This is a genomic window from Actinomyces sp. oral taxon 171 str. F0337, assembly GCF_005696555.1.
Taxonomy (GTDB): Bacteria; Actinomycetota; Actinomycetes; order Actinomycetales; family Actinomycetaceae; genus Actinomyces; species Actinomyces oris_E.
This window is the reverse complement of sequence record NZ_CP040005.1, coordinates 2,007,354-2,065,024: the sequence shown is the minus strand read 5'-3', so window position 1 is coordinate 2,065,024 and position 57,671 is coordinate 2,007,354. Positions and strand designations below refer to the sequence as shown.

Genomic DNA, 57,671 nt, shown 5'->3' with positions numbered 1-57,671 from the left:
CTCACCGGCCAGGAGAGTGAAGCCACTGCCCCCGAGACCCACGGTGTCCAGCCCCAGGTGGACCAGAACGCTGCGGCCGTCATCGTTGGTGATAACGTAGGCGTGGGGATGGATCTTCGTGATGGTTCCACTGATCGGTGCCAGGGCGCTGACCTCGTCCCCGGAAGCGGGGTCCGGGGTGACGGCCACACCGGGACCAACGATCTTGCCGGCGAAGACAGGGTCGGGAACGTCGTCGAGAGCGACGACGAGGCCGGAAACCGGGGACTGGACGGTCAGGCTCACCGCAGGTCCTCGATGTCCTCCGCGATCGTGTCCGCGTTGGGACCGACCACGACCTGCACGATGTCGCCGAGCTTGACAACTCCGTGCGCGCCCGCGGCCTTCAGTGCCGGCTCGTCCACGAGGGAACCGTCCTCCAGCTCGCAGCGCAGCCGCGTGATGCAGGGCTCGATCTCCACGATGTTGTCGAATCCTCCGAGAGCGTCGACGATGCTCTGTGCCTGAGACATGGGTTCCTCCTGGGTCTGCCCGGGCAGTTGCCGGGCTCGGTGGGTGATAGCGCCGAGATGAGGCGTCAGGACATGGGGGAGGTGCAGTCGGGTGCGGCACCTTCGCCGGTACCGGACTAATGGTCCATACCAGTATCCTATGGTACAGGTCGCCCGGAGGTTGTCCAGTGCCGAACTGCGACAGCTCCTCAACGCTTCGGCCGGTCGGGACGGAAGGCCGGCTTGGGCGCGGCCACCGGAACCCACAGGGTGTAGCGGTCAGCCCGGAACAGGGTGCGCGAGTAGTCGATCGCGCGGTGCTCGTGGAAGGTGCGCCGAGTGATGTCCAGGGTTGGGGCGCCTTCCTGGACGGATAGCAGGGCCGCCTCCTGTGCCGTGGCCGCATGGGCCTCGATCATGTCCTCGCCCCACTCGGGCGCCATTCCGACCTGGGTCAGCTCCGCGTAGACCGAGAAGTTCGGGCTGGTACGCAACAGGTCAGGAAGAAGTGCCGCAGGGATCCAGTTCTCCTCGATGGCCATGGGGATGGCGTTGGCGGTCAGCAGGCGACGCAGGTGGTGGACCTCGGCCCCCTCCGCGAGCTCAAGCGCCTCCGCCACGGTCTCGTCTGCGGGGACGGTCTCGGTCAGGAGCATGACCACGCCGGGCTCCATTCCGCGACGTTGCATCTCCTGGGTGAAGGAGGTCAGCCGAACCTGCAGGTCGAGCTTCGGGGGTGCCACGAATGTCCCCTTGCCCTGGTGGCGCTCCAGGATTCCGTCGACCACGAGGGTGTCGATGGCCTGGCGCACGGTCATACGGGAGACCTCGAACTGCTCGCACAGCTCGCGTTCGGACGGCACCGGACTGCCGTTGGCGAGCCCGTTCCTGACCAGATCCAGCAGGTGATTGCGCACGATGACGTACTTTGCCGGCTTCTTACCTGCGTTCTTGGGCATGGGGCTCCCCTGGTTGACAGTAGGTGGAGGCGGCCAGGAGAAGGGGGTGGTCGCGACCACTGCTTCCGCTCCGTCGCGTCGACTTTCATATCATTATGGCCGACGAGTGCACCCCGCGCTTGACATTGAAGGATCTATCGGTTTTTCTGGTGTCACTGGTCCAGACGTGTTCGATGCCGATCCGTCCCGACTACCACCGTCATGGTGGCTATCTCTGACGCGGCAGTGCAGCCGCTCGATCCTGAACTGGAGAACATCATGTCAGACAAGAAGAAGACGAGCGGCGCCTTCGCCCTTGCGCAGCGTCTGGGCAGATCCCTGATGCTGCCCATTGCCACGCTCCCGGCGGCGGGCCTGCTGCTGCGTCTGGGGCAGGCGGACATGCTGGGGACCGACGGACTCGCCTCGAAGCTGCCCTGGTTCCAGCCCGTCGCAGACGTCTTCTCCGCGGCCGGCGGAGCGGTCTTCGACAACCTGCCCCTCATCTTCGCGGTCGGCGTCGCCGTGGGATTCGCCAGGAAGGCCGACGGCTCCACCGGGGTGGCTGCCCTGTTCGGCTTTCTCGTCTACCGGGCAGTCACCTGGACCATGTCCCCCATCATCATGGGCAAGCCCGAGCCATTGAACCAGGAGGCCCTCGACTGCCTCCACTCCTTCGATCCCGCCAAGGGAGAGATCGCTCAGGTGGGCCCCTGGAACCAGGGCGTCAAGCTCTGTGACATTCCCACCCAGACGCCCATCAACTACGGGGTCCTCGGCGGTATCGTCATCGGTGTCGTCGCCGCCCTGCTCTGGCAGCGGTACTACCGCGTCAAGCTGCCCGACTGGTTGGCCTTCTTCGGTGGACGCCGCTTCGTCCCCATCATCACCTCCGGCGCCGCGCTTGTCATCGCCCTGGTGATGTCGGCGCTCTACCCGGCCTTCAACTGGCTCATCAACGAACAGCTCGGCGGATGGCTCATTAATGCAGGCAACTCCAAGGGCCTTGCCGGCGCTCTGGCGGTCTTCGTCTTCGGCACGGTCAACCGGCTGCTCATCCCCTTCGGCCTGCACCACCTCCTCAACTCCGTGCCCTGGTTCCAGCTCGGATCCTGCCAGACGGCCTCAGGCGGTACCGCGCACGGCGACCTCACCTGCTTCTTCCAGGGCGTGGACGGCTCGAACTCGTGGACCGGAGGCTTCATGACCGGCTTCTTCCCGATCATGATGTTCGCCCTGCCCGCAGCCGCACTGGCCATCTGGCACACCGCCAAGCCCGCCAAGCGCAAGGCGACCGGCGCCCTCATGATCTCGGTGGCCCTGACCGCCTTCATCACCGGCATCACCGAGCCCCTCGAGTACGCCTTCGCCTACGTGGCCTTCCCGATCTATGCCGTCCACGCGGTGCTCACCGGCTCCTCCTTGGCCATCGCCAACCTGCTCGGCGCGAAGGACGGCTTCTCCTTCTCCGCCGGGGCGATCGACTACCTGCTCAACTTCGGCAAGTCCGCCGAGCTCTCCGGTGGTGCGGTTCGTGGCCCGCTCGTGATCATCATCATGGGGCTGGTGTACGCCGTCATCTACTACTTCCTCTTCAGGTTCCTCATCGTCAAGTTCGACTTCAAGACCCCTGGGCGCGAGGACGACGACGTCGATGCCTTCGCCGCCGCGCAGGCCGCCGCCGCTAAGTCCACGGGCAAGAGCTCTGCGGAGTCGTCCCGGCGCTGAGCGATGCGGGTGCCAGGATGTCGGGGCCGGCACCTCACGGGCTGGGGCCGAGCGTGTCATGCGCTCTGCCCCAGCCCTTTGCCTCGTGCTGAGCCCGACCCAGGCCGCGGCGCTGCGCGGCTACTGGTGGTTCGTGCTCTCAGCGGCCTGGGCCCTGGCCACGCGCAGCGTGTCATCGAGGTTCTCGCGCACGATCCGCCGCAGTGCGGTCGGGGCCTGAGTGTGGGACTCCAGCCAGCCCGTCAGAGCGGCGGCCGGGTCAGCAGCGCCCTCCAGGCCCACCGTGGCGCAGGACCACAGGCCGGTCAGCAGATTCTCGGCCATGTGGAAGGTACGCGAGGACCACACGGAGTCGATGGCCTCCACGTACGCTCCCACGAAGGGAACCAGCAGCTCGGGGTGGCGCTCGACATTGGTCAGCCCCCGCAGCACGCGCACCTGGGTCTCATTGGGCATGGAGGCGTCGTCGACGAGCGCCCGCCAGGTGGCCTGCTTCGCCTCCGGGGTCGGGATCGAGGCACGGGCCTCGGCGGCGCGCTCCCGTCCCGTGGTCGTGCGGTCCCGAGCCTCCTCGGCACGAATCTGCTCCTCCCCGAAGCGGCCGGCGGCCACCAGGCCGATCAGCAGGTCCCAGCGCAGGTCCTGGTCGATGTCGAGGCCGCCAAGCGTCTCGCCCCCCTCCAGGAGGCCGGCGACGACGTCGAGCTGCTCATCGGTGACGGCGTGAGCGGCCAGGGCCCGGACCAGCTGGAGCTGCTTGTCGCTTCCGGCCTGGGCCGTCCGAGCCAGCTCCAGCAGCCGGTCGGCCGTTCCCGGAGCGAGGTCCCGGCGCACGGCCGGGGGCAGGAAACCGGACAGGCATGTCGTGATGCGCCCCAGAAGTCCCTGGATGACCGACGAGTGCTCCTCCACGCCCAGCGCCCGAAGCGCCGCGTCGAGGAAGCGGGAGGCGGCGAGCTCGCCGTCACGCACCATGTCCCAGGCCGAGGCCAGGACGATTGAGCGCGGCAGGGACTCGGTGAAGGACTCGATGTGCTCGAGCCCGAAGGACAGTGAGTCCTCATCGAGGCGGACCTTGGCGTAGGTGAGGTCGTCGTCGTTGAGAATCATGACGTCGGTCCGCCCGGAGCCGACCATCTCGGGAACCTCAGTCAGATCGCCGTCGACATCGAGCTCGATGCGGTCGGTGCGCTCCAGGCGCGCCTCGGCGCCCCGGCCGGTCAGGCTGTAGCAGCCGATCGCCACCCGGTGCGGGCGCAGAGAGGCCGGTGATTCGGCTGGGACCTCCTGAAGAACGGCCGCCTGGGTGATGACGCCGTCGGCGTCGGTGCCCAGCTGCGTGCGCAGGGTCGTCACGCCGGCCTCCTGGAGCCACAGACGGGTCCAGGTACTCAGGTCTCGGCCCGAGACCGCCTCCAGCTCACGGAGCAGGTCGCTCAGCTCGGCGTTGGCATAAGCGTGCGCCGCCAGGTAGCGCTGAATGCCGGCGAAGAAGTTGTCCCTGCCCACGTAGCCCACGAGCGCGGCCAGGACTGAGGCCCCCTTGGCGTAGGTGATGCCGTCGAAGTTGACCTCGACGTCGTGCAGGTCGTTGATCTCTGCAGCCACGGGGTGGGTGGAGCTGAGCTGGTCCTGGTTGTAGGCCCAGCCCTTCTCCAGGGTCTGGAAGGTCGTCCAGGCCTGGTTCCAGCGGGTGATCTCGGCGGTGGCCAGGGTGGAGGTGTACTCGGCGAAGGACTCGTTGAGCCACAGGTCGTTCCACCAGGTCATGGTGACCATGTCGCCGAACCACATATGAGCCAGCTCGTGCAGGATTGTCACGGCGCGCCGCTCCACGCGGGCCTCGACGGGCCTGGAACGGAAGATGTAGTCATCACGGTGGGTGACGCAACCGGCGTTCTCCATCGCCCCGGCATTGAACTCGGGAACGAAGATCTGGTCATACTTGGTGAAGGCATAGGGCGTGGCGAACAGGTCCTCGTAGTAGGAGAAGCCCCGCTTGGTCAGGTCCAGGATCTCGGCTGAGTCCATGTGCTCGACCAGGCTCCTGCGGCAGTAGACGCCCAGCGGCACGGTGCGTCCGTCTTCGGCCACGTACTCGTCGGTCACACCGACGTAAGGCCCGGCGACAATGGCCGTGACGTAGGAGCTCATCGGCTCGGTGGGGGCGAAGACGAAGGTGTGAGCGTCCCCTGATCCATCGGAGGTCTCGGTGGGAGTCGGCTCAGGAGCGGGGGAGTTGGACAGCACCGTCCAGCTCGACGGCGCGGTGACCGTGAAGGTGAAGGAGGCCTTGAGGTCGGGCTGCTCGAAGACGGCGAATACCCGACGGGAGTCGGGGACCTCGAACTGGCTGTAGAGATAGGTCTCGCCATCGGCCGGGTCAGTGAAGCGGTGCAGTCCCTCTCCGGTGTGCATGTAGGCGCAGTCGGCGGTGACGACCAGCTCATTGTCCGCGGCCAGATCCTTCAGTGCGATGCGCGAGTCTTCGTAGACCTCAGCGGGGTCAAGGGGGAGCCCGTTGAGGGTGATGGAGTGGACCGTCGGTGCCACGAGGTCGATGAAGGTGGAGGATCCCGGTGCGGCCGTGAACCGTGCCGTTGTGGTGGAGCCGAAGACCGTCTCACCGCGCGTGAGATCGAGGACGACGTCGTAGCTCTGGGTCCGTACGGTTGCGCTGCGCTCGGCGGCCTCAAGACGAGTCAGGTTCTGACCGGGCATAAGAACTCCTGTCTGAGAGGGATGCACGGCCCATGGGGGCGCGCCGGGCGATTGTCTCACCTTCCGTTCGACCCTGGCAGTGCCTGAGACGCTGCGCAACGACGCCGGGGGACGACACATGGCGTGTCGTCCCCCGGCGCTGAGGTTGTTCCCGTGGCTTGGGGAACGTCAGCGGATCAGGTCAGATCGGCTCAGGCCTTGTTGCGGCGACGCAGCAGCAGGGCTGCCCCTCCGGCCACGGCAAGGAATACCGCGATTCCGCCGAAGATCAGGCCGTTGGCACCGGTGTGGGCCAGAGACCGGTCGCTGTCCTTGGTGGTCTCACCGCCGGCCCGGTTGTCCGAGGAGGACTCCTTCGCGTTCGAGTTCAGGTCGTTGACCTTCTGATCGGTCCCACCCTTGTTCTCGCTGGCGTTGGCGTTGCTGTTGCTTCCACCGTTGTTGCCGCCGCCGTTGTTCTCGGAGGCCTTCTGCTCAGTGGCCTTCTGCTCGGAGGCCTTCTGCTCGGAGGCCTTCTGCTCAGCGTTCTGCTGCTCAGTGGCCTTCTGCTCAGCGTTCTGCTGCTCAGTGGCCTTCTGCTCGGAGGCCTTCTGCTCAGTGGCCTTCTGCTCGGAGGCCTTCTGCTCAGCGTTCTGCTGCTCAGTGGCCTTCTGCTCGGAGGCCTTCTGCTCAGCGTTCTGCTGCTCGGAGGCCTTCTGCTCAGTGGCCTTCTGCTCAGCGTTCTGCTGCTCGGAGGCCTTCTGCTCAGTGGCCTTCTGCTCGGAGGCTTTCTGCTCAGTGTTCTGCTGCTCGGAGGCCTTCTGCTCAGTGGCCTTCTGCTCGGAGGCTTTCTGCTCAGTGTTCTGCTGCTCAGTGGCCTTCTGCTCGGAGGCCTTCTGCTCAGTGTTCTGCTGCTCGGAGGCTTTCTGCTCAGTGTTCTGCTGCTCGGAGGCCTTCTGCTCGGAGGCTTTCTGCTCAGTGTTCTGCTGCTCAGTGGCCTTCTGCTCAGTGGCGGTCTTGTCGCCACCACCGCCGTTGGCCTGCTTGTCGCCACCGCCGTTGTTCTCGGTGCTCTCAACGGTGAAGGTGTGGTTGGAGACCGTGGTCACGGTCTGGCTGGTGGCCGTCTCGCTGTGGTGGGAGCCGGTCAGGACCAGGAGGTACTCCCCGTCGGGGGCGTCAGTGGGAGCAGGCAGATTGCCCGTGAGGTTGCCGTTGGCATCAACCGTCAGCTCTCCAAGGGTGTAGGAGATGCTGGAGTCGCTCTTGCTCCTGAGGAGGACGGTGACCTTCTCACTGGCGTAGAAGCCCTGGGCGTTGAAGGTGAAGGTCTGGGACTCGCTCTCCGTGCGGGCGGAGACCTCGTAGGAGCCGGAGATGCGCGTGTCGTCGAAGTAGATCTTCGTCTGCTGCTGCGTGGTCACCTGGGCCGTCTCAGTCTTGCCGCCGTAGGTCATGCAGCCAGCGCCGATGGTCCACCCGTCAGTGGTGGTGGCGGCGCTTGATCCGATGGACTTGATGAGTGCCGCCAGGTCGAGGTCGGAGGTCCAGCTGCCGTCCGAGGCCGCATTGGTCTTGACGACGTCGGAAACGGTGCCATCCGGTGCGTACAGCGCGATGCCGACGGTGGCCTGCTTCCCGGTGCAGCCGGTTCCCGAGACAGTGAAGGACGTGTTGGTGCTGGCGGAGACGAAGGTCTTCTCCTGGGTGATCTTGAAGCTGCTGCCCTCGCTGGTCTTGCCGGGGGCCGGAGTGGCTTCAGCGGTGCTGCTGGGGGCCGGGGTCGCCTCAGCGGTGCTGCTGGGAGCCGGGCTGCTGGAGCTGCTCGGGCTGTTCCGGTTGGAGCTGTTGGCGAGAGCAGGGGAGGCAATGAGCGAGGCTCCGGTCATTGCGGCCACCGCGCTGGCTGCGGCCAAGGGGCGTCCAAGACGCATGTGTCCTCCTAGGTCTGACGGGGGGAACGATGGGTGTCGGCGATCCTATTCTTCACCGACTCGTTATCTACCGTAACGAGGAATAGGGCGAGGGTGCAGGTCTCTGAAGTGATACCACCCACATATGCGAGTGTCCTCGCTCACGTGAAAATGTGTGGTGGTCGTGTGGGAAGGCGACGAAAGACTGATACGGCGGGGAATGCTGGCGTTTAGTGGTGAGTGATCAGGAGCCTGCTGGCCGACAGGTTTTAGGGCTGTACCCATAGCGGGCCAGCAGCTCGCGTGACTCCTGGCTGGGTGAGACGATGATCGACTCGTCACGGGGCTCTGTCGGAAGGTCGACGATCGTCGTGACTCCCGGCCGTCTGGCTCTCAAGGCACTACGTCCCAGTGTGGCCAGATCGCTGAGCCCGGTACCTGAGTCCAGGGTGATGTTCCCGGCCACGGTGTGCGCCATCTGATGGAGCGTGACGGGGTTGCTGGCTTTCTGCCCGACGGTGGACAGCACGGCCTGCATGACGGTGGCCGTGGACTGGCTGCGGCGTTGGGCGCCTTCAGCCTGGCTCATGGTCGCCCACGTGCCGTTGCGCAGGATTTCCGGGTGCCGTGAGCGCACAAGGGCCAGAGCGTCGACCCCGCTGAGCCGGTGGCGGCCGGCGGAGGTGAGGTTCAGCCCGGTGTAGGCGTCTCGGACCGGCTCGGGAACGTCCACCTCAATCCCTCCCAGGGAGTCGATGATCGTGGCGAACTCAGCCATGTCGATGGTCACCAGATGCGTGGTGGGGATCCCCAGGCCGGTGCACAGGGCGTTGACCGTGTTCTGCGGTCCGCGGACGTAGGTGGTGGCCAGGCGGTCCAGCTGCCTGCTCTTGCTGTTGATGGTCAGGTCCCGGGGAAGGGTGATGACGGTGAGTCCTTCCTGGGAAGGGCGTACCAGGGCGATGACGTCAGCACGGGAGCCCTCCACCTCTTGAGTGGTTCCGTAGCGGCTCGGGTCGCCCGGCACGGTGGCGCGGGAGTCTGTTCCCAGGATCAACCAGGTCTCGCCCGCTGTGGGAGATGACGTGGAGGGCATGACGATATCGACGCGTGCGGGGCGATGTGCCAGGACGGCCACGTCCGTGCCCAGTGCCAGAGCGGCCGTGATAACTGCGGCAATCAGGCCGACGACGATCCTGCGCCGCCTCGACCAGCGCCTGATGCCATGGCTGACTCCGCCTCGACGGTGCCGCAGGGACCGGGGGGAGACAGCATCGGTGGGGTCTCCGGTGCCGGCCGGAGCGGCAGAGGGGTCTGCGTTGTGCTCGTCGTTGGAGGTGGAGTCCATGGTCTCAGTGTCCACTTCGGGGTGGCGCTGCGTCGTCAGGCGCGGTCGTGCGCGCCGTATGAGGGCTGCGGGGGAGGACAAAGCCGCCGGGGAGGCAGCACGTGGCGGTGCTGTCTCCCCGGCGGGACGTGTTCCCAGTCAGGCTGGGAGGATGCGATTAGGCCTTGCGGCGACGCACGATGAGGGCACCGCCACCGATGACCACGAGGGCCGCGGCAATGCCGCCGAAGAGCAGGCCGTTGGCACCGGTCTGGGCCAGGGGCTTGTTGGAGGCGGAGGCCGCCGGGGTGGCGCCGGTGCTGGCCGGGACGTTCGCGCTGCCGCCGTTGGCGGGGGCGGTCGGGGCGGCGGTGGTGCCGCCGTTGTCGGCGATGCTGTTGTCGTTGTTGTCGACGAGGTCGAAGGCGCCGCCCTTGACGACGACGGTCTTGGTGCTGCTGCCGCCCTCGCCGTAGCGGGCACCCTCGATGGTCAGCAGATACTCGCCGTCAGGCACGTTCGAAGGCACCGACAGGTCGCCCTTGACGTTGCCCTTGGCGTCGGCAGTCAGCTTGCCGACGGTGTAGGTCTTGGAGGGGTCGGCCTTGCTGACCAGGGTGAAGGTGACCTCCTCGTTGGGGGAGAAGCCCTCGACGTCCACCTTGATGACCTGAGCGCCGTTCTCATCGGTGCTGATCTCGTAGGAGCCGCTCACCTTGGTGTCGTCGAAGGCGACGGCCTCCTGGGCCTGGCCCTTCTCCTCGCCGTAGGCGACGCAGCCGGCTCCGATGGACCAGCCGTCGGCCTTGCCGTCCGTCTTGGCCTCAACGCCGGTGGACTTGATCAGGTCGGGGATGTTCAGCTCGGCGGACCAGTTGCCCTCAGCGTCGGGGGTGGCCTTCACAATGGTGGACATGGTGCCGTTAGGCGCGTACAGGGCGACACCGACCGCCGCGTCCTGGCCTGTGCAACCCGTTCCGGACACCGAGAAGGCGGTGTCCGTGGGGCTGACGACGTTCTGCTGGTCGTCGGCGAACTTGATGCTGCCGTCGGCCAGGGCGGGGGAGGCGGCGAGGGAGGCGCCGATGGTGGCAGCCATCACGCTCGCGGTGGCCAGGGGGCGTCCAAGACGCATGAGTACTCCTAGATATGCGGGGATAGGTGGCAACCGGTGAGTCGGGGTGTCACCGCGTTGCCTCCACCCTAGCGTCCCTCAGGAACAGGTTCCATGGTTTTTTGTGAATGAGGTATCAACCTCAGTCGTGAGTAGTTGTGGATTCTCCTAAATCGAACAACGAGTTTTGGCTGCTCGGGCTTGATTCCGAATGTCCAGGATATTTACCAAATTGACACCCTTTCGTTCGGAGCCAGCCACAAGGCGTCCTTGGGATCCACCTCAAAGGCCTTGTAGAAGGCCTCCACATTGCGCACGATTCCGTTACAACGGAATTCCGCCGGCGAGTGCGGATCAACGGTCAGAAGGAGCTCGGCGTAGTCCGGACGGCTCTTGGAGCGCCAGATCCGTGCCCAGGAGTAGAAGAAGCGTTGCAGACCGGTGAGTCCGTCGATGACTGGGGCCTCCTCCACGGAGGAGACGCCGGCGTCGGCCAGGGCCAAGGAATAGGCCTTGAGGGCGATGCCCAGGCCACCCAGGTCGCCGATGTTCTCCCCGATGGTCAAAGCGCCGTTGACGTGCGGGATCTCCGTCTCCTCCGTGCCCGCTGCCCGGTGCTTGGCGACGACGACCTCGGGCGTGTAGGCGTCGTACTGGCTGATGAGCGCGCTCGTGCGCTCGGTGAAGGCCTCCCGGTCCTCCGAGGTCCACCAGTCGCTGACCTTTCCGGTGCCATCGAAGGTGGAGCCCTGGTCATCGAAGCCGTGGCCGATCTCATGGCCGATGACAGCGCCGATCCCCGCGTAGTTCACGGCGTCGTCGGCCTGCGGATCGAAGAAGGGCGGCTGAAGGATCGCGGCGGGGAAGACGATCTCGTTCATGGTGGGGTTGTAGTAGGCGTTGACCGTCTGCGGGGTCATGTGCCACTCGTCGCGGTCCACCGGCTTGGTCAGCTTGCTCAGCGAGTAGACCATATCGGCCCGCTCCACACTGCGCACCGAGGCCAGGACGTCCCCGGGGACGACCTTGACGGCGGAGTAGTCGCGCCAGCGCACCGGGTAGCCGATCTTGGGGGTGAACAGCGCCAGCTTCTCCAGGGCCCGCTCCCGCGTGGCCGGACTCATCCACTCCAGCGAGGAGATGGACCGGCGATAGGCCTCGATGAGCCGGCCCACCAGGGCCTCCATCATCGACTTGTGCGACGGTGGGAAGTGCCGCTCCACGTAGATCTCGCCCAGCGCCTCGCCCAGGCAGGACTCCACCAGGCCGACGCCGCGCTTCCACCGGGGCCGCAGCTCGTCAGTCCCCTGGAGCGTGCGGCCGTAGAAGTCGAAGTTCTCCTCCACGAAGGCGCCTGACAGCAGGGTGGCGCGCCCGTGAACGACGTGCCAGGCCGTCCAGGCCTTGAGATCCTCCAGGTCGGTCTCCTGCCAGACTCCGGCCGCGTGGGGGAGGTAGTCGGGCTGGGTGACGATGGCCTCGTCGAGGAAGGCGGTCTCCTCGATGCCTGCGGTTCGGGCGGCCGCGCGAATCCCCTCGCGCCACTCGTGCCAGGGCAGGCCCGGGGCCGAGTCCACGATCTCCTGCCAGGACATCGGGTTGTTCATCTTCTCCACGTCACGGCAGGTGACGCGGTCCCAGTGACCCTTGGCCAGGGCGGTCTCCACGGCCATGATCCGCTCAGCGAGGTCCTCACCAGGGGCGCCGAAGGACTCCGCCAGACCCGCCAGCGCAAGCATCCTGGCCACGTGCGCCACGTAGGCCTGGCGCAGCGGGGCCTGAGCCTCCTCGCGATAGTAGGACTCGTCCGGCAGGCCCAGCCCCGACTGGCCGATCCAGCTCGTGTAGCGTTCCGGGTCGTTGATGTCGACCTCGACATCCGCACCAACCATGCCCATGAAACCGATCGGGGTCATCCCTCCCAGCACTCGTGCCAGTTCCTCCTTGGAGGAGGCATCCAGTACTGGCGTCAGCTCCTCAGCCAGTGGCTCGGCCCCGAGCTCCTCCAGGTGGGCCTCGTCCATGAAGGCCTCGTAGAGGGCTCCGACTCGGCCCCGGTTGGTGGTCAGGACCTCCGGGGCCGTCTCGGGCGCAACGGAGGAGAAGTGCTCGGCAAGCTCCTCGACGATCTGGCGGCAGGCGGCCTCGGCCTCATCGCGCAACGTGGTGAAGGCGCCACTGCTGGGGCGGTCCGCCGGGATCTCGGCGGTGGCGAGCCACTGGCCGTTGACGAATCGGAACAGATCGTCCTGGGGGCGGATGGAGGTATCTGTGTGCGCCGTCTCCAGCACTCCGGCGAGAACCTCGTCGGCAGTGGGGTCGGGGGTGCTCGCCGGCTGAGAGCGCCGGGCCGGTGAGTCGGACGAGGAGCCGGTGGGCGTCGGTGAGGTCGCGGAGGCGTCAGTCATAGCGGACACGCTAACCCGGTCCGGTGCTGTCGGGCGTCCTGACGGCACCCGTGCCCTCATGGTGCGAAGCGCTGTTCGCGTGAGGCACAATTCTGCCCATGCGCATCCATATCGCCTCCGACCACGCTGGATTCGAGCTCAAGAGCGCCGTGATCGAGCACTTGAGGAAAGAGGGGCACACCGTCGTCGACCATGGAGCCCACTCCTACGACCCGGATGACGACTACCCCGCCTTCTGCCTGGACTGTGGGGAGGCCGTCGTGGCCGACGCCGGGAGTCTTGGCATTGTTCTCGGGGGCAGCGGCAACGGAGAGCAGATCGCCGCCAACAAGGTCGACGGGGTGCGAGCGGCACTGGCCTGGTCGATTGAGACCGCCCGACTCGCCCGGCAGCACAACAACGCCAACGTCGTCGCCTTGGGCGGTCGCATGCATGATCTGGGGGCGGGCCTGGCGATCATCGATGCCTTCCTCGCCGAGCCCTTCAGCGGGGACGAGCGTCACGCGCGTCGCATCGCCCAGCTCTCCGACTACGAGAGTCGTGCTCATGACGCCGCCTCAGTCGCAGATCCCAGCGGCGTGATCACCCCCACCGGGGCCTGAGCGTGCCGGAGGGACACACCATCCACCGGCTCGCCGCCGCCCTCGACGAGCTCTACGGTGGTCAGAACCTGCGCGCGTGCTCACCGCAGGGGCGTTTCGCCGACGGGGCGAGCCGTCTGGACGGCCAGGTCCTCCTGGGCAGTCAGGCCCATGGCAAGCACCTCTTCCTGCCCTTCGGCCCTCGCGCCGACATGTCCCTCGACGACACCTCCGTCACCTGGCTGCGGATCCACCTGGGCCTCTACGGGTCGTGGACCTTCGACGGTGACCGTGAGTTCACGGCGCCCCATGCCATCGGAGCGCCGCGTCGGCGCGTCGGTGAGCGCGGCGAGCATGCCCTCAAGGGCGGGGGAGGGTCGGCTCTGGCCGGATTGAACGGCGGGGACCTCGAGCCAGGAGGTCAGGACGCCGGCGCACACGGGCCTGACCCCGACGAGTGGGAGCCGCCCGAGCCGCGTGGCGCGGTGCGACTGCGACTGCTCGGCGAGCACGGGGTCGCCGACCTGACCGGACCGGCGGCCTGCGAGCTGCTGGACGCCGAGGGCGTGGCCGCCGTGCGCCGCCGCCTCGGCCCGGACCCGCTGCGCGCCGACGCCGACGTCGAGGCCTTCGTGGCCAAGGCGCGTTCCCGGCGCAAGAGCATCGGGGAGCTGCTCATGGACCAGGCCGTCATCGCCGGGGCGGGCAACATCTACCGCGCCGAGACCCTCTTTCGGGTCGGGATCTCGCCCTTCCGCGCGGGCAACCGCATCAGCGAGGAGCGGCTGCGGGCCATCTGGGAGGACCTGCGCCCCCTTATGGAGTACGGGGTGGCCACAGGCTTCATCACCACCGTCGACCTCGACGACGTCCCCGCCCCCCTGCCGCCCGACGACCCGGAGGCCGGCCGCTGGTACGTCTACCACCGCACCGGTCGTCCCTGCCTGCGCTGCGGGACCCCGGTGGCGGAGCGGGAGGTGGCGTCCCGCCGACTCTTCTGGTGCCCGACCTGCCAGGCCCGCTGAAACCGGTTGAGGACCCTCCGAACCCCACTAAGGTGGCGCCATGCCGAACGCCTCGCCCTCCCTGCACTCCTCGAGCTGGTCCTCCTCGACTGCCGGCCTGCTGACCCGCGACCACCGCCTGACCGTTCCCCTGGACCGCAGCGGGCAGGGGGACACAGGCCCGGACGGCACGAGCTCCATCACCGTCTGCGCCCGTGAGATCTCTGCTGCTGGCATCGACCCGATCTCCCGGTCCCCACTGGTCTTCCTCCAGGGCGGACCGGGCTGTGAGGCGCCGCGCCCCAGCGCCGATTCCGGGCTCGGCTGGATCGGCGCGGTCCTGGAGCATCACCGGCTCATCCTCATCGACCAGCGCGGCACCGGTGCCTCCAGCCCGGTGGACCGGCCCGATGCCGCCGGCACCCCCGCAGACACCGCTCGGTTGCTCACTCACCTGCGCGCCGACGAGATCGTGGAGGACTGCGAGGACCTGCGCCGTGCCCTGGGCCTGGAGCGCTGGAGCCTGCTGGGGCAGTCCTTCGGAGGGTTCTGCGTCACCCGGTACCTGTCCGAGCACGCCCAGAGCCTGGAGAGCGTCTACATCACCGGTGGTCTGCCCGCCGTCGGGTACAGTATCGACGAGGTCTACGCCCTCAGCTACGAGGCGATGCGTGCCAAGAGCGAGGAGTACTACGCCCGCTTCCCGCAGGACCGTGACCGGATGGCGTCCCTGGCGGCGAAGGCCGGTCGGGGCGAGCTGAGGACGGCAGGTGGGGACCTCGTCGGACCTGAGCGCCTGCGCTCGCTCGGCGCCCTGCTGGGAGGGGCCGGGGGAGCGGACACGATCCACTACCTCCTGGAACGCGCCCCCGACTCCTGGGCCTTCCGCTACGACCTGGGGCAGTGCCTGCCCTTCGGCGGCAGGTTCCCGCTCTACGCCGTCATCCACGAGTCCTGCTGGGCCGATACCGGCACCACCGACTGGGCCGCCCAGCGGGTGCGCCCTGCGGTCTTCGATGACGACCCCACCCTGTTGACAGGTGAGCACGTGCGCCGTGAGGTGTTCATTGAGGACACCGGTCTGCATCCCTGGCTGGAGGTGGCCGACCTCCTGGCTGCGCACGAGTGGCCGGCGCTCTACGACCCGGCCCGCCTCAAGGCCACGACGACCCCCGGGGCGGCCGCCATCTACGCCCGCGACGTGTTCGTGCCGATGACCACCTCCCTGGAGACGGCAGCGCTCATCCCCGGTCTGCGCACCTGGATCACCAGCGAGTACGAGCATGACGGCTCACGTGCCTCCGGCGGCAGGGTCTTCAAGCGCCTGCGCGACCTGGCCACCGGGGTGATCGCCCGCTGACCGGGTGCACGAGTGCATTCAACGGGCGACCCCGGGGTACGTCGGAAAGCTCGGGGGACGGTGTGAGGCGGTCGCCGGGCCGCTGAGACGCAACTCAGATGTAGTCACTCAGATGTAGTCAGATGTAGATGGTCGGGTCCATCATGAGCTCGGGGTCGGTGCGAGGATCACGGGCCCGGCTGGGCACGCCCACGGCGACATAGCCCCTCGGAAGGTTCTTCACCAGGACCGCATTGGCACCCACCTTGGCCCCGTCCTCGACGACGACCGGCCCCAGGACCTTGGCGCCGGCGCCGATCTGCACATCGTTGCCGATGGTGGGATGACGCTTGCCGGGACTCATCGACACCCCGCCCAGAGTCACCCCGTGGAACAGCAGGACGTCGTTGCCGACCTCGGCGGTCTCACCGATGACCACGCCCATGCCGTGGTCGATGAAGAAGCGCTCACCGATCTTCGCAGCCGGGTGGATCTCGATACCGGTGAAGTTGCGGGCGGCCTGAGACAGGGCGCGCGCCGCGAAGCGGTGCCCCTTGTGCCACAGCTTGTGGGCGGCCCGGTGCGCCCACAGGGCGTGGACACCCGGGTAGAGAAGGGCCACCTCTACGCTGGAGCGGGCGGCGGGATCGCGCTTGCGGGCCGTGGCCAGGTCCTCGCGGGCCAGGTCCAGAAGGGACCGTTTGGAGTTGTGCATGGTCTGCTCCTCTGATGGGTGACGGTGCGGCCCAGGTCGGCTTGTGAGCCTTCACCTCACCCGCAGCGCCGGTGACAACACCGACGGCGGCTCGCCTGTTCCCAGGCTCGCCGCCGTCGGTGAGCGTCAGTCGAGGTAGTCCTTGAACAGAGGCGTGGACAGGTAGCGCTCACCGGTGTCCGGCAGGACGGTGACAATGGTCTTGCCCTCCAGCTCGGGGCGCCTGGCCAGCTCGCTGGCGGCGGCCAGAGCGGCGCCCGAGGAGATCCCCACAAGGAGCCCCTCCTCCGCCGCTGCGCGGCGTGCGTAGGTGATGGCGACGTCGGACTCGATATGGAGCAGCTCGTCCCAGATGCCCTGGTCGAGGATCTCGGGAATCACGTTGGGGCCCAGGCCCTGGATCTTGTGGGGAGCGGCCTGGCCCTCGCTCAGCAGCGGCGACTCGGAGGGCTCGACGCCGTAGATCTTCACCCCGGGCTTCTCCTGACGCAGTACCTGGCCCACGCCGGTCAGAGTGCCCCCGGTGCCGATCCCGGCCACGAAGACGTCGATGTCACCCCCGGTCTGCTCCAGGATCTCCCGGGCTGTGGTCTCTCGGTGGATCTTGGGGTTGGCCGGGTTGCTGAACTGGGAGGCGAGGATCGAGTTGGGGGTGGCGGCCTGGATCTCCTCGGCGCGCTTGACCGCCCCGGCCACGCCGCCATCGGTGGTCAGCACCAGCTCCGCACCGAAGGCGCGCATGATGGCCCGGCGCTCCTTGGACATGGTCTCGGGCATGGTGATGATGACCTTGTAGCCCAGGGCCGCTCCCACCATGGCCAGGCCGACTCCGGTGTTCCCGGAGGTCGCCTCCACGATGGTGCCGCCGGGCTTGAGGTCGCCGGACTCCTCTGCGGCGCGCACGATGGACAGGGCGATGCGGTCCTTGACCGAGGCGGCAGGCTCGAAGGCCTCGACCTTGGCCAGGACAGTGGCGGGGGCGCCGTCGGTGACGCGGTTGATACGGACCAGGGGAGTGTTGCCGACCAGGGCGGTTGCGTCGGGTGCGTACGTCATAGTGATGTCCTTCGGGTGTGGGTTGGGTGAGCCCCGTGGTGACGGCGACCGGCGGAGCCACGTGATGAGGCGACGCCGGGCCCGCAAGAGCTCGTAACAGGAAGAGAAATAATGGGGACGGTCCGCATCCGTCAGAGGTGGCCACGTCGTACGGAGTGGCTCAAACAGCAGGTGTGACCGCCTGCTCCGGGAGCGCCGGGCATGCGCGCAGCGGTACGCGCACAGATGTCGTGGCCTGGCGCCCTACTGACACCGGCAGCAGCACGCGGGCGCAACAGGCACGGAGGGCGAGGACATGGTGCACATGACGGCCTTAACCATCATGGGTCCTCCTCTGTTCCTCACGGCGACTGGCTGCGCCTGCCTGGGCGTGAACTGCTCTTCAGCTCTTCCGAGGCGTGGTGCCCCGGCTGCTGGCGAAACCTTACCCCGTGTCCGACAGTGATCGCCACATCCGTCCGTCATCTGCTCGCATCGTGGTCGCGCGCCCGTCAAGAACCGGTGCACGCCGTGAGGGCGTTTCAGGGGATCAGCGGATCTTGTCCCTGGGTATCAGGCCGGGGCGCAGGGATCTCGACCAGTCGGCTGCCGGCCGGTTCGGCCGTCCCCTCGCCGCGAGTCAGGGCGGCCAGTGGGGCCTGCAGGAGTGCGGGATCGGCGCAGGACGTGGCCAGCACGAGGACGGCGTGGGTCGGTCCCCAGATCGTCTCCTCGACGTGAATGGTTGGGGCGGGGGTGCTGTCCTCCACCATCGGCCCCAGTGCCGCGGTGCGATCGCGGGAGCGCAGGTCCGCCTCGATCCGGCCGGCCTGAGCCACCGGCACCCGCAGGTCCCACAAATGAAGCCGGGTCAGGGTGACGCGCGCGGCCGCTCGCAGCGCCTGAGCGGTTGCCTCGGAGTAGGCGCGCACCAGTCCGCCGGTTCCCAGGAGTGTTCCGCCGAAGTAGCGGGTGACGACGACGGTCGTGTTCGCCAGCCCCGTTCCCCGCAGCACGTCGAGCATGGGCTGGCCGGCCGTACCGGAGGGCTCGCCGTCGTCGTTGGAGCGCTCGGTGGGTGGGGGAGGGGAGGCCAGGGAGTGCCCGTCCGAGAGGTCGGTGAGTGTCAGTGCCGAGCAGTGGTGGCGCGCGTCGGGGTAGGTGGAGCGCACGCTCGTGATGAAGCCGCGGGCCTCGTCCATGGAGTCCGTGCGGCAGGCGCGCGCCAGGAAGTGGGACTTCTTGATCTCCACGTCGATCTCGGGCTGCTCCCCGTGAGCCAGAGTGATGAGCCCGGAGGATCCCTGCTCCTGAGACGGCTGGTGCGATGGTGTGCGAAGGGCGTGCGGAGCCATGAGATGATCCTCGCACGGGACGGTTGCGGGACTGATGTCACACGCGTTGAGGCGGTCCTGGACTGGAAGTGGTCCCGGCGATGTCGTTATGGTGTCCCTCGGTCCAGTTTCGAGGGGTCGTCCGATCCCCAGGTTCATGAGAGAGGAGCGGGCCCATGGCAGTGCCGAAGCGGAAGATGTCCCGCAGCAACACCCGCAACCGCCGCTCACAGTGGAAGGCCAAGCTCACCGAGCTCAACACCATCCGCGTCCAGGGCCGCGAGATCTCTGTGCCTCGCCGTCTGGCGCGGGCCTACAAGGAGGGCCTCATCGAGCAGTGAGGCCGCCGGTGGAGGGGTGAACCCCTTCATCCATGCGGGTGTAGCTCAATGGTAGAGCCTCTGCCTTCCAAGCAGATTGCGCGGGTTCGATTCCCGTCACCCGCTCTGTGAGCCGAAAGGGGCCGCTCCTCGGCGGTCCCTTTCGTCACGTCACGGGCTGTGGCGCAGTTTGGTAGCGCACCTGCTTTGGGAGCAGGGGGCCGCGGGTTCAAATCCCGCCAGCCCGACTTTTCATCCCGAGGGTGATCGTGCCGTGTGGGCGGAGTGCTGGCGCCGGGCGAGCGCGCGGGCGCAACCGCGGCACGGGGCTATACGCTGAGGGCATGCCCTCGTATCGATCGATTCTCACGGTGTCCGTGCTCAAGGCTGGGCACGATCCCGGAGACGTCGAGTCCGCCGCACGGGGCGCCGTGCGCCGGACGACCGTTCTGGAGGCCTTTCAGGTCGACGTCGTGCGCGGTGAGCCTCGGGTGACGGCCCGTTTCACGGGGTCTGACGACGCCGAGGCCCGAGGCGTGCACGCACGCGTCGTCGAGACGATCGGTTCGGTCGCGCAGATCGAGCGGGCCTGGCTGGCCATCGTTGTCGGAGGACGGAGTGTGCCGATAGGGGAGAGGCCGTGACGGACGATGATCCTGTGTCCAGAGTCATGCACCAGGTACGGACGCATCATCGATCCCACTGGCCGTTTGCCCTAAGATGGCACGGATTGACGCCACAGACGCGCGTCCGCCGAACACCTCCGAACGCTTCGGTGTTACCGCAGAACTCAGACCTTGGGAGCAACCCCCGTGAAGACCACTGTCGAGAATCTTGACCCCAGTCGCATCAAGCTGACTGTCGAGGTCCCCTATGAGGAGCTCAAGCCCAGCCTGGATGCCGCTTACAAGGAGATCGGCTCCCAGATCCAGGTCCCCGGTTTCCGTCGCGGCCACGTCCCCAACCGGGTCATCGACCAGAGAGTCGGCCGCGGGGCCGTCATCCAGGAGGCCGTCAACAACAAGCTCTCCGACTTCTACCGGGACGCCATCACCGAGGCCGAGCGGGTCCCCATGCTCCAGCCCGAGGTCGATGTTGTCGAGCTGCCCAACGCCACTGGTGAGAACGGCGGTCAGCTCGCCTTCACCGCTGAGGTCACTGTTCGTCCCGTCATCGAGCTGCCGGACCTGAGCACGGCCAAGCTGACCGTGGACGCCGTCGAGGTCGCTGACGAGGACATCGACACCGAGCTGGACAACCTGCGTGCCCGCTTCGGCTCCCTGAAGTCCGTGGGCCGCAAGGCCAAGACCGGTGACTTCGTCACCATTGACCTCAAGGCGGTCATCGACGGCGAGGAGGTCGACTCCATCTCCGGTGTCTCCTACGAGATCGGCAAGGGCAACATGCTCAAGGGCCTGGACACCGCCCTGCGTGGCTTGAAGACCGACGAGTCCGCCACCTTCACCACTGAGCTGGCCGGCGGGGAGCACGCCGGCGAGCAGGCCGAGGTCACCGTGACCGCCACCGCTGTCAAGCAGCGTGAGCTGCCCAAGGTCGACGACGAGTTCGCCCAGCTCGCCTCCGAGTTCGACACCGTTGAGGAGCTGCGTGAGGACCTCGTCAAGCAGGTCACCGAGCGCAAGACCGGCGAGCAGGCGGTCGCTGCCCGTGATGCTCTCCTCGAGCACCTGCGCAGCGAGGTCACCTTCGATGTCCCCGAGGCCGTCGTTGAGGCGGAGGTCGCCCAGCACCTTCGGGCCGAGGGCAAGGATGGCGACGAGGAGCACGCCAAGGAGATTCGCGAGGACATCGTCACCGGCGTGCGCGACCAGATCATCCTTGATGTCCTGGCTGAGGAACTCAAGGTCGGTGTGGCTCAGGACGAGCTCCTGGAGTTCCTCTTCCAGACCGCCCAGCAGTACGGCATGGAGCCCGCCCAGTTCCTCCAGGGCGCTCAGCAGGCCGGTCAGATCCCCGCCTTCGTCTCCGAGGTCGCCCGCAACAAGTCGCTGGCCATGGCGCTGCGCCAGGCGGCAGTGGTTGATTCCAAGGGTGAGACTGTGGACCTGTCCGCCTTCATTGGTTCGGATGAGGATGACGCCGCTGCAGCAGCAGAGGCCGCCGCTGTTGCCGCGGCCCAGGACGGTGACGCCGCTGAGGGTGACGACGAGTGAGTCCACGGCGTTGAGACGCACAGCTTGACGCACGTTCCCCGCTCAAGCGGGATGCTCCGTGTCAAAGAGACGGGCCCACCTTCCCAAGGAGGTGGGCCCGTTGTCATGCCGAAGAGCGTTGCTGGTACGAGGGCGCCTGCGTTGGCTGGCGCGTCCAGGCTGAGGATCAGCTTGCTGTGACGAGTTCCTTGCGCTTGGGTCGAATGACTCCGAAATTGCGCTCAGGAATCGCCATCTTGAAATAGTAGGCAACCCCGATGGGAACCACGATGAGACTGACGAAGAGGCAGTAGAAGGGCTGGAAGATCAGCCACTTGTTGCCGTGGTCCCAGTGAAGCCACACGATAGCGGCGTAGTAGATGAACAGTGCGAGCAGAAGCGTCCACCCGGGATTCACGACGGCTATCCACCTGAGGACGAACATACTGATCACCACGATACCGCTGTACAGCCACAGGAAGGGGTGCTGGAAGACGAATCTGAAGTTGACGATGAAAAGTCTGAAGGAACCGCCGCTCCACGCGATCCGCTGGCGCCACCAGGAGTACAGTGTGTCGGGTGCGTTGGTGTTGACGTGGGCAAGAATGTGGACGGCCTTGTATCCCAGCGCGTCTCCAATAATCCCGGACTCGATGTCATTGCCCTGGAAGAACAGCGAGTGGCGGGCCATGATCTGGCGCATGACGTCGGTCTTGCCGATATGGAGGGCGCCGCTGAGCAGCCACGGCATGATTCTGCGGGCGCGCATTGAGACGACGTACTCATGGCGCTGCATCTGGACGATGAAGGGCCCCTTCTTCTGAGGAACGATGGTCACCGAGGCAAAGTCGGCCTTATTGGCCACCAGGGCGCCGATGATGTGGGTCAGCGGCTCTTGCGCTGTGGTGTCAGCATCAAGGCAGACGATGTAGGAGTTGAGTGGGGCGGCCAGCAGTGCGTCACGTACGACTGTGTCCCGAGTGATCCCCGAGGTGCTCCGCTTGCGTCCCACCTTGCGTGGGACGTAGTCGCTGCGGAAGATTCTGAATCCATAGCGGATGGCGATGTCCTCAAGATCGCGGTAGAACTCCTCCGACTCGCCGGAGGTGGTGCACAGGACGACTCGATCGCCATAGGGTCGCAAGTAGTCCGCGTTCTGCAGGTACTTGACATTTCCGTAGATCGGCACAAGGACACTGAAGTCGTCTGAGGTGATGCTCGGGTTCAGTTCCACGGCTTTATACCACTTCGAGGTGATGCCGGCCCAGATATCAATTCCGATCCAGAATAGGATTCCCACCAGCAGGGTAATGACGATCATGCGGTGGTCCTCTCTGGTGCATGGAGTTGTGCGAGCGTGCTGAACACGGTTAACCCCTTACTGGGTGGTGCGGCAGGCGGAAAAGACGTGCTGTTCGAGCAGGGATGGGGTTATTGAATGCTAAAAGAGTGTGGTAGGCTGGCGGCGGCGAGAAGCGGGCCTCTGTTGTCATCAAGCAGGCGAGTGCTCCGGCGTTCTCGGGTGGATAAAATCGATGGTGCCACGCCCGCCTCGCTGATGCCACGATGTGGGAAGCGGGTCACGTCAAGATCTCGGGCGCCTACAATCTAACCTATGGAAGGTTTAGTTTTCCTACAAGGATGCGTGAGTTGGATTACCGCTGCTTCGGGATCAAGGATTCGAGTGAGCCGCAACACTGCGCCCCATGCTCCAGGTGAAATCCGGTTGCTGGGGTGCTGCAACGCGACTGGATGAGGTGTCCGATTTAGTGGATCTCACAAGGATGTGGGGTGGGGGCGAAGACCTCAGTGCTTCGCACCCCACCCCACATGGTGGTGGCCGTTTGCGGGCCGGCTGCTGATCGGTAGCGGCTGCCAGCTCCCCGCGCTACTTGTCGGCCGTTGCGCCGACCTTGTCGACGTCGACCATGACCAGCTGCATACGGCACGGCGTCACGGCCGTCAGAGCGTGACGGTCACCCGGCGCCAGGTAGATGACGTCGCCGGCGCCCATCCTCTCGGTGCGCTCACCGATGGAGAAGTCCATCTCGCCCTCCAGGAGGGTGACGACCACCGCCCGGGGGGAGGAGTGCTCGGTGAGGACCTGACCGGCGTCGAAGGTGAAGACGACGGTGCGCAGGATGTCGTTGTTGACGACGACCCGTGAGGTTGTGGCCTCCTCGGAGATGGGGAGCGCCTCGTTGAGGCCGAGCCGGAACAGAGACTCGCTCGATGGAGTGCTGGATGAGGTGGGCATGTGTGCTCCTTCGGTGTTGGTGATGATGTTCGGTAGTAAGAGCTGTAGAGGGTGCTGATGCTACGAGGGCTGAGATGACCATGCCATGAGGCGCCGGCGCAGCGGCCGCAGAAGGCACAGCTCGAGCATCAGCGTCAGCGCCGCCATCATGGCGGACAGGGCGAAGACATCGGCCGTCTCCAGATTGGTGCGCGCCTGCTGGACCTCTGCGCCAAGTCCCGTCGGGGTGCTCAGAAGCTCTGCCATGACCGTGACCCTCACGGACTGCCCGACGGCAACCGTCAGGGCAGACAGTACCGGTGGTGCGACCGCGGGCAGGATGAGCCGACGGATCGTCCACGGGCGGGACTTGGAGAAGACGGTCGCCATCTCCAGCAGGTCGCCATCGACATTGAGGACCGCGTCGCGCATGGAGGCCACCAGCAGGGGCAGCGTGACCAGGGTGACCACCAGGATGACGACTCCCGCCGTCGGTCCGAGCCAGATCATCCCGACCACGACCAGCACGATCGGCGGTACCGCCATGAGGACCTGTACCCAGGAGTCCAGCAGCTCGCGCAGCCAGGTCCAGGTTCCCAGGACCCAGCCTGTCGGGATGCCAATGAGGCAGGACAGCCCCAGTCCGATGACCGCTCTGGAGAGGGTGAGCCACAGCGTCCAGCCCAGGCCGCCGTCGTCGATCAGCCCCAGGAAGGCGTGCCAGGTCGTCCCCGGGCCGGGCAGTGCGTACTCGGGCTGGTCCAGGGCGGCCCAGTACCAGATGAGGATCGCCAGGCCGATTCCGGCCCACCACAGGAGGCGGGCGCGCCACCGTCTGAAGGCTGACGACCGGTGCGGACTCACCGCGGGTCTTTCAGGTAGAAGTCGTCGGCCGGCATTTTGCCGCCGACGATGTCTGGGTTGAGAGTGGACAGACGGGTGTAGAAGTCGACGAGTTGGTCCTTGGCCTGGGCCGCCGGAACCAGGTTCAGTTGGAGGCGGGGGATCACCTCGGTGACGACCGGTGCGGGGACCTCGGTCTTCTGGGAGATGGTGTTGACGGTCTCTTCAGACATCGCGTTGGTGGCCGCGATGCAGGCCTCCACCTCATTGAGCACCGCTCCGACCGCTTGGGGGTTGGAGTCCGTGATCTCCTGGGGCATGACCAGTCCGGCCATGGGGAACTTCGCCTCGCCGCCGGTCACCTCTGCCCACACCTGCTGGAGGTCGGCCGTCCGCTCCAGGGTCTTGCTCTGCTGCTTGGCCTTGGCCAGTCCGGCGCTGGCCGCGTGCTCGGGCAGGACCGCGAACTCGGCGTTGCCCGCCAGCAGGTTGGACAGGGCCTCCTGGCCGTCGGCGTAGTTCTGGATCGCCAGGTCCTTACTCGTGTCCCAGCCCTTCTGGCCGAGCAGGTAGCGGAAGACGAGGTCGGGCATGTTGTTCGGCATGGGGACGGCGACCGTTTTGCCGCGCATGGCCTGGAGGCCCTGCGCCGATGAGCCCTTAGGGCCGACGACGTAGAGCATGCCCCACACCTGCATCGCCACCAGGCGCAACGGGACACCCTTGTTGAACAGGTTCGCGGCCGCGTATGAGGGTGTGGCGGCCAGGTCCGTCTGCTTCTGCAGGAGCAGCGTCCGCATGGCATCGATGCTCGACCAGTTCTCCACTGTGGCCTTGCCGATCGTCGGGGCCAGCTTGCCCTGTTGACCGAACAGGGTCATCGGCGCCATGTAGGCCAGAGTCGTGGGGACGTGGACGCGCAGGGTGTCGATGTGCCCGCCCGTCCCGCTGGACGAGGCCTTGCCCGAACGCGACGAGCAGGCCGACAGGATCGTCGGTGACAGCAGGCCAAGGCCTGCCAGAGTCATGAGGGATCGGCGCCTGATCGGGGCCGCCTGCGTGCGTAGGGTGTCTGCGGGCGAGTGCGTGTGGATGCTCATTGTGGTGCTCGTTGTCCTTCGTCGCTGGAGTGTGCGGAGTAGGGGTAGTAGGTGGGGTGTGTGGGGCGTAGGAGGCTCAGGAGGTGGGGTAGCCGTCAGTGGTGTGGACTTCAGGCGAGTAGCCGCCAGGTGCCCGGCGGGCCGTCAAGGTGGAGGTGAAGGTGTGAGACCTCCTCGGCCTCGTCGGGGTCGTGCGTGACCCAGACGGTGATGACGTCCTGGTCTGCGAGCAGTGCGATGAGATCGGCCCTCAGTGCCTTGGCCAGGGGGCGATCCAGGGCGGAGAAGGGCTCGTCCACCAGAAGCAGGCTCGGGTCGGTTGACAGTGCCCGGGCGATGGAGACCCGTTGCCGCATGCCGCCCGAGAGACGGGCCGGCGGGAGGTGACCGGCCGAGGAGAGCCCCATGCGCTCCAGCCACTGGACGGCCGTCAGGTCCGGCGTCGGACCGCCCACCACCAGGGAGATGTTGCGGTGGGCCGAGTACCAGGGCATGAGCCGCGGTTCCTGAAACACCTGGGACAGGCCCCCCTCGGGGCGCAGGATGGTGCCGGCGTCGGTGTCCGACAGCCCCGAGATCGCCCGCAGCAGCGTCGTCTTTCCGGCGCCGGAGGCTCCGGTGACCGCGAGGGTCTGTCCGGGAGCGACTGTCACGGACAGGTCCTCCACCAGGGTCAGGCCCCGGCGGATCATCGTCACGTGCTCCAGCCGGAGCTCGCCGCGGTCCTGTTGCGCGTGCGCAGCCCCACCCGCACGGGCCGAGGTGCTTCTCGCGACGTCCGTCATGATGCCGGGGCCACGTGGTCAGAGTGGTCAGAGACGTCTCTTGCGTCCTCGGTGACTATGGTGTTCCCGGCCCCTTCTGTGGCGTTGGCCGCCTGCTCCGTCGCCCCCTTCGGAGCGGGGGACTCGGGTTTGCGCGCCACCATGCCGATCGCGCTGAGGGCCTCGCCCTGAAGGCGGAAGCTCTGCCGCATGGCGTTGACCCGGTCCCGGGCTCCTGGGGTACGGCGCATGTTGCGCCAGAAGCGCAGGGCGCCCAGGATGCCCTCGTCCTCGATGATGCGGGAGGGCTCGAGCAGGCTCATGGACGCGGTGCCGGTCCAGGTCACCTCGAGCCCGGCTTCCCGCAGTAGCGCCTCCCATGCCGGCGCCGTCAGCGGACGCGCGCCGACCTTGATCGTGCGGGAGATGCTTCTGCGGATCTCCTCGAGCTCTTCGGGGGAGCGGTCTGCGCGCAGGGCCAGCTCGTGGATCGCGTAGCGGCCGCCGGGAGCCAGGATCCGGGCCGCCTCCGCGATGATCTCCCGTTTGTGGTCATCGGACTGGATCGTCAGCATCGCCTCGCCCACGACGAGATCCGCACTGACGTCGGGCAGGCCGGTGCTGGCCGCGTCGGCCACGACGTACTCGGTGTCGGTCTGCCGGGAGTGGGCGGCAAGGATGTCCGCGACCTGCTCGCGTCCCTCGGGACTGGGGTCCACGCCCTTGTAGGAGGCGGGCCGGGCGGCCAGGAGGATCTCAGCGGTCCGTCCGACTCCGGGGCCCAGCTCGATGACGCGGTCGGTCGACGTCGGTCCGGCGGCCTCCAGCAGGCGCCGGGTCAGGCCGATGCCGCCCGGGCGTAGGACTCTCTTACCGAGCCTGGCCAGCAGCCAGTGGCCCTGCATACGGGAGGCCTCGGGGCCCTGACGGGTCCCGCGTTTTCCGGGGGCGGCATTGCTTGATGCGGGGGAGGGGTGTGTACTCAAAAGGTTCCCTTCTGCTCCTGCCGTTCCTTCGCTGGCATGAGGTGCTGAGGCGGTGAGCTCAAACCTCTGAAATATGTGATGAAACCCTATCGTATTTGTTTATTGTGACAAAACTGATTGTTGTGACTCGTAGATGGTTGTGCGGGGGTGTCGAGGGTTGCGCTCCGCGCCGGCGGAGGCTGCGTGCCCCTGGCTTTCCTCCTTCAGTGAGCGCACCTGCGCCGTGGGCGAAAAGGGTGCGATGGCGGGCATGGTGGCCGGGGGCATCGCGTTAGCGTTGCGACACCGACCATGAGAGGACTGACGTGAGCGAGCTCTATACACCCGCTGCGGTCGCACCTCCCCAGGCAGCCGACGCCGCTGGCGCGGGTCTGGGGTTGACCGACTCCATCTACAACCGCCTCCTCAAGGAGCGCATCATCTGGCTCGGCTCCGAGGTGCGTGATGACAACGCCAACGCCATCTGCGCCCAGATGCTGCTGCTGGCCGCCGAGGATCCCGAGCGGGACATCTACCTCTACATCAACAGCCCCGGCGGCTCGGTGACCGCCGGTATGGCCATCTTGGACACCATGGAGTACGTCCAGCCCGACGTCGCCACGGTGGCCACGGGGCTGGCCGCCTCCATGGGGCAGCACCTGCTGTCGGCCGGTGCCAAGGGCAAGCGGTACCTCACCCCGCACGCTCGCGTGCTCATGCACCAGCCCTCCGGCGGTGCGGGGGGCTCCGCCACCGACATCCGCATCAATGCCGACCTCATCATCAAGATGAAGCAAGAGCTGGCGGAGATCACGGCGGCCAACACCGGGCACACGGTGGAGGAGATCATCGCCGATTCCGACCGCGACCACTGGTTCTCGGCCCAGGAGGCCCTGGAGTACGGCTTCGTCGACCACATCGTGCGCTCCAGCCGGGAGATCGGCAAGCAGAACGGAGACAACTGACATGTCCTCGACCCGTCCCTACTTCGAGGCCATCGCCCGCCAGGCCGGTACCTTGCCGCAGGCCCGCTACGTGCTGCCCCAGTTCGAGGAGCGCACCGCCTACGGCTTCAAGCGTCAGGATCCCTACGCCAAGCTCTTCGAGGACCGCATCGTCTTCATGGGGGTCCAGGTCGACGACGCCTCGGCCGACGACATCATGGCCCAGCTCCTGGTCCTGGAGTCCCAGGACCCCGACGGCCTCATCACCATGTACATCAACAGCCCCGGCGGGTCCTTCACGGCGCTGACGGCCATCTACGACACCATGCAGTACATCAAGCCGCAGGTGCAGACCGTCTGCCTGGGGCAGGCGGCCTCCGCCGCCGCGGTGCTCCTGGCCGCCGGCAGCGAGGGCAAGCGCCTGGCCCTGCCCAATGCGCGCGTCCTCATCCACCAGCCCGCAATGGAGGGGATGCAGGGGCAGGCCAGCGATATCGAGATCGTCGCCAACGAGATGGACCGCATGCGCTCCTGGCTGGAGGACACCCTGGCCGCGCACACCGGTCAGGACCGCGAGAAGATCCACGCCGATCTCGAGCGCGACAAGATCCTCACGGCCGCAGCCGCCAAGGAGTACGGCATCGTGGACCAGGTGCTCACCTCCCGCAAGACCCCGGCCTCTCCGCACTCCTCCTGAGGACTGGCGTTGTAGGGACTGGCGTTGTACTGACCGAACAATTGATGCTGTGTTGACGCTGTGTGCGGTGCTCCTTCTGTGACTGGAGGGAGCACCGCACGTGCAACCGGTGGAAATAAAACTCGCAAACGCTGGCAGCATCGTGCCCAACGTGGCATATTGCGGACTGGACACGCCGCCATGTCCTCGGCGCACCCGCCGCCTCAGCCCGTAGGCTGACGCAGGGCCGCCCGGGCGCGGGGGCCGATGACGAACCTGGAGGAAACCGTGGCACGTAACGCTGAGAGTGTGGATCTGCTGAAGTGCTCCTTCTGCGGCAAGAGCCAGAAGCAGGTCAAGAAGCTCATCGCCGGGCCCGGTGTCTACATCTGTGATGAGTGCATCGAGCTGTGCAACGAGATCGTCGATGAGGAGCTGGGCGACTCCGGCGCCGGCGTGCCTCTCGAGCTGCCCAAGCCCCAGGAGATCTTCGACTTCCTCAACCAGTACGTCATCGGCCAGGAGGCCGCTAAGCGCGCCATGAGCGTGGCGGTCTACAACCACTACAAGCGCGTCCAGGTCAAGGAGCGTTCCGTGGCCGAGGGCGACGGCCTGGAGCTGGGCAAGTCCAACATCCTCCTGCTGGGGCCCACCGGAACCGGTAAGACTCACCTGGCCCGAACCCTGGCGCGGCTCCTCGACGTTCCCTTCGCCATCGTCGACGCCACGGCTCTGACCGAGGCGGGGTACGTCGGCGAGGACGTGGAGAACATCCTCCTCAAGCTCATCCAGGCCGCTGACGGTGATGTCAAGCGCGCAGAGAAGGGCATCATCTACATCGACGAGATCGACAAGATCGGTCGCAAGGCGGAGAACCCCTCGATCACCCGTGACGTCTCGGGTGAGGGCGTGCAGCAGGCACTGCTCAAGATCATCGAGGGAACAACGGCATCCGTGCCTCCCGGCGGCGGGCGCAAGCACCCGCACCAGGAGTTCCTGGAGATCGACACCACCAATATTCTCTTCATCGCCGCCGGTGCCTTCGCCGGCATCGAGGAGATCGTGCGCCAGCGTCAGCGCAAGGAGTCCGGCGCCCAGATGGTGGGCTTCGGGGCGCAGCTGACCAGCGGCACGGGCTCGCAGGACGTCTTCACCGCACCGGTGCGCCCCGAGGACCTTCACAAGTTCGGCCTGATTCCCGAGTTCATCGGCCGTCTGCCCGTCATCGCCACAGTCCAGGACCTGGGGGTGCGTGAGCTCGTGCGCGTCATGACCGAGCCCAAGAACGCTCTGGTCTCGCAGTACCAGTACCTCTTCAGCCTCGACGGCGTCGAGCTTGAGCTGACCGATGCGGCCATTGAGGCGGTGGCCTCCCTCGCCCTGGAGCGCAAGACGGGTGCCCGGGGGCTGACCTCCATCGTCGAGGAGGTCTTGGGGCAGGCCATGTTCGAGGTCCCCTCCCTGCCTGAGGTCGGGCGCGTCGTCGTCGACGCCGACTCCGTCAGGGGCACCGGAAGGCCCAGCTACCAGTCCGGATCGGGCACGCTGCGCTCGACTCACAAGGTGGGGGAGCGGAGCCGGACCGCATGAGCGAGGGGCAGGCCGGGATTCCCCCGCAGCTGGCCGTCTACCGAGACACCATCGACAACCTCGACGCCGCCCTCGTCCATCTCCTGGCCGAACGCTTCCGCTGCACCCAGCAGGTGGGCCTGCTCAAAGCCCGACTGGACCTGCCGCCGGCCGACCCCGGGCGCGAGCGGCAGCAGGTGGCACGTCTGCGGGCCCTGGCTGAGGAGTCCGGTCTGGACCCGATCTTCGCCGAGAAGTTCTTCACCTTCATCGTCGCCGAGGTCATCCAGCACCACGAGGAGATCCGCGACGACCACGAGGCCGAGCGCGTCAAGCAGTCGTAGTCGCAGGAGTCAGGAGGCGGCTCCGCGCAGTACCAGCGGTGCTCCGCCCCTGCTGTTCACCCTTCTCCGTCCTGCGACGGCGAGGCGGTGGCGCTGGGTACGAGTGGCGTGCGCGTGTAGAGAGCCTCGATCTCAGCTGAGAAGCGTTCCTCCGCCTCAGCGCGGCGCACCTTGAGCGAGGGGGTCAGCAGGCCGTTGGCCACCGTGAAGTCCGTGGGCAGCACCTCGAAGGTGCGGATCGACTCCGCCCGCGAGACCGCCTCATTGGTCCTGGCCACCGCCCGCTCCAGGGCGGCGCGCACCCGCGGATCCCGGGCGGCGTCGACGACGGTCATCTCCTCCAGGCCATGGGAGGACAGCCACAGCGGCAGCATCTCCGCATCCAGAGTGAGAAGCGCGCCGATGCAGGGGCGGTTCTCACCGACAACGAGAACCTGACTGACCAGCGGGTGGCCGCGCAGACGGTCCTCCAGAGGGGCTGGGGCGACGTTCTTGCCACCGGCGGTGACGATGAGCTCCTTCTTGCGCCCGGTGATCCGAAGGAAGCCCTCAGCGCCTTCGAAGGAGCCGATGTCCCCGGTGCGCAGCCAGCCGTCGGCGGTGAAGGCCTCCGCCGTGGCCTCGGGGTTGTTGTGGTAGCCCGTGAAGGTGCCAATGCCCCGAACCAGGATCTCCCCGTCGTCGTCCAGACGAATCGCGCAGCCGGGAAGCGGGGTGCCGACGGTCCCGATCCGGGTGGCGTCCGGCAGATTGACGCTGCACGGCCCCATGGTCTCGGTCAGGCCGTAGCCCTCCAGGACGGTGACCCCAGCGCCGCGGTAGAAGTGTCCCAGACGCTCGCCCAGAGGCCCGCCCCCGGAGATCACGTGCGTGACCTGCCCGCCCAGGACCGAGCGCAGGGTGGAGAAGACGAGCTTGTCGAAGGCGGCGCGCTGAGCCTTGAGCCGGCGCGACGGGCCCTGTGGGGTATCCAGGGCCCGCGAGTACGCGATCGCGGTCTTGGCCGCCAGACGGAAGACCTTCTGCTTGGCGCCGGTCGCCTTGGCGTCTGCGGCGTTGTAGATCTTCTCGAAGACCCGGGGCACGGCCAGGACCGCCGTGGGGCGGAAGGAGCCCAGGTCGTTGACGAGATTACGCACGTCGGGGACGTGCCCCAGCACGCCCGAGCGCGAGCAGACGACCGCGATCTCCACGAAGCGGCCGAGTACGTGGGCCAGCGGCAGGAACAGCAGGAAACGGACCTCGGCCCCACCCAGGACCTCGGGCACGTGCGGGCAGACGTTGACGCACAGGTGCACGAGGTTGCCGTGGCTGAGCTCGACGCCCTTGGGACGGCCCGTCGTGCCGGAGGTGTAGACGATCGTTGCCAGGGACTGCGAGGTCAGGGCGGCGGTGCGCCGGTCGAGCTCGCCGGCGTCCACGCCCCGACCCGCCTTGATGAGCCCCAGGACGTCCTCGCGCTCGACGCACAGCACCTGCAGGCTCGCCAGCTCGGGCACGGTGGAGGTCAGCGCACCGACCATGGAGGCCATGGCCTCGTTCTCCACGACGATGAGCTTCACACCGGCGTCGGTGAGGATCCACCGGGCCTGCTCGGCAGAGGAGGTCTCATAGACGGGGACCACGACCAGGCCCGCCTCCCAGGCGGCGAAGTCCAGAAGCGTCCACTCGTACGACGTGTGCGACATGATGCCGACGGCGTCTCCGGGCTGAAGACCTCGGGCCACCAGGCCCGCAGCCACTTCACGCACCTGGGCGCGGAAGGCGCTGGCGCTCATCTCCCGCCAGCGCCGGCCCAAGGGGGACTTGCGGGCGATGAGCCCGCCGTCGGGGCTGCGGCGCACGCGCTCGGCCAGCGCCCAGGGCGTCGTCATGCCCTTGTGAACCGGGACCAGGAGCTCGGTGGTGTGCTCTCGGGGCGAGGCGGAGGGGCCGGAGTCGGCCGGAGGGGCGGAGGCGTCGGTCATGGTGGCAAGTATGCCCGCCTGAGGCCAGTAGTGAGGCTTGCTCCCGTTTACTCCCGCGGTCCTTTGCGCGTGGAGCTGTAGATGTCCGCGATGACGTCGGCGTGGGCCTCCATGACCGGGCCGCGCTTGACCTTCAATGACGGGGTGAGCAGTCCGTTGGCCTCGGTGAAGTCGGTGGCCAGCACCCGGAAGGTACGGATCGACTCGGCCCGGGAGACCGCGCGGTTCGTACGCGCCACGGCCCGGTCCAGGGCTGCGAGCACCTGCGGGTGGGAGGAGGCCTCGACGACGTCCATGGCCGCCAGCCCGTGGTTGCGCAGCCACTGGGGGAGCATCTCCTTGTCCAGCGTGATGAGTGCGGAGATGAAGGGCTCCCCGTCCCCGATGACGAGCACCTGGCTGATGAGCGGGTGGCCGCGCAGACGGTCCTCGAGCTGGGTGGGGGCGACGTTCTTGCCACCGGCGGTGACGATGAGCTCCTTCTTGCGTCCAGTGATGCGCAGGTAGCCGTCGTCATCGAGGGCGCCGATATCGCCGGTACGGAACCAGCCGTCGGCGGTGAAGGCCTCGGCAGTGGCCTCGGAGTTGTTGTGATACGCGGAGAAGACACCCAGGCCGCGGACCTGGATCTCGTCATCCTCACCGATGCGGATCTCGTTGCCGCAGGCGGGCGGGCCGACGGTGCCGATCTTGTTGAGCCAGTCGGTGTTGACGCTGACCGGGCCGATGGTCTCGGTCAGGCCGTAGCCCTCCAGGACGACCAGGCCCAGGCCACGGTAGAAGTGTCCCAGACGCTGCCCCAGCGGCCCTCCGCCGGAGATGATGAAGCGGGCGTTGGGCCCCATGAGTCCCCGGATCTTGCGGAAGACGAGACGGTCGGCCACGGCGCGCGCCCGACGGAGGCTGCGGGAGGGGCCCTGAGGGGTGTCCAGTGCGCGGGAGTGGGCGATGGCGACCTTGGCCGCCCAACGGAACAGCTTGAGCTTGGCGCCGCTGCCGGCCTTGGCGTCGGCGGCGTTGTAGATCTTCTCCAGCACGCGTGGGACGGCCAGGATGTAGGAGGGGGCGAAGGACTGCAGGTCGGGCAGGAGGGTCTTGGCGTCGGGGGTGTGTCCCAGCACGCCCTCGCCGGCCAGGGACAGCAGCTGGAGGCAGCGGGCGTAGACGTGGGCCAGCGGCAGGAACAGCAGGAGGCGTACGTTGCCGCCCCACAGGACGCCGGGAAGGTAGCGCACCCCGTGGTAGGGGATGCCGACGGCGTTGCGGTGGGTGAGCTCGACGCCCTTGGGGCGGCCCGTGGTGCCGGAGGTGTAGATGATGGAGTAGACGTCGTCGACCGTGAGGGCGTTGGAGCGCTGATCGACCTGGGAGGGGCTGACGCCCGAGCCCGCCTGGACGATCGTGGTGATCGCGTCGGAGTCAAGTGCCAGAACCTTCACCGTCTGCTCGATACCGGCGACGGCGCCGCGTACGAGCTCGGCCAGCGTGCCGCTCTCGGTGATGACCAGACGCACATCGGAGTCGGTGACGATCCACTCGACCTGCTCAGCCGAGCTCGTCTCGTAGATGGGCACCGAGATAAGACCCGCGCGGGCGATGGCCATGTCCAGGAGGAACCAGTCGTAGGAGGTGTGCGCCATGATGCCGACGGCGGTGCCCGCCTCGAGCCCCATGCCGATGAGGCCTGCGGCCACGTGGGCCACCTCCTCGCCGAAGGCTCGGGCCGAGACCTCTTGCCAGTCCCCGGACAGGGACGACTTGCGGGCCACGAGCGGCCGGTCACCGCTGCGGGCGATGCGGTCGGCGAGCAGCCACGGAACCGACCAGTGCGCCTCAGGCTGGAAGGGGATCTCGGTGCTGGAGACCCCGCCGGCCATGTGGCCGGGATAGCGCGGCGGCCTGGTGCTGGTGGCCTGGGGCGAGGAGTGGTGAGAGCTCACGGCCTCATTGTGTCAGGCGGTGGTCCGGGCAGCGCACCGTTGAGGTGAGAGAAGGAGGGTGACGCTGTGGAGGTTTTCACAGGAGGTGCACGCCGGTCTCGTGGAGATCGCGGGGCGCGGGGGACGGCCGGGGATCCTGCGGTTCGGAGGTTCCTCTCAAGACATCCGAGGGGGTGAATGTGAAATGGATTGACCGACTGGTTGCAGATGTGTAACGTGCCTCTCATGCCCAAGTCGACGCGCGTCGACAATGTGGGTCCTTCCGGAACGGAGCCGGTGGGCTCCGCAACAGTTTCAAGGAGGAAACACACATGACACCCCTACCCCGTCGTCAGTTCATCCAGGGCTCGGCCCTGGCTGCGGCGCTGGCCTCCGTCGGGGCCTGCTCCACCTCTCGCGGAGACGACGACGGTCCCGTCACCTTTGAAGGCACCGGACCAATCACCTGGGTCCAGGGCAAGGACAACTCGGCCGGCAAGGTGCAGGCCAGGATCGATGAGTGGAACAAGGCCAACCCCGGTGAGGAGGTCAAGCTCATTGAGCTCTCCGCCGAGGCCGACCAGCAGCGCACCGCCCTCGTCAACGCCGCCAGAATCAACTCCAACGCCTACGACGTCGTCTCCCTGGACAACGTCTGGGTCTCCGAGTTCGCCGCCAACCGGTGGGTGGTCGAGCTGCCTCAGGACGAGCTCAAGAACGACGACATCCTCGAACCCGTGTGGAAGACGGGCGTGTACAAGGACAAGCTCTTCGCGGTTCCCTTCGTCACTGATGCGCCGGTGATGTTCTACCGCAAGGACTTCCTGGCGAAGGCCGGTGTGGCGGTCCCCAAGACCTGGGATGAGGTCAAGGCCGCCATCGACAAGGTTCGGGCCCTGCCCGAGCACAAGGACATCGGTGGGTTCGGCGGTCAGTTCGCCAAGTATGAGGGCCTGACCTGCTGCGCCTCGGAGTTCATCCACACCGCCGGCGGTCGCTTCTATAACGACGACGCCCAGGTCATCCTTGACTCCACCGAGTCGGTCACCGGTCTGCAGTGGCTCATCGACGGCTTCGCCAAGGGCTACATCCCCAAGGAGTCCCTGGAGTGGAAGGAGGAGGACGGACGTAACGCCTTCGAGGCGGGCGACCTCCTGTTCTACCGTCAGTGGCCCTACCAGTACGCCAACAACAAGGAGTCCCTGGGGCCGGACAAGTTCGACGTCGCCGCCCTGCCGAGCATCGACGGCAAGCCATTCGTGCCGACCCTGGGTGGACACAACTGCGCCATCACCAAGGGTTCCAAGAACAAGGCAACTGCCTTGAAGTTCGTCAAGTGGTGGATCAACGAGGAGTCCCAGCGCTACCAGCTCAAGACCCAGACGCTCGCCCCGATCCTCGGATCCCTCTATGAGGATCCGGAGCTTCTCAAGGAGTTCCCCTACCTGCCGATCCTCAAGAAGAGCCTCGAGAACGCCAAGAGCCGTCCTCAGGCCGTCTACTACGGCGACGTCACCGCGAAGATCCAGGACAACATCTATCCCGCGATCCAGCAGCCGGGGAGCCGGTCCGCCAAGGACGTCATCGCTGCCCTGAGCAACGACCTGAAGAAGCTGGAGGGGTAAGGCCACAGCAACGGCCGCCGCCGCGGGCGGCGCCCCCTGAGACAAACCGGTCATGTCAACAAGGACGGTCAAAGGACAGTCATGAGTACAACGACGCACTCCGAGCAAGTCGTCAATCACCAGTCCAAGAGCTCCAAGGCCCAGGCCCGTCTGGCCTGGCTGCTCATCTCGCCCACGGTACTGGTGCTGACGATCGTCATTCTCATCCCCATCGCGCAGTCCCTCTACCAGTCGCTCTTCGGGCGGCCCCGTTTGGAGGACGACGGCTTCTTCTCCACCACTGAGCCCTTCGTGGGGCTGAAGAACTACACCGACATCTTCTCCAGCGCCGGTGAACGGTTCTGGGTGGCCTTCTACAACACGACCCTCTTCGGCGTGGTTACCGTGGTCCTGGAGACCATCCTGGGTGTGGCCATGGCTCTCATCATGCACAAGGCGATGAAGGGGCGCGGTATCGTGCGCGCCTCCATCCTCGTGCCCTGGGCGATCCCGACCGCTGTCTCCGCCATCCTGTGGGGCTGGATCTTCAACCAGAACGGTGTGGCCAACGCGATCCTGGGCCAGCACGTCATGTGGGCCTCGGGGGACCTGAGCGCCAAGATGGCCATCATCATCGCCGACGTGTGGAAGACGGCGCCCTACATCGGGCTCCTCACTCTGGCTGGGCTTCAGCTCATTCCCGATGAGGTCTACGAGGCCGCCAAGATCGACGGTGCCAGCGCCTGGAAGCGCTTCACCTCCATCACCCTGCCGCTGGTCAAGCCCGCGCTCGTCGTGGCCGTGGTCTTCCGAGCACTGGACGCCCTGCGGATGTTCGACCTGCCCTACATCCTCATCGGTCCCAGGAAGGGCAGTGTGGAAACCCTCTCCATGCTGGTCCAGGACGAGAGCTCCAACTCCCGCTACGGCAGCGCAGCGGCCTACGCCCTCATCCTGTTCCTCTACGTCTTCGTCTTCGCCGTCGCGTTCTTGAAGATCACCAACACCGACCTCAGTGGTAACGATGAGGCCCGACGCAAGCGCAATGAGCGCAAGCTGCCGGTCAGTGCCTTCTTCAAGCGCTCCGGCTCCTCCACCCCGGCCTCCCAGACGGCTACTGAAAGGAGCCAGCAGGCATGAGCACCTCCACCGCCGCACCCGTCCGCAAGACCAAGAGGGACTGGGGAAGCCTCTTCTCCACCGTCGGAATCGTCCTCATCGTCATCTACTGCCTGGCGCCCTTCTACTGGATGCTGGTCTCCTCGCTGCGCCCCGACAGTGAGATCTTCGAGAACAGCTGGTGGCCCCGCCACCCCTCCTTCGAGAACTACAAGGCGGTCTTCTCCGAGAAGAACGACTTCGCCAACGGCCTCATCAACTCCCTGGTCGTCTCGATCATCGTGACGATCGTGGCGCTGGCCGTGGCGACTTTCACCGCCTACGCCTTGGCGCGCCTCGACTTCCGGGGCAAGGGTCTGCTGATGCTCCTCATCATCGCCACCTCGATGTTCCCGCTCGTGGCCATCATCGTGCCGCTGCTGAAGAACTTCGCCGCCTGGGGGTGGACGGACACCTACCAGGCGATGATCGTCCCGGACCTGTCCTTCTCGCTGCCGCTGGCTGTGTGGAACCTGACGAGCTTCTTCCGGCAGATGCCCCAGGAGCTCGAGCAGTCCGCCATGGTCGATGGATGCACCCCCGGCCAGGCCTTCCGCAAGGTGATCCTCCCGCTGGCCGCGCCGGGAATCTTCACCACCGCCATCATCATCTTCATCGGCGCCTGGAACGAGTTCCTCGTGGCCGTCACAATGATCATCAACCCCTCCATGCAGCCGGCCACGGTGCTGCTGTCGAAGTTCACCGGGGACTCTCAGTTCAACACGCCCTTCGGCTCACAGATGGCGGCCGGAGTCATCATGACGCTGCCGTTGGTCATCATGGTGCTGCTCTTCCAGCGTCGGATCGTGGCCGGACTGGCCGCAGGAGGCCTCAAGCAGTAGAGCCGGCGCAGCCCGAGCCCGGCTCACTGGAGAGCTGGCCCATGACCAACGCGTCTCTGTGGGGGCGGCAGCACCACGCCGCCCCCACAGAGAACGTTCAGGACTACACTGGTCGCCCCCGACCTCCCTCTTCACCATCCCTCGTCTTCATTCAACTGGCCGCAGTGCCGCGGCCCGACCAGGACCTGTTCATGACCTCGACCAGCGCTCGTCCGCAGGGCCTCCTGCCGCGCACCGACACCGACGCCTGGTGGCGCGATGCCGTCATCTACCAGATCTACCCCCGCTCCTTCGCCGACGCCAACGGCGACGGCATCGGCGATATCCAGGGAATCAGGGAGCACGTCGACCACCTGGCCGCACTCGGGGTGGACGCCGTGTGGCTCTCGCCCTTCTACCCCTCGCCCCAGGTGGATGCCGGCTACGACGTCTCCGACTACTTCGACCTGGCCCCCGAGTACGGGTCCCTGAAGGACCTCGACGCGCTCGTCGCCGACCTCCACGAGGCCGGCATCCGCGTCATCATCGACCTGGTCCCCAACCACTCCTCCGACCAGCACGCCTGGTTCCGCGCCGCCCTGGATGCGGGCCCGGGGTCCCCCGAACGTGACCGCTACATCTTCCGCCACAGCGATGACGGCCCCCCGAACAACTGGGGCTCCCTCTTCGGCGGGCCGGCCTGGCAGCCGGTGGAGCCGCTCACCGGCCGCAGCGAGGACCGGGGCTGGTGCTACCTCCACCTGTTCGCAGCCGAGCAACCCGACTTCAACTGGTCCAACGAGGACGTCCACGAGCACTTCCGCGCCTTCCTGCGCTTCTGGGTGGAGCGCGGTATCGACGGGTTCCGTGTGGACGTCGCGCACGGCCTGGTCAAGGCCGAGGGACTGCCCGACGACGACCTTGGCCCGGACCGGTGGAACGTCGCCGACTCCCGGGACGGGGACACGGCCCGAGAGAAGCTGCCCGACGTCGGGCCGGCCTTCAACCAGCCCGGGGTCCACGACATCTACCGCGAGTGGCGCCGTGTCCTGGACGAGGTCGGCACGGACATCCTCCTGGTCGCCGAGGCCTGGGTGCCCACGGAGGCCGACGCCGCCCTCTACGTGCGCGCCGACGAGATGAGCCAGGCCTTCAACTTCCCCTTCCTGACCACAGGATGGGACGCCGACGGGCTGCGCCGCGTCATCGACGTCTCCCTGAGCGAGTACGGCGCCGTCGGAGCCCCTTCCACCTGGGTGCTGTCCAACCACGACGTCGTGCGCCACGCCTCCCGCCTGGCCTACCCCGCCGACATGGACACCGATCCCGGGATCGGCCCCAAGGATCCCCAGCCCGACACCGCGCTCGGCCTGGCCCGGGCGCGCGCCGCCACCCTGTTCATGCTGGGGCTGCCCGGCAGCGCCTACCTCTACCAGGGCGAGGAGCTGGGGCTGCCCGAGCACACCACCATGGAGGACGAGGCCCGACAGGACCCTCTGTGGGAGCGCACCAACCACCTCGTACCGGGGCGCGACGGCTGTCGGGTCCCCCTGCCCTGGACTCGAGACGGGGCCTCCTACGGCTACAACGCCACCGGCCGTACCTGGCTGCCCCAACCCGAGGGCTGGGGCGAGTACTCGCCCCAGGTCCAGGAGGAGCGCGAGGACTCCACCCTCGCTCTGTACCGGCGGGCCATCGCCCTGCGCCGCGAGCTCCGACTCGGGCGCGGGTCAGTGGAGTGGCTGGACAGTGAGCCCGGGGTCCTGCTTCTGCGCAACGGCACCACCGGGATCGTCCTCAACACTACTGAGCACCCGGTGGTGATCGAGGGATGTGGCAAGCCCCTCATCGCCTCCTGGCGCCGGACTGACCCGGACGGGGCGGATTCAGTGGATGCGACGGACGCAGCGGATGCCTTCGTCGTACCGCCCAACGGTGCCTGCTGGCTGGATACGTCCGCTGGAGAAACCGATGGCGGCGACCCGCGCTGACGTAGCTCGGGCGGCGGGTGTATCGCCCTCGACCGTCACCTACGTCCTGACCGGTCAGCGCTCGACGCGTTCGAGTACCCGGCAGCGGGTCATGCGGGCCGTGCGCGAGCTCGATTACCACCCCAACACCGCCGCCCGCTCACTGGCTTCGCCGGTGCTGCGCACCGTGGGGGTCCTGTTCCGGCGCCAGCGCTCCACCATCGACGCCAATGACCTCGACTACGTCGATGGTGTGCGCCGGGCTCTGGCTCCCAGCGGAATCCAGGTCGTCATCCCGGTCATGACCTCCTCCACGCCGTTGATCGAGCTGCGCTCGCTCGTGCGCTCCGGCGCCCTGGGTGGGGTGGTTCTCATGGACCTGGCCGACGGCGATGAGCGCGAGGCGATGCTTCTGGAGGAGAAGATCACCACCGTCCTTATCGGTTCCTCCGATCGAGCCGGCGGAGCGCCGGGCATTGACACGGACTTCGCTCAGATGGCGCACGCCGGCGTGGAGCACCTGGCCGGTCTCGGGCACCGTCGCATCGTCGCGCTCATGCGGGAGACCACCGACGACGACGCTCACGCCCGCCAGGACCAGGCCCATGAGCTCCTGCGCGCAGCGGATGATCTGGGAGTGGATGTCCTGGTGCGCCAGGTGCCGGAGGCGGCGCTGGCCGGCGCCGGCATCGTGGGAGCCGACGGCCTCATCGAGGGGTGCAGTGCCGTCCTGTCCAACAATCCCGCCGCTGTGGTGGGACTGTCCTGCGCGGCGCAGGCCCACGGGCTGTCCGTCCCTGCGGACCTGTCCGTGCTCACCCTCGGGATCACCCAGGACAGCGGCCGCCAGGGGGAGGCCTTCAGCGAGCTCAGTGTGGACCGTGAGGCCATGGGGGCTGAGGCTGGCTCGCTCCTGCTGGCCCGCCTTCGGGGAGAACCGGACCCGGCCCAGCACCTTAGGCTCATGCCCGCCGTGCTCACCGACCGCGGCTCAACGGCGCGCCGCCGAGCTGATGGCATGGATACGGGGCAGCCTCTTCGGCAGAGAACCGAAGGCGTGAACATGCCCGGCAGGGTCTAGAACGACGACGGTGGCGCCGCCCCGAAGAGGTGGCGGCACCACCGTTCGTCACAGGACCGGGTACTCGCGGCTCACTTCTTCTTGGCCGGGGCCTCGCCGAGCTCGGCGGCGGTCACGGCCACCGGGGAAGCGCCTTCAGCCGAGTCGGCTGTCGGGGCGACCTGCTCCACGGTGAAGGGGCCGGTCACCTTGGCGGCCTCCGTCAGGTCTGCACGCACCGCCTCGACGGCCTCTGCGTACTCGGGCCGGTCGACAGCAACGGCCAGCGCCACCGAGAGGATCGGAGTCTTCTGGCTCGTCTTGGCCTCCGACTTCACCTTGCGCAGCGCCGCCAGGGCGACTCCCGCGCGAGCGACGAGCTCTGCGTCGGCCCCGGCGGAGGCCTCCCGCAGACCGCCGGACTGCGGCCAGGCCGCCCGGTGCACCGAGCCGCTGCGGTACCAGCTCCACACCTCCTCGGTGGCGAAGGGCAGGAAGGGGGCCAGCAGGCGCACGAAGGTGTCTACGGCGATCGCCAGCGTCGCCCGCGCCGAGCGGACGGCGTCGGCGTCGTGAGAGCCGTCGAAGTCGTTGGCCCGGTCCTTGACCAGCTCGATGTAGTCGTCGCAGAAGGTCCAGAAGAAGGACTCGGTGACCTCCAGGGCCCGGGCGTGGCCGAACTCCTCGAAGGCCGCCGTGGCGGCGTCGACGACGTCGGCCAGGGCCGCCAGGACCGCGCGATCGATCGGCTCGCTGACCACCGAGGCATCCAGACAGGGGGCGGGGGCCGCGGCCACGGTGGCCTCGTCGGCGTCCCAGGGGATCCCCATAGACAGGGCGAACTTGGAGGCGTTGAGGACCTTGATGGCCAGGCGACGGCCGATCTTGATCTGGGTCTCCTCGAAGGCCGCGTCCAGGCCCAGGCGGGCCGAGCTTGCCCAGTAGCGCACGGCGTCGGAGCCGTACTGCTCCAGCAGGCCCATGGGGGTGACGACATTGCCCTTCGACTTGGACATCTTCTTGTGGTCGGAGTCCAGGATCCAGCCCGACAGGCCGGCGTTCGTCCACGGCAGGGCCGCGAACTCCAGGTCCGCGCGCACCACCGAGGTGAACAGCCAGGTGCGGATGATGTCCTGACCCTGTGGGCGCAGGTCCATCGGGTAGACCCGGCCGAAGAGGTCCTCATCGCTCAGCCAGCCCGAGGCCAGCTGGGGCGACAGGGACGAGGTGGCCCAGGTGTCCATGATGTCGAGCTCGCCGACGAAGCCGCCGGGCTCGCCGCGCTGGTCCTCGGTGTAGCCGGCCGGGACGTCTGAGGACGGGTCCACAGGAAGCTCGGACTCGGCCGGCGTCAGGATCGCGTCGTAGTCGACCTCGCCGTCGGCGTCGACCTCGTACCACAGCGGGAAGGGGACGCCGAAGAAGCGCTGACGCGAGACCAGCCAGTCGTTGTTGAGGCCGCGCACCCAGTTCTCGTAGCGCACGCGCATGAAGTCGGGGTGGAACTCCAGCTGGCGGCCGCGCTCGAGCAGCTCCTCGCGCAGATCGGTGCCGGAGGCCGGGTTCGTCCACTCCTTACCGCCGTTGCGGATGTACCACTGGCGGGAGGTGACGATCTCCAGGGGCTTGTCGCCCTTCTCGAAGAAGTTCGTTTGACGCACCGTCTTGACGGGCTCGCCGCGCATCTCGCCTGTCTGAGCCAGACGGGCCACGAGGGCCTCGCGGGCGGAGAAGGCGGTCTTACCGGCCATGTCCTCGTACATCTCACGGCCGGCCTCGGAGGTGATCCACTCGGGAGTCTCGGTCTCGACGCGCCCGTCCTTGCGCAGGATCGCGCGCAGCGGCAGCTGCAGGTCGCGCCACCAGTCGATGTCCGTGGTGTCACCGAAGGTGCAGCACATGGCGATCCCGGCGCCCTTGTCCTTCTCCGCAGCCGGGTGCGGCAGGACCGGCACCTCGACGCCGAAGACGGGGGAGGACACGGTGGTGCCGAACAGGGGCTGGTAGCGCTCGTCGTCGGGGTGGGCCACCAGGGCCACGCAGGCGGGCAGCAGCTCGGGGCGGGTGGTCTCGATGCACACGTCGACGCCGCCCTCCACCGGGGCACCGGCGGCCTCGGCCTTGGCGGCGGCCTCCTCATCGACGATGTGGAAGGCCAGACGGTGGTAGAAGCCGGGGTACTCGCGAGACTCCAGCTCTGCCTGGGCCACCGCCGTCTGGAAGGTGACGTCCCACAGGCCCGGCGCCGCCGCCTGGTAGGCCTCCCCGCGCTCGAGGTTGTGCAGGAAGGCGGTCTGGGCGACCTTGCGGGCCCGCTCGCCGATGGTCTGGTAGGTGTGCGACCAGTCCACGCTCAGACCGAGCCTGCGCCACAGGGCCTCGAACTGCTTCTCGTCCTCCACCGTGAGGCGCTCGCACAGCTCGACGAAGTTGCGACGCGAGACCGGCACCTGGTCGCGGGCCTTGATCGACTTGCCCTCCCCGCCGGTGTGCGGGGGCGTGAAGTCCGGGTCATAGGGCAGGGAGGGGTCGCAGCGCACCCCGAAGTAGTTCTGGACGCGGCGCTCGGTGGGCAGGCCGTTGTCGTCCCAGCCCATGGGGTAGAACACCGCCTTGCCGCGCATGCGCTGGAAGCGGGCCACGGTGTCGGTGTGGGTGTAGGAGAAGACGTGCCCCACGTGCAGGGAGCCGGAGACCGTCGGCGGCGGGGTGTCGATGGAGAAGACCTCGGCGCGCTCGGCGCTGCGGTCGAAGGCGTAGGTCCCCTCGGACTCCCAGCGCTCGCCCCAGGTGGTCTCCAGGCCGTCGGTCGACACCTTGGCCGGCACTCGCGGGCTGTGGGGCTCGGAGGGCAGCAGGCGGCTGGACGATGACGGGGGAGCGGCGTGGCTCGTGGGGGTCTCAGACATGGGGTCGATTCTGTCACGGCCCGGCCTGGGCCCTCGACACGGTCCGATGTGAGGTCGATGGGCGTCGGCACCGCTTCACGCTCCTCATAGACAAGGATCCGGGTTACGAAACGGGCGCGGATTGGTACGCTTGTACCAATACGGATCGAGGGGGACCCGCAGAGGCCCCGGGCCGCAGTCGAGGAGGACGCCCATGGATGAGGGACCGGTGGAGCACAAGGACCCAGCGGCGCAAACGATGTCGGGCGTCTCGCGGGACCCGTCAGAGGCCGGCGGGGAGGCCGGTGCGGGCACTACCGACCGTCTGCGGGAGCTCAGCGAGCACGCCGGTGTGCTCAGCCGCAAGAACACCCACCTGGCCAACGCCCTCAGGGCAGCGCGCCAGGAGCTGGCGGCCCTCCACGAGGACGTCAAGGCCCTTCAGCTCCCGCCCCTGGCGCACGCCACCGTCCTGGCCGTGGACGCCACCGAGCGCACCGCAGATGTCTCCATCGCCGGGAGGCGCCACCGGGTGGGCGTGGGGCCCGCCGTCGTGTCCTCCTCCCTCCACGCGGGTGACGACGTCGTCCTCAACGAGCACCTCGTCATCACCGCCACCACCCCCTCGCCGCGATTCGGGGAGGTCGTCACCGTCAAGGAGACCTACGACGACGGCACCGTCCTGGTCCTGGCCCGCCACGACGAGGAGCAGGTCCTCAGCCTCTCGGCGACCCTGAGCGACCACCGCCCCCGGGTCGGCGACGCCCTCGTGGCCGACCTGGCCGTGCGCATGGCGCTGCGCCCCGTGGTGCGCTCCGAGGTCGAGGAGCTCGTCCTGGAGGAGGTGCCCGACGTCGGATACGGTGACATCGGAGGACTGGGCGAGCAGATCGAGCTCATCCGCGACGCCGTCGAGCTGCCCTTCCTCCACCCCGACCTCTACCGCGAGCACCGGCTCACCCCGCCGCGCGGGGTGCTGCTCTACGGGCCGCCCGGATGCGGCAAGACCCTCATCGCCAAGGCCGTCGCCGCCTCCCTGGGGACGGGAGGGCGGGGCGAGGCCTACTTCCTCAACATCAAGGGCCCCCAGCTGCTGGACAAGTACGTGGGGGAGACCGAGCGGCGCATCCGCGTCATCTTCGCCCGCGCCCGGGAGAAGGCGGCCACCGGGGTGCCCGTCGTCGTCTTCTTCGACGAGATGGACTCCCTGTTCCGCACCCGCGGGTCCGGGAGGTCCTCGGACGTGGAGACCACCGTGGTCCCGCAGATGCTCGCCGAGATCGACGGCGTCGACGAGCTCGACAACGTCGTGGTCATCGGCGCCACCAACCGCGAGGACATGATCGACCCGGCGATCCTGCGGCCGGGCCGCCTCGACGTCAAGATCCGCATCGGACGGCCGGACCGGCGCGGAGCCGCCGAGATCCTGGCGACCTATCTGACACCGGACCTCCCCATCAGCGAGGAGCTCCTGGCCGCTCACGACGGCGCGCAAGGGGCAGTGGATGCTCTCATCGAGCAGGTGATCGAGGCCCTCTACACCCGCCGCCGCGCCACCGAGATGGTCGAGCTCACCCGCTCCGACGGGCAGGTCGAGATCCTCCACGTCGCTGACCTCGTCAGTGGCGCCATGCTCGCCAACATCGTCGACCGCGCCAAGAAGGCGGCCGTCAAGGACCTGGTCACCAACGGCAGGCGCGGCCTGACGCAGGAGCACCTGCGCCGCGCCGTCATTGAGGAGATCATGGAGAACGAGGGCCTGCCCGCCACCGTCCACCCCGATGACTGGGCCCGCGTCAGCGGGCGGCGCGGCACACCCGTGGTCTCCATGAGCGTGCTTCAACGCGAGCGGGAGGAGTGAAAGCAGTGGCGCCGGTGAGCACTCAGCGGGTCCCCGGCCGTGAGGTCACGGTCATGGGTCTGGAGACCGAGTACGGCATCCTCGGGGCCGAGCCCGAGGACGTCGTGGCCGCCTGCCTGGAGGCCGAGGGCCAGGCGGGGCGCAGCCGGGGCGTGCGCTGGGACTACTCCGGCGAGTACCCCCTGCGTGACGCCCGCGGCTTCGAGGTGGACCACTCAGCGGCCGACCCCTCCATGCTCACCGACATTCCCGGAGCCGCCTCCGTCGAGGCCCCCGTCCCCGGGCGGGTGCGCACCACCGCCGTCGTGCGCCTGACCGCCCAGGAGGAGGCCTGGCAGCGCGGTACCGCCACCTGCGTGGGCACCGGCGGGCGTCTCTACGTGGACCACGGGCACCCCGAGTACGCCACCCCCGAGTGCACCGGTGCCGCGCAGGCCGTCCTGGCCGACCGGGCGGGGGACCTCCTGGTGGCCAGCGGGGCCGAGCAGCTGCGCCGGCGCGGGGTGAAGGCCCGACTGTTCAAGAACAACGTCGACGGCAAGGGCGCCACCTACGGCACCCACGAGAACTACCTCGTGCCCCGCGCCCTCGACTTCGACGACCTCGTTCAGGCCCTGGTCCCCCTGCTCGTGGCCCGCCCGCTCCTGGTGGGCTCCGGCCGGGTCGGCACCGGCGCCATCGGCCAGGGTGCCGACTTCCAGATCAGCCAGCGGGCCGACTACCTGGAGAGGATCGTCGGGCTGGGTACCACGGTGGACCGCCCCCTGGTCAACACCCGCGACGAGCCCCACTCCGACCCCCAGCGCTGGCGCCGTCTCCACCTCGTGGCCGGCGACGCCAACTGCTTCGACACCATCGCCTGGCTCAAGCTCGGTATGACCGCCCTCGTCCTCCAAGTGCTGGCCGACGGCGTCCCCGCCTCCTGGCGCCGCCTGCGCCTGGCCGACCCCGTGGCCCAGGCCCGGGACGTCTCCCGCGACACCCGCCTTCAAGGAGTGCTCGAGCTCGCCGACGGCCGCCGCCTGAGCGCCCTGGAGATCCTGGAGCACTACCTTCAGACGGTGCGCAGCCACCTGATGGACCACGGCCGCCCCGCTCCGGCGCCGACAGGCGACCCCCTGCGCCCGGACCTGGCTGCGCTGGCCGACGGCGCCGACACCGACGGCGCCGAGACCGGTGCGATCCTCGCCTTCTGGGAGGCCTCGCTGGCCTCACTGCGCGAGCTGCAGGCCCAGTGCGCCGATCACGACGAGCCGGTGGAGTCGCAAGGAGCCGCCGGGCACCTGGAGTGGGTCGCCAAGAAGCAGCTCCTGGACGCCACCGCCCGTCGCCATCCCGGCACCCGCGGACACGACGTCCTCCACGCCGTTGACCTGGCCTGGTCCGAGCTCTCCCCAGCCGGGAGGGGCCTGGCCGAGCGAGTACCCGCCGGTGTCGCCGCGCGCGGTGGGCTCAGTGATGACGCGTTGGAGGCGGCCCTCGCCGAGCCGCCCACCACGACCCGGGCCTGGCTGCGAGGTAGGCTCGTGAGCGCCTTCCCCGGGCAGGTGGTCGCCGCCGGTTGGCACTCCATGGTCCTGGAGACCGGTGAGAGGGCCCAGCGTCGCCTGCCCCTGACCGACACCCTGTCCTTCACCCGCGCCGCCACGGCACCGGCCCTCAAGGACGCCGCCGACGTCGTCGAGATCCTCGCGCGCCTCACGGGCGAGCGTCCCGGCGACCCGGTGCGGGCCACCGAAGCAGTGACCACATCCGCCACCCTGTCAGGAGAGCAGACATGAGTGAGTTCGCCCAACCGTCCCGCAGCCGTCAGGATGACCCCGCCCCCGACGACGACCCGACACCCGCCCCCGGCGGTCCCGCCCGGGGCCAGGGCCTGGACTCGGTGCTGGACATGATCGATGACGTCCTGGCCGTTGACGCCCAGGAGTTCGTGCGCGGCTTCGTCCAGAAGGGCGGCCAGTGAGCACCATCGCCCCGGGGCCGCGCGTCACCGGCCTGGAGACCGAGTTCGGCGTCCTGTGCGCCCCCGTCGGGACGCCGGAAGCGGTGAAGGCGGACCTGCCGGACGTCGAGCGGGCGGCGGCGCTCATCTTCCGTCACCGGCCGGTCGGCTACCGCAGCACCAACCTCTTCCTGCCCAACGGCGGGCGCCTCTACCTCGACATCGGGGCCCACCCCGAGTACGCCACCGCCGAGTGCGTGAGCGTGCGCGACCTCGTCGCCCAGGACCAGGCCGGGCGGGCGATCCTGGCCGCCATGGCGGAGCGGGCCGCCACAGGCCTCGCCCAAGAGAGGGCCCCTGTCCGCTTCCACCTCCTGGCCAACAACACCGACTCCGCCGGCCACACCTACGGCTGCCACGAGAGCTACTCCGTACCCCGCAGCCTGCTCGACGCCACCGACCACCCAGCCGGCGCCGGCACTGATACCACCATGGCGGTCCTCACCTCCTTCCTGGCCACGCGCCCAGTCCTGGTCGGCTCCGGGCGCTCGCTGGCAGGCGGCCCAGCGGGGCCGAGCGAGGACAGTCGCGGTGCGGGGGACGAGGAGGCTGCCTGGGGCCTGTCGCCGCGCGCCCCCACCTGCAGGCCCTGACCTCGGCCGACACCACCGGGCAGCGCGCCCTGGTCAACACCCGCGACGAGCCCCATGCCGACGCCACCCGCCTGCGCCGCCTGCACGTCACCTGCGCCGACACCACCATGGCCGAGCCGACAACGGGGCTGCGCAGCGCCGTGACCCTCCTGCTCCTGGACGCCCTCGAGGCCGGCTGGGACTTCACCGACCTCATCCTGGCCGACCCGCTGGCCACGCTGTCCGCACTGGGGGAGAGCCCCTGGGGAGACGTTCCCGCCATCACCGTCGACGGCCGCCGCCTGAGCGCCGTCGACATCCAGGAGGCCTTCCTGGAGCGGATGACCTCCTACCTGGGCGACGCCGGAGTACCGGACTTCCTCCGCGGCGCCGATCACCTGCTCACCGACCTGGCGCCACGCGTCATCTCCGCGCTGCGTCGCCACGACGACGGCGCTATCGACACCGAGATCGACTGGGCCATCAAGCGTCGCCTCATGCGCGCCCAGCGCGAGCGCCACCCCCAGCTGTCCGGCCAGGCCCTGGAGGCCCTGCGCTCGCGGGTGGATCTGGCCTACCACGACCTCAACGCCGAGACCGGGCTGGTACCGCGCCTGACTGCCCAGGGGGCCATGGCGCACCTGTGCGAACCGGAGGAGATCGAGCGCGCCCGTCAGATCCCCCCGGCCACGCGCGCCGCCCTGCGCGGAGCCTTCGTGGCGGCCTGCCTGCAGGTGGGCGCCGACTTCTCCGTCTCCTGGGAGAGCCTGCGCCTGGACTCGCCGCCCACCGCGCCCGTGGACCTGCCCGATCCCCTGGAGACGGTCCACGATGCCGCCGAGTCCCTGACCCAGCGGGTGCGATGCCTGCGTCCCGAGGAGATGCACCGCATCGACCTCGTGGGCCGCGGCGGCCTGGGCGCGCCGGGCTGAGGCTACTGCGGGCCTCGCCGCGACTCTCTTCAGTGCCGGTTGACTACCCGGTTCTCCTCTCCTTTCAACGGTTGGTCCGGGGAGTCCGTGACTGCTCCGTGACTGCTCCGTGCCTGTCCGGCCCTTGCGGGATCCCCCGAGAAGGAGTAGACACTTAGGTGTGCCTCACCAAAGCTGGCGAGGCGGGATGAGTCGACTCTTGGGGGCATCCCTGAGGGGTGACCCATTCAGCCTGCCGGCTGCGCAGCCGGAGTCGGGCAATTCTCTAGACAAGTCAATAATGATAATGATTTGCAAAAGGGTTGGTGGCGGAGTAGATGTGCGGTCACCACGGAGGCGCGCCTGTCACGGCGCGCCCTCCGGGCTCCGGCACGACGTCGGAGCGGTCACCGTGACCTGGGAGAACACGCAAGGAGAAAGTATGAGCACCACCAACCGCACGCCGGCGGCCACTGAGCAGGAACATCCCTCGGTTCACACCTCGTCCCGCTCAGGCCTGGCCAACTCCGCCCTGGGAACTCGGAACCTCATGATGATCGCCGCGCTGGCTGTCGTCTCCATGATCCTCCTGGTACCCCTGAACTATCTGGCCCCCGCGGCGGGAGCCTCCCGAGACGCAGTGCTCCTGGGCTGCGCGCTCATGGGACTGTGGCTCGTTCCCTTCCTGCTGCCCGCCACCGTCGTGCGCCGCCCGGGTGCCGTGATGATCGCGTCCCTTCTTATGGGGATCATGAGTGTCTTCACCACACCTGTCGGCCCCGCGGCCATTGTCGGTAACCTCATTGGTGGAGCATTCGTCGAGGTGCCCCTCGCCCTCATGCTCTACCGGAAGTGGACCTGGTGGTCCTTCCTCATCTCAGCGGCGACCTTCGGCCTGCTCAACGGCCTCATGTACGTCTCCGTCATGAGCGCCTCGGCGGGTGTCGCCTTCGCGAGCGCCGGCGTCGTCATTGCCGTGGTCTCGGCCCTGGTCGGTGGCGGCCTCACCATCGTCCTGACCCGATTGCTCAACCGCGCCGGCGTCGGCATCGATCACCGCATGACCGGCCGTGCCTGAGTCAGCGCCTGCCGTGCTCGCTGAGCACGAGACCAAACAGTCTCCGTCAGGGGCAGCAGAAGCGGCGCTAGTGAGCATCGAGGGCCTCAGCGTCCACTACCTCGGGCGCGAGAACTGGGTCCTGGACTCCGCCAACCTGACCCATCTGTGCGGCCAGGTCACCGCCGTCATCGGCCCGTCGGGCTGCGGCAAGACCACGCTGGTGCGTGCCCTGTGCGGTCTTGTCCCGCACTGCCTGCCCTCGGAGTACGCCGGCAGCCTGAGGCTGGCCGGCACCGAGGTCGCCGACGCCACCGTCCAGACCCTGGCGCAGACCGTCGCCTATGTCGGTCAGAGCCCTGACGCCGCCGTCGTCACCCGCACCGTCCATGATGAGGTCGCCTTCCCCCTGCAGAATCTCTGCCTGCCCCGCAACGAGATCACCTCGAGGGTCGAGGAGGCCCTGCACGGGGTGGGACTCCTCGAGCGCATCTGGGACGACCCCTGGACACTCTCGGGCGGGCAACGTCAACGGCTCGCGCTCGCCGTCGCCCTGGCCATGCGCCCACAGCTCCTCGTCCTCGACGAACCGACCAGCACCATCGATACCACTGGGCGCGAGGAGTTCTACGCCCTCATCTCCTCCCTGACGGCCTCCGGGACGGCAGTCGTCGTCATTGACCACGACCTCGATCCGGTACTGCCCGTCGTTGACCAGGTCCTGGCTCTCAACGCCGACGGGCGGACCATCGGTGCCGGCTCGCCGCGCGAGGTCTTCATGAGACACCGCCGCGAGCTGACCGACGCCGGGGTGTGGATGCCCCGCGCCCTGCGTGACGCCGACGACGACCTCCCCTCGGGGGCTGCCGAGCCGGAGGCGGCGCTGACCTGCGCCGAGGCCGGAATCCGGGTGCCGCGGCTCGCCGACCTGTGTGCCGATGAGGAGGTGCGCTACCTGGAGAGACGGACGTGGGACTCCACTGAGAGCTGGCAGCAGGTCGAGGTCATCGACACCCGCCGCGTGCTCGCCGGCAGCCCCCGGCCCGAGCCCCGAACCAGCGTCGAGCTGATAGACCTCGAGGTCCCAGGGCGCTCACCCCGGGTGTCCCTGCGGCTGGGAGGCGGTGAGCTCGTGGCGCTGGTCGGCCCCAATGGTGCCGGCAAGTCCTCGATCCTGTCCGCCCTGGCCGGACTCGTCCGCTCAAGCGCCGACAAGGCAGTGGTCGGCGGCCGGGACGTCGGCAAGGGCAGGCACCTGGTCGGCTACGTCTTCCAGAATCCTGAGCACCAGTTCGTGGCCACCACCGTGAGATCCGAGCTCGCCGTCGGAGGCACCCCACCGGAGCGGGTCGACCGGCTCCTGAGGCAATTTCACCTGGTCAGTCACCAGGACCACCACCCGCTGACCCTCTCGGGCGGCCAGGCCCGCAGGCTGTCGGTGGCCACCATGGTCAGCGAGGAACGCGACGTCGTCGTCCTGGACGAGCCCACTTACGGGCAGGACTGGGACAACACCTGCGAGCTCATGGACTTCATCGACCAGCTGCGCGACCAGGGGCGTACGGTCATCATGGCCACCCACGACCTCGAGCTCGCCCTGGAGCACTGCACCCACATCATCGCCCTGCCGCGGCCGACGGTGCGAACCAGAACGGGCCCGGACCCAACGCAAAGGGTCGCCGCGGCCGAGGACGCCGGTGAGACGGCCAGGACAGTCGACGTCGAGGCGGATGCCTCGCCTTCCGGATCACCCTGCCTTCCCCCGGTCCCGCCCAGGCCCCAGCCGCGGCGAGGCCTGTTCACCTCCCTCAACCCCTTCACCCTCTTCCTGGCGGTCCTGCCCGTCATGGTGATGATCTTCGCCCTGCGCAACCATCACCTCAACCTGGGCGTCCTGCTGACCTCCTCACTTCTCGTCATCGCCGCGCGCGCCTCCCTGCGACGCACCATCGCCTCTGTGATCGCCCCTTGGATGGTCACTGCGCTCATGATCTGGATCTTCAGTAGCGGAAGCCACCACCAGGAGACTGCTGCGCGCCTCTACGACCTGGGTGATGCGGTGACCGGAGGCACCGGTATCGGTGCACTCATCGCACTGGTCCTCGTCTCCGGTGTCTCCACCGACCCCGAGGCCCTCATCCGCACCCTGACCACCACCTTCCACATGCCCTACCGCCTCGGGGCGGCGGGCACGGCGGCCATCGCCTTCATCACGCGCTTCCATGACGACTTCATCCTCCTGCGCACCGCCAGGGCGCTGCGCGGAATCGGACAGCGCTGGGGGCTGCTCGCGCCCGTGGCCCGCTGGATCGGATCCATCCTGCCGCTGATGATCCTCGCCATCCAGCACGCCGAGCGCGTCGCCCTGTCCATGGACTCGCGAGCCTTCGGCGCCCACCGGCGGCGCACCGAGATGACCGACGAGCCCTGGCGGGGGCGCGACTGGGGAGTCGTGGCACTTACCTGGGCGCTGGTCATCATCATCTGGAACACCCTCCACTGAGGAGAGCACATGACCAACCAGTCGACGAAACGCCTCACCGAGGAGCCGGCCGACCATCCCGGCCAGATCGGTAACGCCGGCGTCACCGTCGGCGCGCTCATCCGACCGGCGCGCCCGGCCATGATCGTCACCGCGCTACTGACCGCCGTCGGAGCTCTGATGTCCATCGTCCCCTTCGAGGCCATGCGCAACATGGCGGCCATCTGGCTGGGCGAGACCTCACCGGAGGGCTGGCGCGGCAGCCTGTGGATCTGGGCGGCCATCGCCGTCGGGGCGCTCTTCGCCTCCCAGGCCCTCTACCTGGCCGGCCTCGGGATCACGCACCTGGCCGAGGCCCGCCTGCGACACCACCTGCGTGAGCGGGTCGTCAACGCCATCAGCAGCCTGCCCCTGGGGCGGGTGGCGCAGATCCCGCACGGCACCATCCGCAAGATGGTCTGCGACGACACCACCTCCATCCATACCCTCGTTGCCCACGTCCCCGGGGACGCCACCAACGCCGTCGTCATGGCGGCGGCGGGGACGGCTTATCTGCTGTGGACCGACTGGCGCCTGGCCTGCGCACTGGTGGGGCTGTGGGTGCTCGCACTGGGAGCGATGTTCCTGACCATGTCCGGCCTGTCGGACATCACCGAGCGCTTCGGTGCCGCTCAGACCGCGCTGGCCGCCGCGACCGTCGAGATGCTCGAGGGCATCAAGGAGATCAAGGGCTTCCAGGCCACCGATGCATCCCGCACCCGGTTCAGCCAGGCACGGGCCGAGTTCTCCAGCCTGTCGTACGAGTGGGTGAGCAGGTCCGGGAAGGCCATCAGTGCCATGACCGCGGTCCTGCGGCCCTCCACGGTCTTCGCGACGGTCGCGGTCCTGGCTGTCCTGTTCACCTCCCAGGGGTGGACGCCGTTGTCTGCGACCCTACCGTTCTTCCTGGTGGCCCTCGGGCTGCCGGAGGGGCTCATGACCCTCATCGGTCTCATGCAGCACATGTACGAATCCAGGATGGCTGCCCAGGCCACCGCCGACCTGCTCTCCCAGCCGCCGATGCCCGAGGGGACCCATGGCGACGGTGAGGGGCCCGCCCCCGGGCGCGTCGACGTCGAGGACGTCACCTTCTCCTACGAGGACGGCTCCCCGGTCCTGCACGGCCTGTCCTTCACCGCCGAGCCGGGAACCGTGACAGCGCTCGTCGGTCCCTCCGGTGGTGGCAAGTCGACCCTGGCCCGCCTCATCGCCCGCTTCTACGACGTCGACGACGGTGCCGTGCGCATCAGCGGCGTCGACGTACGGGATGCGACTTTCCCCTGGCTGCTCTCGCGCGTGGCGGTCGTGCTGCAGGATGTGGCCCTGGCCCACGAGTCCGTCCACGACAACATCGCCCTGGGACGCCCCGACGCCACCCGGGAGCAGGCCGAGGCTGCCGCCCGCGCGGCCTGCATCCACGAGCGCATCACGCGTCTGCCCCATGGCTACGACACGATCCTGGGCGACGAGGGAGGGTTCCTCTCCGGAGGGGAGCGTCAGCGCGTCACGCTGGCGCGCGCCTACCTCCAGGACGCCCCCGTCCTCGTCTTGGACGAGGCCACCGCCCAGGCCGACCCGGCCTCCGAGCGTGACATCCACCAGGCCCTGTCCCGGCTGGCGGCCGGGCGGACCGTCATCATCATCGCCCACCGCCTGTCCACGATCCGTGACGCCGACCAGATCCTCGTCGTCGACGCCGGACACATCACCGAGCGCGGCACGCACGAGGAGCTCTTGGCCGCCGGCGGCCGCTACGCAGCCATGTGGCGCAGCCAGGACCTGAGCGAGGAGACCGATGCTGCGGCGCTGACCGCCCAGGTCGAACCGCTCGGAGCCGAGGTCGCAGGGCAGGAGGAGGAGTAGTCATGTGGAAGCTGCTGACGCGAGTCGTCAATGCCGCCGAGATGCGGACCATCATCGCCTGGTTCGTGGCCGCCGCCGTCCTCCAGGGACTCACCCTGGCCCTCATGATCCCCTTCCTGCGCGCCCTCTACTCCCGCTCGGGGTCGCTGACCGGTTGGCTGATCGCAGTCGTGGTCCTGGGGGCGGCGACCGCCGTCGTCGACACCATCGCCATGCACCGCTCCTACCGGATCAGTGTCTTCGAGGTCTGCGACACGATGATCGACCGCATCGCCGAGCACGTCCTGACCCTGCCCCTGGGCTGGTTCAGCGCCGAGCGGGAGGCCGCGGTCGTCAACGCCACCTCCAAGGAGGTCAACACCCTCTCCCACCTGGCCTCCATGGTGATCCCCAACCTGTGCAACGCCTTCATCGTCCCACTGGTCATGCTCGGGGCCACCGCTGTCGTCGAGTGGCCCCTGGCTCTTATCATGGCCGCCACCATCATCCCTCTGGTCCTCGTGCTGCGCCTCATGGGGGCCGCCACCACCCGTGCCAACGAGATGGAGGACCGCACCTCGAGCGCTGCCGCCGGCCGGCTCGTGGAGTTCGCCCGCCTCCAGCCGGTGCTGCGCGCCACCGGCGTCACCAGGACTGGCTGGGCTCCGGTGCGCTCCGCCCTTGAGGACGACGCAGAGTCCACGCTTGACGGTCTGCGCGTCAAAGGCCGGCCCGGCCAGTACTTCAACCTCATCGTCAACGTCGCCTTCGCACTGGTCATGGCGGTCGGTCTGTCGCGCGTGAGCGGTCACCGGCTCGACGTCGTCGCCTACCTCGCGATCATGGCCGTCACCGCGCGCACGCTCCTGCCGCTGACCAAGGCCGCCATGTACGCCTCCGAGGCGGACAACACGAAGGTCGCTCTGCGGGCCGTGGGGGACATCCTCGACGCGCGCCCCCTGCCCGATCCTGAGCCCGGGCAGGAGATCGCCCCTCAGGGAACCACGGTCGCATTGAGTGATGTCTCCTTCTCCTATGACGAGGGCCGCCCCGTCCTGGCGGGCGTCTCCCTGAGCGCACCACAGGGAAGAGTGACCGCCCTGGTGGGCCCGTCAGGGGCGGGCAAGTCCACGATCCTGCGCCTGGCCGCCCGGTTCTGGGACGTCGACGACGGGACCGTCACCATCGGCGGCGCACCGGTTCGCTCCATGCGCGCCTCGACGATCATGGGCATGACCTCCATGGTCTTCCAGGACGTCTACCTGTTCGACACCACCATCCGCGAGAACCTGCGCATCGCCCGACCCGCGGCCACCGACGCCGAGCTGGCCGAGGCCGCCCGACGCGCCCGCCTGGACCGCGTCATCGAGGCGCTGCCGCACGGGTGGGACACGCAGGTCGGTCCCGGCGGGCTGAGCCTGTCCGGCGGGGAGCGCCAGCGCGTCGCCATTGCTCGGGCCTTCGTCAAGGACGCACCCATCCTGCTGCTCGACGAGATCACCTCGGCCCTGGACGGGGAGAACGAGTCCGCCATCACCGAGGTGGTGCGCGAGCTCTCCGAGGGCCGCACCGTCATCGTGGTGGCCCACCGTCTGTCCACCGTCCGCCAGGCCGATGAGGTCGTCTTCCTCGAGCCGAGTCAGGCCGGTGCCCGCGTGGCCCAGCGTGGTACGCCCCAGGAGCTGGCTGCTGTCCCCGGCCCCTTCCGCGAGTTCATCGAGGCCTCCACGGCCTCCTCGCGCTGGCACATCCGTCAGGGGTGATGCAGGCCGCTTCGGGCAAGACAGAATGGCGGGTAGACGCTGTCCCATACCGGTTGGTATGGGACAGCGTTTCTGTTGTTATGAGAACCCTCAGGGCCCTTGAAACCTTCTGGTAATACTGAGTGGTATGTTAGATACCAACCGGTACGGATCGGTCTGGTGGCCGATCAGGTGCTCGGATCCAGGTAGTTGAACGAAAGGAGGGGGCTTCATGGCCGACGTACTAGCCATTGAGGACCTTCACAAGCACTTCGGAAGTGGGCCGCACGCGGTGAGAGCCAACGCCGGCGTCACTATGCGGGTGGGTGCCGGCGAGGTGGTCGGGCTCCTCGGGCACAATGGCGCGGGCAAGACCACGCTGGTCAACCAGGTGGTGGGGCTGCTGCGTCCAACCTCCGGGAGCATCAGGCTCGACGGGGTCGACGCCGTCGCCGACCCCGCTCTCGCCCGCCGTCTCACCAACGTCCAGGCACAGGCCAATGTCCCCATCACGGGGCTCACTCCTCTGACGGCCATCGACCTCGTGGGGCGCCTGCGAGGAGGGCGTCCGCGTCAGACGCGCAGACGCGCCGAGGAGCTCATCGAAGCCCTCGACCTGGGGGAGTGGGCCACGACTCCCGCACAGAAGATCTCCGGTGGCGTTGCCCGTCTGACGGCCTTCGCCATGTGCGCCGTCGTCCCCGGGCGCCTGGTCATCCTCGACGAGCCCACCAATGACGTCGACCCGGTACGCCGTCGCCTGCTGTGGGACCAGATCCGCCTCCTGGCCGATGCTGGATCCGCGGTCCTCCTCGTGACCCACAATGTGCGGGAGGCCGAGCGGGCAGTCGACCGCCTCACCATCCTGGACCACGGTCACGTCATTGCCGAGGGAACTCCCGCAGCGCTCGTGGCCGGCCACGGATCTCCCTTCGTCCTGGAGGTCAGCCGGACTCCCGGCCGGCGGATCGAGCCTCCCGCGGGAATGAGCCTGACACAGCACGACGCCGTGCGCGCATCCGTGGCGGTGGACTCTCAGCGTACGACCCAGGCCGTGGAGTGGGCCGCTCAAGCCCTCAAGGACGGAGTGATCGAGCGCTACGAGCTGGCACCGATCTCACTGGAGGACGTCTACGTGCACCTCACCGGGAGCACGGGTGAGGAGGTGCGCCGTCATGCCGCCTGAACCGTGTGAATCCGTGGGAGTCCCGGCCCGTCCCGATGATTCGCGT

45 protein-coding genes, 2 tRNA genes and 1 pseudogene (1 of these 48 only partly in view) are annotated in these 57,671 nt (G+C 67.9%); 29 read left to right on the top strand and 19 right to left on the bottom strand.

Annotation, left to right across the window (positions count from 1 at the left end; genetic code table 11):
• From FBF36_RS09040 to FBF36_RS09030, 3 genes are all read right to left on the bottom strand, one after another.
• Positions 1-285, bottom strand: the 5' portion of a protein-coding gene (locus tag FBF36_RS09040; protein WP_009397276.1) for a PTS glucose transporter subunit IIA. The gene continues 177 nt to the left of window position 1, outside the view; the window shows 285 of its 462 coding nt (coding positions 1-285); its start codon is at positions 283-285; its stop codon lies beyond the left edge, outside the window.
• Entirely contained in the window at positions 282-512 is a 231-nt protein-coding gene (locus tag FBF36_RS09035; RefSeq protein ID WP_009397277.1) for a glucose PTS transporter subunit EIIB, read from the bottom strand. The genes FBF36_RS09040 and FBF36_RS09035 overlap by 4 nt, the downstream gene beginning before the upstream one ends.
• 188 nt (positions 513-700) lie before the next feature.
• Complete coding sequence (locus FBF36_RS09030) at positions 701-1,450, bottom strand: GntR family transcriptional regulator (RefSeq protein ID WP_009397278.1); 750 nt, start codon at positions 1,448-1,450, stop codon at positions 701-703.
• A gap of 258 nt (positions 1,451-1,708) precedes the next feature.
• Here FBF36_RS09030 and FBF36_RS09025 point away from each other — a divergent pair, with 258 nt between their 5' ends.
• On the top strand, positions 1,709-3,157 hold the full coding sequence (locus FBF36_RS09025; RefSeq protein ID WP_034492829.1) for a PTS transporter subunit EIIC: 1,449 nt from the start codon (positions 1,709-1,711) through the stop codon (positions 3,155-3,157).
• A gap of 120 nt (positions 3,158-3,277) precedes the next feature.
• Here the strand turns inward: FBF36_RS09025 and pepN are convergent, their stop codons facing one another.
• Positions 3,278-5,878 carry an aminopeptidase N gene (pepN, locus tag FBF36_RS09020; protein WP_009397281.1) on the bottom strand — a complete coding sequence of 867 codons (2,601 nt, stop codon included), beginning with the start codon at positions 5,876-5,878 and terminating at the stop codon, positions 3,278-3,280.
• Between the two features lie 625 nt (positions 5,879-6,503).
• Between pepN and FBF36_RS13820 the strand changes: the two are divergent.
• Positions 6,504-6,941: pseudogene (locus FBF36_RS13820) on the top strand (histone H1-like repetitive region-containing protein); the annotation flags it as partial.
• A gap of 1,073 nt (positions 6,942-8,014) precedes the next feature.
• Here the strand turns inward: FBF36_RS13820 and FBF36_RS09010 are convergent.
• From FBF36_RS09010 to FBF36_RS09000, 3 genes are all read right to left on the bottom strand, one after another.
• Entirely contained in the window at positions 8,015-9,118 is a 1,104-nt protein-coding gene (locus tag FBF36_RS09010; RefSeq protein WP_034491682.1) for an LCP family protein, read from the bottom strand.
• Between the two features lie 157 nt (positions 9,119-9,275).
• Positions 9,276-10,232 carry an LPXTG cell wall anchor domain-containing protein gene (locus tag FBF36_RS09005; protein ID WP_138137401.1) on the bottom strand — a complete coding sequence of 319 codons (957 nt, stop codon included), beginning with the start codon at positions 10,230-10,232 and terminating at the stop codon, positions 9,276-9,278.
• A 203-nt stretch (positions 10,233-10,435) separates the two neighbouring features.
• Positions 10,436-12,619 carry a M13 family metallopeptidase gene (locus FBF36_RS09000; RefSeq protein WP_009394863.1) on the bottom strand — a complete coding sequence of 728 codons (2,184 nt, stop codon included), beginning with the start codon at positions 12,617-12,619 and terminating at the stop codon, positions 10,436-10,438.
• Between the two features lie 98 nt (positions 12,620-12,717).
• Here FBF36_RS09000 and FBF36_RS08995 point away from each other — a divergent pair, with 98 nt between their 5' ends.
• From FBF36_RS08995 to FBF36_RS08985, 3 genes are read left to right on the top strand one after another with little or no spacing between them, the layout of a single operon-like run.
• Positions 12,718-13,221, top strand: a complete 504-nt coding sequence (locus FBF36_RS08995; RefSeq protein ID WP_009394864.1) for a ribose-5-phosphate isomerase — start codon at positions 12,718-12,720, stop codon at positions 13,219-13,221.
• Between the two features lie 2 nt (positions 13,222-13,223).
• Positions 13,224-14,225 (top strand): Fpg/Nei family DNA glycosylase, encoded by a 1,002-nt coding sequence (locus FBF36_RS08990; protein ID WP_138137399.1) that lies wholly within the window; start codon positions 13,224-13,226, stop codon positions 14,223-14,225.
• Positions 14,226-14,265: 40 nt separating this feature from the next.
• Positions 14,266-15,564 (top strand): alpha/beta fold hydrolase, encoded by a 1,299-nt coding sequence (locus FBF36_RS08985; RefSeq protein ID WP_009398697.1) that lies wholly within the window; start codon positions 14,266-14,268, stop codon positions 15,562-15,564.
• Positions 15,565-15,682: 118 nt separating this feature from the next.
• Here FBF36_RS08985 and cysE read toward each other — a convergent pair whose 3' ends face one another.
• From cysE to FBF36_RS08970, 3 genes are all read right to left on the bottom strand, one after another.
• A complete protein-coding gene (gene cysE, locus FBF36_RS08980) occupies positions 15,683-16,258 on the bottom strand; it encodes a serine O-acetyltransferase (RefSeq protein WP_009398699.1) in 576 nt (191 codons plus the stop codon).
• 126 nt (positions 16,259-16,384) lie between these two features.
• On the bottom strand, positions 16,385-17,314 hold the full coding sequence (gene cysK, locus FBF36_RS08975; protein ID WP_009398701.1) for a cysteine synthase A: 930 nt from the start codon (positions 17,312-17,314) through the stop codon (positions 16,385-16,387).
• Between the two features lie 521 nt (positions 17,315-17,835).
• The gene (locus FBF36_RS08970) at positions 17,836-18,648 is read right to left on the bottom strand and encodes an IMPACT family protein (protein WP_009398705.1); all 813 of its coding nucleotides are present in this window, start codon (positions 18,646-18,648) and stop codon (positions 17,836-17,838) included.
• Between the two features lie 155 nt (positions 18,649-18,803).
• Between FBF36_RS08970 and rpmF the strand changes: the two genes are divergently transcribed.
• The 5 genes from rpmF to tig all read left to right on the top strand — a co-directional run bounded on the left by rpmF (position 18,804) and on the right by tig (position 21,121).
• On the top strand, positions 18,804-18,968 hold the full coding sequence (rpmF, locus tag FBF36_RS08965; RefSeq protein WP_003784449.1) for a 50S ribosomal protein L32: 165 nt from the start codon (positions 18,804-18,806) through the stop codon (positions 18,966-18,968).
• A gap of 34 nt (positions 18,969-19,002) precedes the next feature.
• Positions 19,003-19,073 (top strand) — tRNA-Gly (locus tag FBF36_RS08960).
• A 48-nt stretch (positions 19,074-19,121) separates the two neighbouring features.
• A tRNA-Pro gene (locus FBF36_RS08955) sits at positions 19,122-19,195 on the top strand.
• A 96-nt stretch (positions 19,196-19,291) separates the two neighbouring features.
• Positions 19,292-19,591: a hypothetical protein gene (locus tag FBF36_RS08950; RefSeq protein ID WP_009398708.1), complete on the top strand. Its 300-nt coding sequence runs from the start codon at positions 19,292-19,294 to the stop codon at positions 19,589-19,591.
• Positions 19,592-19,759: 168 nt separating this feature from the next.
• Entirely contained in the window at positions 19,760-21,121 is a 1,362-nt protein-coding gene (tig, locus tag FBF36_RS08945; RefSeq protein WP_009398709.1) for a trigger factor, read from the top strand.
• A 166-nt stretch (positions 21,122-21,287) separates the two neighbouring features.
• Here the strand turns inward: tig and FBF36_RS08940 are convergent, their stop codons facing one another.
• The 6 genes from FBF36_RS08940 to FBF36_RS08915 all read right to left on the bottom strand — a co-directional run bounded on the left by FBF36_RS08940 (position 21,288) and on the right by FBF36_RS08915 (position 26,948).
• The gene (locus tag FBF36_RS08940; protein ID WP_009398711.1) at positions 21,288-22,421 is read right to left on the bottom strand and encodes a glycosyltransferase family 2 protein; all 1,134 of its coding nucleotides are present in this window, start codon (positions 22,419-22,421) and stop codon (positions 21,288-21,290) included.
• Positions 22,422-22,988: 567 nt separating this feature from the next.
• Positions 22,989-23,357 (bottom strand): cupin domain-containing protein, encoded by a 369-nt coding sequence (locus FBF36_RS08935; RefSeq protein WP_009398713.1) that lies wholly within the window; start codon positions 23,355-23,357, stop codon positions 22,989-22,991.
• Positions 23,358-23,417: 60 nt separating this feature from the next.
• On the bottom strand, positions 23,418-24,200 hold the full coding sequence (locus FBF36_RS08930) for an ABC transporter permease (RefSeq protein ID WP_009398715.1): 783 nt from the start codon (positions 24,198-24,200) through the stop codon (positions 23,418-23,420).
• The gene (locus FBF36_RS08925) at positions 24,197-25,279 is read right to left on the bottom strand and encodes an ABC transporter substrate-binding protein (RefSeq protein ID WP_009398716.1); all 1,083 of its coding nucleotides are present in this window, start codon (positions 25,277-25,279) and stop codon (positions 24,197-24,199) included. The genes FBF36_RS08930 and FBF36_RS08925 overlap by 4 nt, the downstream gene beginning before the upstream one ends.
• A gap of 110 nt (positions 25,280-25,389) precedes the next feature.
• Entirely contained in the window at positions 25,390-26,064 is a 675-nt protein-coding gene (locus tag FBF36_RS08920; protein ID WP_009398718.1) for an ATP-binding cassette domain-containing protein, read from the bottom strand.
• A complete protein-coding gene (locus FBF36_RS08915; RefSeq protein ID WP_009398720.1) occupies positions 26,061-26,948 on the bottom strand; it encodes a class I SAM-dependent methyltransferase in 888 nt (295 codons plus the stop codon). Before FBF36_RS08915 ends, FBF36_RS08920 begins: the two co-directional genes overlap by 4 nt.
• A gap of 386 nt (positions 26,949-27,334) precedes the next feature.
• On the opposite strand from FBF36_RS08915, the gene FBF36_RS08910 reads away from it, so the two are divergent.
• The 4 genes from FBF36_RS08910 (at position 27,335) to FBF36_RS08895 (ending at position 30,541) form a co-directional block, all read left to right on the top strand.
• Positions 27,335-27,973 carry an ATP-dependent Clp protease proteolytic subunit gene (locus FBF36_RS08910; RefSeq protein WP_009398723.1) on the top strand — a complete coding sequence of 213 codons (639 nt, stop codon included), beginning with the start codon at positions 27,335-27,337 and terminating at the stop codon, positions 27,971-27,973.
• Between the two features lies 1 nt (position 27,974).
• Positions 27,975-28,649: an ATP-dependent Clp protease proteolytic subunit gene (locus FBF36_RS08905; protein ID WP_009398725.1), complete on the top strand. Its 675-nt coding sequence runs from the start codon at positions 27,975-27,977 to the stop codon at positions 28,647-28,649.
• 267 nt (positions 28,650-28,916) lie between these two features.
• Positions 28,917-30,218 carry an ATP-dependent Clp protease ATP-binding subunit ClpX gene (gene clpX, locus FBF36_RS08900; RefSeq protein WP_034493650.1) on the top strand — a complete coding sequence of 434 codons (1,302 nt, stop codon included), beginning with the start codon at positions 28,917-28,919 and terminating at the stop codon, positions 30,216-30,218.
• Positions 30,215-30,541: a chorismate mutase gene (locus tag FBF36_RS08895; RefSeq protein WP_009398729.1), complete on the top strand. Its 327-nt coding sequence runs from the start codon at positions 30,215-30,217 to the stop codon at positions 30,539-30,541. Before clpX ends, FBF36_RS08895 begins: the two co-directional genes overlap by 4 nt.
• A 56-nt stretch (positions 30,542-30,597) precedes the next feature.
• On the opposite strand, the gene FBF36_RS08890 is transcribed toward FBF36_RS08895, so the two are convergent.
• Both FBF36_RS08890 and FBF36_RS08885 read right to left on the bottom strand, forming a co-directional pair.
• The gene (locus FBF36_RS08890; protein WP_138137397.1) at positions 30,598-32,508 is read right to left on the bottom strand and encodes an AMP-dependent synthetase/ligase; all 1,911 of its coding nucleotides are present in this window, start codon (positions 32,506-32,508) and stop codon (positions 30,598-30,600) included.
• Positions 32,509-32,555: 47 nt separating this feature from the next.
• On the bottom strand, positions 32,556-34,385 hold the full coding sequence (locus tag FBF36_RS08885) for an AMP-dependent synthetase/ligase (protein ID WP_009398739.1): 1,830 nt from the start codon (positions 34,383-34,385) through the stop codon (positions 32,556-32,558).
• A 374-nt stretch (positions 34,386-34,759) separates the two neighbouring features.
• On the opposite strand from FBF36_RS08885, the gene FBF36_RS08880 reads away from it, so the two are divergent.
• The 5 genes from FBF36_RS08880 to FBF36_RS08860 all read left to right on the top strand — a co-directional run bounded on the left by FBF36_RS08880 (position 34,760) and on the right by FBF36_RS08860 (position 41,061).
• Positions 34,760-36,052 carry an ABC transporter substrate-binding protein gene (locus FBF36_RS08880; protein WP_009398741.1) on the top strand — a complete coding sequence of 431 codons (1,293 nt, stop codon included), beginning with the start codon at positions 34,760-34,762 and terminating at the stop codon, positions 36,050-36,052.
• Between the two features lie 81 nt (positions 36,053-36,133).
• Positions 36,134-37,171 (top strand): carbohydrate ABC transporter permease, encoded by a 1,038-nt coding sequence (locus FBF36_RS08875; RefSeq protein ID WP_009398743.1) that lies wholly within the window; start codon positions 36,134-36,136, stop codon positions 37,169-37,171.
• Entirely contained in the window at positions 37,168-38,031 is an 864-nt protein-coding gene (locus tag FBF36_RS08870) for a carbohydrate ABC transporter permease (protein WP_009398745.1), read from the top strand. The genes FBF36_RS08875 and FBF36_RS08870 overlap by 4 nt, the downstream gene beginning before the upstream one ends.
• Positions 38,032-38,222: 191 nt before the next feature.
• Positions 38,223-40,001 carry a glycoside hydrolase family 13 protein gene (locus tag FBF36_RS08865; protein ID WP_034493653.1) on the top strand — a complete coding sequence of 593 codons (1,779 nt, stop codon included), beginning with the start codon at positions 38,223-38,225 and terminating at the stop codon, positions 39,999-40,001.
• Entirely contained in the window at positions 39,982-41,061 is a 1,080-nt protein-coding gene (locus FBF36_RS08860) for a LacI family DNA-binding transcriptional regulator (protein WP_009398749.1), read from the top strand. The genes FBF36_RS08865 and FBF36_RS08860 overlap by 20 nt, the downstream gene beginning before the upstream one ends.
• Before the next feature lie 71 nt (positions 41,062-41,132).
• On the opposite strand, the gene valS is transcribed toward FBF36_RS08860, so the two are convergent.
• A complete protein-coding gene (gene valS / locus FBF36_RS08855) occupies positions 41,133-43,949 on the bottom strand; it encodes a valine--tRNA ligase (protein ID WP_009398751.1) in 2,817 nt (938 codons plus the stop codon).
• 193 nt (positions 43,950-44,142) lie between these two features.
• Here valS and arc point away from each other — a divergent pair, with 193 nt between their 5' ends.
• The 10 genes from arc to FBF36_RS08810 all read left to right on the top strand — a co-directional run bounded on the left by arc (position 44,143) and on the right by FBF36_RS08810 (position 57,625).
• Positions 44,143-45,789 (top strand): proteasome ATPase, encoded by a 1,647-nt coding sequence (gene arc / locus FBF36_RS08850; RefSeq protein WP_009398753.1) that lies wholly within the window; start codon positions 44,143-44,145, stop codon positions 45,787-45,789.
• A 14-nt stretch (positions 45,790-45,803) separates the two neighbouring features.
• Complete coding sequence (locus FBF36_RS08845; RefSeq protein WP_225792331.1) at positions 45,804-47,570, top strand: proteasome accessory factor PafA2 family protein; 1,767 nt, start codon at positions 45,804-45,806, stop codon at positions 47,568-47,570.
• Entirely contained in the window at positions 47,567-47,755 is a 189-nt protein-coding gene (locus FBF36_RS08840; RefSeq protein WP_138137393.1) for a ubiquitin-like protein Pup, read from the top strand. The genes FBF36_RS08845 and FBF36_RS08840 overlap by 4 nt, the downstream gene beginning before the upstream one ends.
• Complete coding sequence (locus FBF36_RS13680) at positions 47,752-48,387, top strand: proteasome accessory factor PafA2 family protein (RefSeq protein WP_263970018.1); 636 nt, start codon at positions 47,752-47,754, stop codon at positions 48,385-48,387. The genes FBF36_RS08840 and FBF36_RS13680 overlap by 4 nt, the downstream gene beginning before the upstream one ends.
• Positions 48,348-49,298, top strand: a complete 951-nt coding sequence (locus FBF36_RS13675) for a proteasome accessory factor PafA2 family protein (RefSeq protein ID WP_318655714.1) — start codon at positions 48,348-48,350, stop codon at positions 49,296-49,298. The genes FBF36_RS13680 and FBF36_RS13675 overlap by 40 nt, the downstream gene beginning before the upstream one ends.
• Before the next feature lie 421 nt (positions 49,299-49,719).
• Entirely contained in the window at positions 49,720-50,355 is a 636-nt protein-coding gene (locus FBF36_RS08830; protein WP_050792701.1) for an ECF transporter S component, read from the top strand.
• A gap of 70 nt (positions 50,356-50,425) precedes the next feature.
• Positions 50,426-52,837 carry an ATP-binding cassette domain-containing protein gene (locus FBF36_RS08825; RefSeq protein WP_138137391.1) on the top strand — a complete coding sequence of 804 codons (2,412 nt, stop codon included), beginning with the start codon at positions 50,426-50,428 and terminating at the stop codon, positions 52,835-52,837.
• 120 nt (positions 52,838-52,957) lie between these two features.
• Entirely contained in the window at positions 52,958-54,718 is a 1,761-nt protein-coding gene (locus tag FBF36_RS08820) for an ABC transporter ATP-binding protein (protein ID WP_225792506.1), read from the top strand.
• A 2-nt stretch (positions 54,719-54,720) separates the two neighbouring features.
• Positions 54,721-56,460, top strand: coding sequence for an ABC transporter ATP-binding protein (locus FBF36_RS08815; RefSeq protein WP_009398761.1), 1,740 nt, complete (start codon positions 54,721-54,723; stop codon positions 56,458-56,460).
• Positions 56,461-56,671: 211 nt separating this feature from the next.
• Positions 56,672-57,625 (top strand): ABC transporter ATP-binding protein, encoded by a 954-nt coding sequence (locus FBF36_RS08810; protein WP_009398762.1) that lies wholly within the window; start codon positions 56,672-56,674, stop codon positions 57,623-57,625.
• Positions 57,626-57,671 lie beyond the last annotated feature (46 nt).

Excerpts from the sequence above, each read along its gene's own strand:
- FBF36_RS08970 (WP_009398705.1), bottom strand. The coding sequence starts at position 18,648 with ATGGCTCCGCACGCCCTTCGCACACCATCGCACCAGCCGTCTCAGGAG.
- FBF36_RS08810 (WP_009398762.1), top strand. The coding sequence starts at position 56,672 with ATGGCCGACGTACTAGCCATTGAGGACCTTCACAAGCACTTCGGAAGT.
- FBF36_RS09000 (WP_009394863.1), bottom strand. The coding sequence starts at position 12,619 with ATGACTGACGCCTCCGCGACCTCACCGACGCCCACCGGCTCCTCGTCC.
- FBF36_RS08950 (WP_009398708.1), top strand. The coding sequence starts at position 19,292 with ATGCCCTCGTATCGATCGATTCTCACGGTGTCCGTGCTCAAGGCTGGG.
- FBF36_RS08815 (WP_009398761.1), top strand. The coding sequence starts at position 54,721 with ATGTGGAAGCTGCTGACGCGAGTCGTCAATGCCGCCGAGATGCGGACC.
- FBF36_RS09025 (WP_034492829.1), top strand. The coding sequence starts at position 1,709 with ATGTCAGACAAGAAGAAGACGAGCGGCGCCTTCGCCCTTGCGCAGCGT.
- FBF36_RS08940 (WP_009398711.1), bottom strand. The coding sequence starts at position 22,421 with ATGATCGTCATTACCCTGCTGGTGGGAATCCTATTCTGGATCGGAATT.
- FBF36_RS08985 (WP_009398697.1), top strand. The coding sequence starts at position 14,266 with ATGCCGAACGCCTCGCCCTCCCTGCACTCCTCGAGCTGGTCCTCCTCG.
- cysK (WP_009398701.1), bottom strand. The coding sequence starts at position 17,314 with ATGACGTACGCACCCGACGCAACCGCCCTGGTCGGCAACACTCCCCTG.
- FBF36_RS08915 (WP_009398720.1), bottom strand. The coding sequence starts at position 26,948 with ATGCAGGGCCACTGGCTGCTGGCCAGGCTCGGTAAGAGAGTCCTACGC.
- arc (WP_009398753.1), top strand. The coding sequence starts at position 44,143 with ATGGATGAGGGACCGGTGGAGCACAAGGACCCAGCGGCGCAAACGATG.
- valS (WP_009398751.1), bottom strand. The coding sequence starts at position 43,949 with ATGTCTGAGACCCCCACGAGCCACGCCGCTCCCCCGTCATCGTCCAGC.
- FBF36_RS08925 (WP_009398716.1), bottom strand. The coding sequence starts at position 25,279 with ATGAGCATCCACACGCACTCGCCCGCAGACACCCTACGCACGCAGGCG.
- FBF36_RS08865 (WP_034493653.1), top strand. The coding sequence starts at position 38,223 with ATGACCTCGACCAGCGCTCGTCCGCAGGGCCTCCTGCCGCGCACCGAC.
- FBF36_RS08935 (WP_009398713.1), bottom strand. The coding sequence starts at position 23,357 with ATGCCCACCTCATCCAGCACTCCATCGAGCGAGTCTCTGTTCCGGCTC.
- FBF36_RS08890 (WP_138137397.1), bottom strand. The coding sequence starts at position 32,508 with ATGACCGACGCCTCCGCCCCTCCGGCCGACTCCGGCCCCTCCGCCTCG.
- FBF36_RS09030 (WP_009397278.1), bottom strand. The coding sequence starts at position 1,450 with ATGCCCAAGAACGCAGGTAAGAAGCCGGCAAAGTACGTCATCGTGCGC.
- cysE (WP_009398699.1), bottom strand. The coding sequence starts at position 16,258 with ATGCACAACTCCAAACGGTCCCTTCTGGACCTGGCCCGCGAGGACCTG.
- FBF36_RS08840 (WP_138137393.1), top strand. The coding sequence starts at position 47,567 with ATGAGTGAGTTCGCCCAACCGTCCCGCAGCCGTCAGGATGACCCCGCC.
- FBF36_RS08880 (WP_009398741.1), top strand. The coding sequence starts at position 34,760 with ATGACACCCCTACCCCGTCGTCAGTTCATCCAGGGCTCGGCCCTGGCT.
- FBF36_RS08920 (WP_009398718.1), bottom strand. The coding sequence starts at position 26,064 with ATGACGGACGTCGCGAGAAGCACCTCGGCCCGTGCGGGTGGGGCTGCG.
- FBF36_RS09005 (WP_138137401.1), bottom strand. The coding sequence starts at position 10,232 with ATGCGTCTTGGACGCCCCCTGGCCACCGCGAGCGTGATGGCTGCCACC.
- FBF36_RS08860 (WP_009398749.1), top strand. The coding sequence starts at position 39,982 with ATGGCGGCGACCCGCGCTGACGTAGCTCGGGCGGCGGGTGTATCGCCC.
- FBF36_RS08820 (WP_225792506.1), top strand. The coding sequence starts at position 52,958 with ATGATCGTCACCGCGCTACTGACCGCCGTCGGAGCTCTGATGTCCATC.
- FBF36_RS08870 (WP_009398745.1), top strand. The coding sequence starts at position 37,168 with ATGAGCACCTCCACCGCCGCACCCGTCCGCAAGACCAAGAGGGACTGG.
- FBF36_RS08895 (WP_009398729.1), top strand. The coding sequence starts at position 30,215 with ATGAGCGAGGGGCAGGCCGGGATTCCCCCGCAGCTGGCCGTCTACCGA.
- FBF36_RS08905 (WP_009398725.1), top strand. The coding sequence starts at position 27,975 with ATGTCCTCGACCCGTCCCTACTTCGAGGCCATCGCCCGCCAGGCCGGT.
- FBF36_RS09010 (WP_034491682.1), bottom strand. The coding sequence starts at position 9,118 with ATGGACTCCACCTCCAACGACGAGCACAACGCAGACCCCTCTGCCGCT.
- rpmF (WP_003784449.1), top strand. The coding sequence starts at position 18,804 with ATGGCAGTGCCGAAGCGGAAGATGTCCCGCAGCAACACCCGCAACCGC.
- FBF36_RS08830 (WP_050792701.1), top strand. The coding sequence starts at position 49,720 with ATGAGCACCACCAACCGCACGCCGGCGGCCACTGAGCAGGAACATCCC.
- FBF36_RS08885 (WP_009398739.1), bottom strand. The coding sequence starts at position 34,385 with ATGGCCGGCGGGGTCTCCAGCACCGAGATCCCCTTCCAGCCTGAGGCG.
- FBF36_RS09035 (WP_009397277.1), bottom strand. The coding sequence starts at position 512 with ATGTCTCAGGCACAGAGCATCGTCGACGCTCTCGGAGGATTCGACAAC.
- pepN (WP_009397281.1), bottom strand. The coding sequence starts at position 5,878 with ATGCCCGGTCAGAACCTGACTCGTCTTGAGGCCGCCGAGCGCAGCGCA.
- FBF36_RS08875 (WP_009398743.1), top strand. The coding sequence starts at position 36,134 with ATGAGTACAACGACGCACTCCGAGCAAGTCGTCAATCACCAGTCCAAG.
- FBF36_RS08995 (WP_009394864.1), top strand. The coding sequence starts at position 12,718 with ATGCGCATCCATATCGCCTCCGACCACGCTGGATTCGAGCTCAAGAGC.